The 57,202-nt window shown below is 64.7% G+C and carries 52 protein-coding genes (1 of these 52 cut by a window edge); 27 read left to right on the top strand and 25 right to left on the bottom strand.

Going from position 1 to position 57,202, the window contains the following annotated elements; all coding sequences use genetic code 11:
- The 3 genes from AWB83_RS15295 to AWB83_RS15285 form a co-directional block, all read left to right on the top strand.
- Positions 1-50 carry the end of a tautomerase family protein gene (locus tag AWB83_RS15295; RefSeq protein ID WP_087046528.1) on the top strand. The gene continues 187 nt to the left of window position 1, outside the view, so 50 of the gene's 237 nt are visible here — the last part of the coding sequence; the start codon falls outside the window, past its left edge; it ends in the stop codon at positions 48-50.
- 190 nt (positions 51-240) lie between these two features.
- A complete protein-coding gene (soxC, locus tag AWB83_RS15290) occupies positions 241-1,512 on the top strand; it encodes a sulfite dehydrogenase (RefSeq protein WP_244197745.1) in 1,272 nt (423 codons plus the stop codon).
- On the top strand, positions 1,505-2,041 hold the full coding sequence (locus AWB83_RS15285) for a c-type cytochrome (protein WP_087046418.1): 537 nt from the start codon (positions 1,505-1,507) through the stop codon (positions 2,039-2,041). Before soxC ends, AWB83_RS15285 begins: the two co-directional genes overlap by 8 nt.
- A gap of 22 nt (positions 2,042-2,063) precedes the next feature.
- On the opposite strand, the gene treA is transcribed toward AWB83_RS15285, so the two are convergent.
- Both treA and AWB83_RS15275 read right to left on the bottom strand, forming a co-directional pair.
- Positions 2,064-3,713: an alpha,alpha-trehalase TreA gene (gene treA, locus AWB83_RS15280; protein ID WP_087046417.1), complete on the bottom strand. Its 1,650-nt coding sequence runs from the start codon at positions 3,711-3,713 to the stop codon at positions 2,064-2,066.
- A gap of 134 nt (positions 3,714-3,847) precedes the next feature.
- On the bottom strand, positions 3,848-4,741 hold the full coding sequence (locus AWB83_RS15275) for a helix-turn-helix domain-containing protein (protein WP_087046416.1): 894 nt from the start codon (positions 4,739-4,741) through the stop codon (positions 3,848-3,850).
- Between the two features lie 136 nt (positions 4,742-4,877).
- Here AWB83_RS15275 and AWB83_RS15270 point away from each other — a divergent pair, with 136 nt between their 5' ends.
- The 5 genes from AWB83_RS15270 (at position 4,878) to AWB83_RS15250 (ending at position 10,091) form a co-directional block, all read left to right on the top strand.
- Positions 4,878-5,717: an SDR family NAD(P)-dependent oxidoreductase gene (locus AWB83_RS15270; protein WP_087046415.1), complete on the top strand. Its 840-nt coding sequence runs from the start codon at positions 4,878-4,880 to the stop codon at positions 5,715-5,717.
- Between the two features lie 69 nt (positions 5,718-5,786).
- Complete coding sequence (locus AWB83_RS15265) at positions 5,787-7,532, top strand: FAD-dependent oxidoreductase (RefSeq protein ID WP_087046414.1); 1,746 nt, start codon at positions 5,787-5,789, stop codon at positions 7,530-7,532.
- Positions 7,529-7,867 (top strand): NIPSNAP family protein, encoded by a 339-nt coding sequence (locus tag AWB83_RS15260; protein WP_087046413.1) that lies wholly within the window; start codon positions 7,529-7,531, stop codon positions 7,865-7,867. The genes AWB83_RS15265 and AWB83_RS15260 overlap by 4 nt, the downstream gene beginning before the upstream one ends.
- 13 nt (positions 7,868-7,880) lie before the next feature.
- Positions 7,881-8,639 carry an SDR family NAD(P)-dependent oxidoreductase gene (locus AWB83_RS15255; RefSeq protein ID WP_087046412.1) on the top strand — a complete coding sequence of 253 codons (759 nt, stop codon included), beginning with the start codon at positions 7,881-7,883 and terminating at the stop codon, positions 8,637-8,639.
- 63 nt (positions 8,640-8,702) lie between these two features.
- A complete protein-coding gene (locus tag AWB83_RS15250; RefSeq protein WP_087046411.1) occupies positions 8,703-10,091 on the top strand; it encodes an MFS transporter in 1,389 nt (462 codons plus the stop codon).
- Between the two features lie 12 nt (positions 10,092-10,103).
- Here AWB83_RS15250 and AWB83_RS15245 read toward each other — a convergent pair whose 3' ends face one another.
- The 6 genes from AWB83_RS15245 to AWB83_RS15220 all read right to left on the bottom strand — a co-directional run bounded on the left by AWB83_RS15245 (position 10,104) and on the right by AWB83_RS15220 (position 14,674).
- A complete protein-coding gene (locus AWB83_RS15245; RefSeq protein WP_087046410.1) occupies positions 10,104-10,622 on the bottom strand; it encodes an Ohr family peroxiredoxin in 519 nt (172 codons plus the stop codon).
- Between the two features lie 37 nt (positions 10,623-10,659).
- Complete coding sequence (locus AWB83_RS15240; RefSeq protein ID WP_087046409.1) at positions 10,660-11,427, bottom strand: SDR family oxidoreductase; 768 nt, start codon at positions 11,425-11,427, stop codon at positions 10,660-10,662.
- A gap of 188 nt (positions 11,428-11,615) precedes the next feature.
- Complete coding sequence (locus AWB83_RS15235) at positions 11,616-12,623, bottom strand: LysR family transcriptional regulator (RefSeq protein ID WP_087046408.1); 1,008 nt, start codon at positions 12,621-12,623, stop codon at positions 11,616-11,618.
- A gap of 98 nt (positions 12,624-12,721) precedes the next feature.
- Positions 12,722-13,129 (bottom strand): cupin domain-containing protein, encoded by a 408-nt coding sequence (locus AWB83_RS15230; RefSeq protein WP_087046407.1) that lies wholly within the window; start codon positions 13,127-13,129, stop codon positions 12,722-12,724.
- 38 nt (positions 13,130-13,167) lie between these two features.
- Positions 13,168-13,647 (bottom strand): carboxymuconolactone decarboxylase family protein, encoded by a 480-nt coding sequence (locus tag AWB83_RS15225; RefSeq protein ID WP_087046406.1) that lies wholly within the window; start codon positions 13,645-13,647, stop codon positions 13,168-13,170.
- A 142-nt stretch (positions 13,648-13,789) separates the two neighbouring features.
- The gene (locus tag AWB83_RS15220) at positions 13,790-14,674 is read right to left on the bottom strand and encodes an RNA polymerase sigma-70 factor (RefSeq protein ID WP_087046405.1); all 885 of its coding nucleotides are present in this window, start codon (positions 14,672-14,674) and stop codon (positions 13,790-13,792) included.
- Positions 14,675-15,130: 456 nt separating this feature from the next.
- Here AWB83_RS15220 and AWB83_RS15215 point away from each other — a divergent pair, with 456 nt between their 5' ends.
- Complete coding sequence (locus tag AWB83_RS15215; RefSeq protein ID WP_087046526.1) at positions 15,131-16,507, top strand: GntT/GntP/DsdX family permease; 1,377 nt, start codon at positions 15,131-15,133, stop codon at positions 16,505-16,507.
- A gap of 12 nt (positions 16,508-16,519) precedes the next feature.
- On the opposite strand, the gene AWB83_RS15210 is transcribed toward AWB83_RS15215, so the two are convergent.
- Entirely contained in the window at positions 16,520-17,206 is a 687-nt protein-coding gene (locus tag AWB83_RS15210; protein ID WP_087046404.1) for a GntR family transcriptional regulator, read from the bottom strand.
- 216 nt (positions 17,207-17,422) lie between these two features.
- Between AWB83_RS15210 and AWB83_RS15205 the strand changes: the two genes are divergently transcribed.
- Genes AWB83_RS15205 through AWB83_RS15185 form a run of 5 tightly spaced genes read left to right on the top strand, consistent with a single transcriptional unit; the run spans position 17,423 to position 23,295 of the window.
- Complete coding sequence (locus AWB83_RS15205) at positions 17,423-18,721, top strand: MFS transporter (protein WP_087046403.1); 1,299 nt, start codon at positions 17,423-17,425, stop codon at positions 18,719-18,721.
- 50 nt (positions 18,722-18,771) lie between these two features.
- Positions 18,772-19,500 carry a maleate cis-trans isomerase family protein gene (locus AWB83_RS15200; protein WP_087046402.1) on the top strand — a complete coding sequence of 243 codons (729 nt, stop codon included), beginning with the start codon at positions 18,772-18,774 and terminating at the stop codon, positions 19,498-19,500.
- Between the two features lie 11 nt (positions 19,501-19,511).
- Entirely contained in the window at positions 19,512-20,918 is a 1,407-nt protein-coding gene (gene hydA / locus AWB83_RS15195; RefSeq protein ID WP_087046401.1) for a dihydropyrimidinase, read from the top strand.
- A gap of 11 nt (positions 20,919-20,929) precedes the next feature.
- Positions 20,930-22,105, top strand: a complete 1,176-nt coding sequence (locus AWB83_RS15190) for a serine hydrolase domain-containing protein (RefSeq protein ID WP_087046400.1) — start codon at positions 20,930-20,932, stop codon at positions 22,103-22,105.
- Between the two features lie 2 nt (positions 22,106-22,107).
- Complete coding sequence (locus AWB83_RS15185; protein WP_244197744.1) at positions 22,108-23,295, top strand: serine hydrolase domain-containing protein; 1,188 nt, start codon at positions 22,108-22,110, stop codon at positions 23,293-23,295.
- A 2-nt stretch (positions 23,296-23,297) separates the two neighbouring features.
- On the opposite strand, the gene AWB83_RS15180 is transcribed toward AWB83_RS15185, so the two are convergent.
- A complete protein-coding gene (locus tag AWB83_RS15180; RefSeq protein WP_087046399.1) occupies positions 23,298-24,452 on the bottom strand; it encodes an aldose epimerase family protein in 1,155 nt (384 codons plus the stop codon).
- Positions 24,453-24,582: 130 nt separating this feature from the next.
- Here AWB83_RS15180 and AWB83_RS15175 point away from each other — a divergent pair, with 130 nt between their 5' ends.
- The 8 genes from AWB83_RS15175 (at position 24,583) to AWB83_RS15140 (ending at position 33,465) form a co-directional block, all read left to right on the top strand.
- Positions 24,583-24,783: a hypothetical protein gene (locus AWB83_RS15175; RefSeq protein WP_087046398.1), complete on the top strand. Its 201-nt coding sequence runs from the start codon at positions 24,583-24,585 to the stop codon at positions 24,781-24,783.
- Positions 24,784-25,044: 261 nt separating this feature from the next.
- Positions 25,045-27,654: a PAS domain-containing hybrid sensor histidine kinase/response regulator gene (locus AWB83_RS15170; protein WP_087046397.1), complete on the top strand. Its 2,610-nt coding sequence runs from the start codon at positions 25,045-25,047 to the stop codon at positions 27,652-27,654.
- 56 nt (positions 27,655-27,710) lie between these two features.
- Positions 27,711-28,298 carry a peroxidase-related enzyme gene (locus AWB83_RS15165; RefSeq protein WP_087046396.1) on the top strand — a complete coding sequence of 196 codons (588 nt, stop codon included), beginning with the start codon at positions 27,711-27,713 and terminating at the stop codon, positions 28,296-28,298.
- A 33-nt stretch (positions 28,299-28,331) separates the two neighbouring features.
- The gene (locus AWB83_RS15160) at positions 28,332-29,225 is read left to right on the top strand and encodes a LysR substrate-binding domain-containing protein (RefSeq protein ID WP_087046395.1); all 894 of its coding nucleotides are present in this window, start codon (positions 28,332-28,334) and stop codon (positions 29,223-29,225) included.
- 93 nt (positions 29,226-29,318) lie between these two features.
- Positions 29,319-30,068, top strand: a complete 750-nt coding sequence (locus AWB83_RS15155) for an SDR family NAD(P)-dependent oxidoreductase (protein ID WP_087046394.1) — start codon at positions 29,319-29,321, stop codon at positions 30,066-30,068.
- Between the two features lie 201 nt (positions 30,069-30,269).
- Complete coding sequence (locus AWB83_RS15150) at positions 30,270-31,598, top strand: MFS transporter (protein ID WP_087046393.1); 1,329 nt, start codon at positions 30,270-30,272, stop codon at positions 31,596-31,598.
- 26 nt (positions 31,599-31,624) lie between these two features.
- Positions 31,625-32,467, top strand: a complete 843-nt coding sequence (locus AWB83_RS15145; RefSeq protein WP_087046392.1) for a transketolase — start codon at positions 31,625-31,627, stop codon at positions 32,465-32,467.
- Positions 32,464-33,465 (top strand): transketolase family protein, encoded by a 1,002-nt coding sequence (locus AWB83_RS15140; protein ID WP_087046391.1) that lies wholly within the window; start codon positions 32,464-32,466, stop codon positions 33,463-33,465. Before AWB83_RS15145 ends, AWB83_RS15140 begins: the two co-directional genes overlap by 4 nt.
- Positions 33,466-33,519: 54 nt before the next feature.
- Here AWB83_RS15140 and AWB83_RS15135 read toward each other — a convergent pair whose 3' ends face one another.
- The 11 genes from AWB83_RS15135 to AWB83_RS15085 form a co-directional block, all read right to left on the bottom strand.
- On the bottom strand, positions 33,520-34,107 hold the full coding sequence (locus tag AWB83_RS15135) for a DUF2894 domain-containing protein (RefSeq protein WP_087046390.1): 588 nt from the start codon (positions 34,105-34,107) through the stop codon (positions 33,520-33,522).
- Positions 34,100-34,747 carry an OmpA family protein gene (locus AWB83_RS15130; RefSeq protein WP_087046389.1) on the bottom strand — a complete coding sequence of 216 codons (648 nt, stop codon included), beginning with the start codon at positions 34,745-34,747 and terminating at the stop codon, positions 34,100-34,102. The genes AWB83_RS15135 and AWB83_RS15130 overlap by 8 nt, the downstream gene beginning before the upstream one ends.
- Positions 34,744-37,113 carry a DUF802 domain-containing protein gene (locus AWB83_RS15125; protein ID WP_087046388.1) on the bottom strand — a complete coding sequence of 790 codons (2,370 nt, stop codon included), beginning with the start codon at positions 37,111-37,113 and terminating at the stop codon, positions 34,744-34,746. The genes AWB83_RS15130 and AWB83_RS15125 overlap by 4 nt, the downstream gene beginning before the upstream one ends.
- Before the next feature lie 10 nt (positions 37,114-37,123).
- Positions 37,124-37,858: a DUF3348 domain-containing protein gene (locus tag AWB83_RS15120; RefSeq protein WP_087046387.1), complete on the bottom strand. Its 735-nt coding sequence runs from the start codon at positions 37,856-37,858 to the stop codon at positions 37,124-37,126.
- Between the two features lie 101 nt (positions 37,859-37,959).
- Positions 37,960-39,045 carry a linear amide C-N hydrolase gene (locus tag AWB83_RS15115; RefSeq protein ID WP_087046386.1) on the bottom strand — a complete coding sequence of 362 codons (1,086 nt, stop codon included), beginning with the start codon at positions 39,043-39,045 and terminating at the stop codon, positions 37,960-37,962.
- Between the two features lie 40 nt (positions 39,046-39,085).
- Positions 39,086-40,408, bottom strand: coding sequence for a BatD family protein (locus AWB83_RS15110; RefSeq protein ID WP_087046385.1), 1,323 nt, complete (start codon positions 40,406-40,408; stop codon positions 39,086-39,088).
- The gene (locus AWB83_RS15105; protein ID WP_087046384.1) at positions 40,405-41,985 is read right to left on the bottom strand and encodes a vWA domain-containing protein; all 1,581 of its coding nucleotides are present in this window, start codon (positions 41,983-41,985) and stop codon (positions 40,405-40,407) included. Before AWB83_RS15105 ends, AWB83_RS15110 begins: the two co-directional genes overlap by 4 nt.
- A 1-nt stretch (position 41,986) precedes the next feature.
- The gene (locus AWB83_RS15100; protein ID WP_244197743.1) at positions 41,987-43,003 is read right to left on the bottom strand and encodes a vWA domain-containing protein; all 1,017 of its coding nucleotides are present in this window, start codon (positions 43,001-43,003) and stop codon (positions 41,987-41,989) included.
- Complete coding sequence (locus AWB83_RS15095) at positions 42,990-43,514, bottom strand: DUF4381 domain-containing protein (protein ID WP_087046382.1); 525 nt, start codon at positions 43,512-43,514, stop codon at positions 42,990-42,992. Before AWB83_RS15095 ends, AWB83_RS15100 begins: the two co-directional genes overlap by 14 nt.
- Positions 43,511-44,473 (bottom strand): DUF58 domain-containing protein, encoded by a 963-nt coding sequence (locus AWB83_RS15090; protein ID WP_087046381.1) that lies wholly within the window; start codon positions 44,471-44,473, stop codon positions 43,511-43,513. Before AWB83_RS15090 ends, AWB83_RS15095 begins: the two co-directional genes overlap by 4 nt.
- A 20-nt stretch (positions 44,474-44,493) precedes the next feature.
- Positions 44,494-45,453 carry an AAA family ATPase gene (locus AWB83_RS15085; protein WP_087046380.1) on the bottom strand — a complete coding sequence of 320 codons (960 nt, stop codon included), beginning with the start codon at positions 45,451-45,453 and terminating at the stop codon, positions 44,494-44,496.
- A 455-nt stretch (positions 45,454-45,908) separates the two neighbouring features.
- Here AWB83_RS15085 and AWB83_RS15080 point away from each other — a divergent pair, with 455 nt between their 5' ends.
- The 4 genes from AWB83_RS15080 to AWB83_RS15065 all read left to right on the top strand — a co-directional run bounded on the left by AWB83_RS15080 (position 45,909) and on the right by AWB83_RS15065 (position 52,456).
- Positions 45,909-46,979 (top strand): formylglycine-generating enzyme family protein, encoded by a 1,071-nt coding sequence (locus AWB83_RS15080; protein WP_244197760.1) that lies wholly within the window; start codon positions 45,909-45,911, stop codon positions 46,977-46,979.
- A gap of 40 nt (positions 46,980-47,019) precedes the next feature.
- Positions 47,020-48,135, top strand: coding sequence for an HAD family hydrolase (locus AWB83_RS15075; protein WP_087046379.1), 1,116 nt, complete (start codon positions 47,020-47,022; stop codon positions 48,133-48,135).
- The gene (locus AWB83_RS15070; RefSeq protein WP_087046378.1) at positions 48,132-49,784 is read left to right on the top strand and encodes an arylsulfatase; all 1,653 of its coding nucleotides are present in this window, start codon (positions 48,132-48,134) and stop codon (positions 49,782-49,784) included. The genes AWB83_RS15075 and AWB83_RS15070 overlap by 4 nt, the downstream gene beginning before the upstream one ends.
- Before the next feature lie 77 nt (positions 49,785-49,861).
- The gene (locus AWB83_RS15065) at positions 49,862-52,456 is read left to right on the top strand and encodes a fused MFS/spermidine synthase (RefSeq protein WP_087046377.1); all 2,595 of its coding nucleotides are present in this window, start codon (positions 49,862-49,864) and stop codon (positions 52,454-52,456) included.
- A gap of 14 nt (positions 52,457-52,470) precedes the next feature.
- Here the strand turns inward: AWB83_RS15065 and AWB83_RS15060 are convergent, their stop codons facing one another.
- A complete protein-coding gene (locus tag AWB83_RS15060; protein WP_087046523.1) occupies positions 52,471-53,439 on the bottom strand; it encodes a SphA family protein in 969 nt (322 codons plus the stop codon).
- A 214-nt stretch (positions 53,440-53,653) separates the two neighbouring features.
- Between AWB83_RS15060 and AWB83_RS15055 the strand changes: the two genes are divergently transcribed.
- Positions 53,654-54,214 (top strand): GNAT family N-acetyltransferase, encoded by a 561-nt coding sequence (locus AWB83_RS15055; protein ID WP_244197742.1) that lies wholly within the window; start codon positions 53,654-53,656, stop codon positions 54,212-54,214.
- A gap of 29 nt (positions 54,215-54,243) precedes the next feature.
- Here the strand turns inward: AWB83_RS15055 and AWB83_RS15050 are convergent, their stop codons facing one another.
- The 3 genes from AWB83_RS15050 to AWB83_RS15040 all read right to left on the bottom strand — a co-directional run bounded on the left by AWB83_RS15050 (position 54,244) and on the right by AWB83_RS15040 (position 56,872).
- A complete protein-coding gene (locus AWB83_RS15050) occupies positions 54,244-54,513 on the bottom strand; it encodes a hypothetical protein (protein WP_087046375.1) in 270 nt (89 codons plus the stop codon).
- Between the two features lie 360 nt (positions 54,514-54,873).
- The gene (locus AWB83_RS15045) at positions 54,874-56,355 is read right to left on the bottom strand and encodes an alkaline phosphatase family protein (protein ID WP_087046374.1); all 1,482 of its coding nucleotides are present in this window, start codon (positions 56,353-56,355) and stop codon (positions 54,874-54,876) included.
- Positions 56,356-56,500: 145 nt separating this feature from the next.
- The gene (locus AWB83_RS15040) at positions 56,501-56,872 is read right to left on the bottom strand and encodes a GFA family protein (RefSeq protein ID WP_087046373.1); all 372 of its coding nucleotides are present in this window, start codon (positions 56,870-56,872) and stop codon (positions 56,501-56,503) included.
- Positions 56,873-57,202 lie beyond the last annotated feature (330 nt).

Here is a 57,202-nt window from a genome sequence, read left to right as displayed (position 1 = left end):
GCTTACCGGTGCCGGAATATCGACGGCAGAAGCAGGTCAGGGAAAGCTGACGCCGAACGATACGCGCGAACCCGTGATATCGATATGCAACTCCGTTGGTTCGCGCAAACGCATCGCCTCACTAGAATCGTTCGTTTTCAGGGTGATGCATCGGACTGTCAGCCAATTGGAAGCGCTTGTCTTCGCGGCACGGCCATTGCTCGGGACTCGGTCTCGCTCGCCCTTCCACGAAGATCAGCGATGAAAAGAAACTCGAAGCTCGCGCAACCCGCACTCGTTTCCGACAGCCGCCGCGACACGATGCGCAAGCTCGCGGCCGGCGCGCTCGCATCGGGCCTTGGCATGCGCGCTCATGCGCAAGAGGCCGCAGCGACGCCGCTCGCCGTCGAACGCTGGACCGTCACGCCCGGCGCACCCCTCCTCTCGCCGCCCTATGGCGTGCCTTCATCGTTCGAAGGCAATGTGATACGGCGCAGCGCACGCGCTCCCGCGATGCCCGGCTCCGGCTCCTCGATGACGCCGCTCGCCGATCTGTTCGGCAGCGTGACGCCCAACGGACTCGTGTACGAACGGCATCACGCGGGCGTGCCGAAGATCGATCCCGCGCAACATCGCGTCGTGATACACGGCCTCGTGCGTCAGCCACGCCTCTTCACCATCGACGACCTGCTGCGCTTCCCGTCCGAAACGCGTGTCCACTTTCTCGAGTGTTCGGGCAACACGGGCAGCGAATGGAGCGGCCCAAGCGGGCTTCCGGTGCAGTTCACGCATGGCTTGCTATCGTGCTGCGAATGGACCGGCGTGCGCTTGTCGACCTTGCTCGATGAAGTCGGTGTCGACCAGTCCGCGCAATGGATTCTCGCCGAAGGCGCGGACGGCGCGGCGATGACGCGCAGCCTGCCGCTCGCGCGCATTCTCGATCGCGCGCTCGTCGTCTATGCGCAGAACGGCGAGCGTCTGCGTCCGGAGAACGGTTATCCGGTGCGGCTCATCGTGCCGGGTTTCGAAGGCAATACCAACATCAAGTGGCTGAGACGCATCAAGCTCGTGCAGGCGCCGGAGATGACGCGCGAGGAAACGTCGAAGTACACGAACCTCTTGCGCGACGGCAAGGCGCGTCAGTTCGTGTTCGAGATGGATGCGAAGTCGGTCATCACCCGTCCTTCAGCGGGACATCGCCTGACGACGCACGGTTACTATCCGATCAGCGGTTATGCATGGTCGGGACGCGGGCGCATCCGGCGCGTCGATATTTCAGCCGATGGCGGCAAGACGTGGCGCACCGCGCGCCTGACCGGTCCCGTTCAGGATCGTGCGCTGACGCGTTTCGAAGCGGACTGGTACTGGAACGGCGGCGCCGCGAATCTGCAAAGCCGCGCCATCGACGAGACCGGTTATATACAGCCGACGCATGCAGCACTGGTCGCGGCGCGCGGCGTCAACTCGCAGTATCACTACAACGGCATTCAGAACTGGCGCGTCGAAGAGACCGGCGAGGTGCGCAATGCTTAAGCGTCATGTCACTGTCCTTAGCGCATTCTTCTGCGCCGCTTCCTTGCCGTGCCACGCAGCAGGCAGCGGTTATGGCATCGGCGCCCCGATCGATCCGAAGGCGGTCTCCGCATGGAACATCGATATTGATTCAGCCGGCCACGGCCTGCCCGTGGGCTCCGGCGACGTCGCGCACGGCAAGGAGATTTTCGGCGCGAAATGCGCGTCGTGTCATGGCGCGAACGGCGAAGGCGGCATCGGCGATCCGCTCGTCGGCGGCATGGGCACGCTGGCGGATGCAAAGCCCAAGAAAACCATCGGCAGCTATTGGCCTTATCCGACCACGCTCTTTGACTATATTCGCCGCGCCATGCCTTATGACGCGCCGCAATCGCTCTCGGCGGACGAGGTTTATGCATTGAGCGCGTATCTGCTTTACTTGAACCACGTCGTGCCCGAGAACACACGGCTCGATGCGCAGTCGCTGCCAAAGGTGAAGATGCCGAACCGCGAAGGCTTCGTTTCCGATCCGCGGCCCGGCAAGCTGTAAAGCTATAGCAGGCTGTCGCGCGTCATTGACCTGGCGCGTAAAGATCGAGCAGCTTGAGCGTGACGCCGTTGGTCCATCCGAACCCGTCCTGCAACGGATATTCGCCGCCACCGCCGCCACCCGTTCCCGCGCCTTCGACGACATATTTCTCCACGAGCTTCTGCTGCGTCGCATAGACGTTGTTCACGTCCGCGAGAAAGCGCGTGCCGATCTGCTGCGCGAGATCACCGCGTCCGTAGCGCTTCAGGCTTTGCACGGCGATCCAGTGCAAGGGCGCCCATCCATTCGGCGCATCCCATTGCTGCGTCGTGTTGAAGGTGGTCGTCACGAGTCCGCCCGGCTTCAGCAGAATTGCCTCGACGGTATTCGCAGTCGTGTGCGCGCGATCCGGCCAGGCCGCGCCCGCGAAAAGCGGATAAAGCATCGCCGCTGACGGATTGTTGCGCGGCTGCCCGAGTTTCCAGTCGTAATCGCCGTAGTAGCCGTTCTTGTTCCAGAGATATTTGTTGATGGCGATGGCGCGCTTGGCCGCGCGTCCAACGAACTCGCCGACGCAGCCGAAATCGCGCGCCTCGCCGCAACCGATCGCGATGGTCGTTTCGAGGTGGAACATCAGGCTGTTCAGATCCACCGGAATGATCGATGTCGTGCGGATCGTCGTGAGCGTCTGATTGTCGCCGAACCAGCGCGAGCTGAAATCCCAGCCGCTTTCGGCGGCCGCGCGCAGGTCGCGATAAACCTCGTTGGCCGGACGGTCCGTGACCTGCTTGGCCGTGTTCACGTCTTCCGAGTACGACTCGTCGCGCGGCGTGTCGCGTTCGTCCCAATAGCGATTGAGCACGGTCTTGTCCGGCAGCATCACCACATTGCGCACCGCGCCGCCCGCTTGCAGCGTATTCGCTCCCTGCATCCAGTAGCCGTATTCACGTCGCAGCTGCGGCAAATACTTCTGATAGACGCGCCCGCCCTCCTTTTGCGCGGCAAGTTCGACCATATAGGAGAAGAACGGCGGCTGCGAGCGGCTCACATAGTACGTGCGATTGCCGTTGGGAATATGGCCGATCGTGTCGATGAGATAGGCGAAGTTGTCGAGCATGTTGTCGACGAGGTCTTCGCGGCCTGCTTCCTGAAGGCCCAGCATCGTGAAGTAGGTATCCCAGTAATAGCCTTCGCGGAAGCGCCCGCCAGGAACGACATACGACTTGGGCATCGGAATCAGCGAGCTGTTCGGCGGCACGTTCGCTGTCGTCGTCAAGCGCGTGAGCTCGGGCCAGAGCCAGTCGATATGTTCGCGCAGGGATTGATTAGGCGGCGGCGTGATGCTCTGATCGGTAGGCGGAGTGAAGTACTGCGCAACGAACGCAGCCAGCGAGAACCCGGGCACCGTCATCTGCTGGTGATAAGCCTGCACGATCTGCGCGGGATCCATCTTGGGCGTCGCGTCGACGAAGGTCTTCTGATCGGGATAGATGCCCTGCGTCTGCACGGCAACGAAGAGATCGCCATAGAGTTCGCTGGGCGGAGGCGGTAACGTATAGCCGGCTTGCGCGTCTGCATAAGCGGCGCCGGCAGCCCCGCTCAGGAAGAGCCACACGCCTAGCATTCGCCGTGCCTTGAACGGGAAGCGCCGCGACGCATCATGGGCCGCGCGACGCGATGACAGTACGATCATATTCCCTCCTTCGAAGGATGATTGAACCGGACTGGTCTCGCTCGGGCCGTGCGTTCTTTTATCTTTTCGACAGCACGGCGAAGGATCGCACGCTTGCGGGCTTGTGGCAACCCTCGCCTTTGGAAGCGCGTTCTCTATTGAATTGCCAGCGCCTTGTGCGCTTCGGCCTGAAACTGCGTCGGCGTCACGCCGGTCTGCTTGCGAAAATAGCGGCTGAAATAAGCGATATCGGCAAAGCCCAGACCATGCGCGATCTGCTTGACGGACATGTTCGAATAAACGAGATCACGCTGTGCTTCGCGCACGAGATGCTCGTTGATGACGGCGAGCGGTGAACTGGCAATTTCCTCTCGGCAGATGCGTCCGAGTTGCGTGACGGTCATGCCGAGCTTCTGCGCGTAGAACTCGACGGGACGATGCTCGCGGAAATGCGCCGCCACCAGTTCCCTGAAGCGTTTGATCTGCTTCGCGCGCCGGTCCGTCGATGCGACGCTTGGCGTCGATTCATGTTCGCAGAGACGCGCCACGTGCACGAAAAGCGCAATCAGGAGCGGCATGCCTGCCGCCATGTGGGCGCGGTCCGTCGCGCGAAATTCCTTCTCCAGCAACTCGACGATCGGCATGAGCGAGCTTTCCCTGGCGGCCGACGCGCTCACCCGCATGAGACCCGCGCGCTGCAACACGGGCACGAGTCCCGGAGCCGCGATTGAAGCGATTGCCTCGATCGACCGCTGCGCGACCGTAATCACGAGACCATCGACGCCAGGTGCGAAATTGAAGCCATGCACCGTTTGCGCGGGCAGCATGATGACGCACGGCGGCACGATCTCGATCATGCTGTTTTCGATGAGTACTTCCCCGCCGCCGCCGCGAATGTACAGAAACTGCAAGAGCGCGTCGTGACGATGCGCGTCGATATGCCAGTCGTTCGGGGCGCTGCGCTCGACGATCCATTCGAAGTTGAACGCGTCATACCACGGCGGACGCGCCGATTCTCCGTACAGGCTGTAGTTAGGGATTTTCCTCATGTCGCGGCGTCTCCTGATGCACAAATTGTCCTGTCGTCTGCCGCCTTTGTCCAATTTTTCGTGCAAGGCCGTGAATATACTTTTTTCCAAGGAAGGCCCCCGCGCCTTCGCATCGAACAGGACTCAGGAGACAAGGATGACTAATCAGGTTGCGCGGGATCACACCGCGTCGCACTGGCTCGGCCTCGAATCGAGCGTATGCGTGGTGACGGGCGCGGCGGGCGGCATCGGCCGCGCGATCGCATCCACATTCGCCGATGCGGGCGCGCGCCTCGCATTGCTCGATCGCGACGAAGCAGGCTGCCATGAAACGGCGGAAGCGCTGCGCGCAAGCGGCGTGGATGCCGTCGCCATCGCTTGCGATATCAGCGATGCGGCGAGCGTGAACCGCGCCTGCGAACAGACGCAGCGCAAGTTCCGCCATGCCGATGTGCTCGTCAACAACGCAGGCCTGCTGAGAGCGGGTGGCATCGAAGATATCGGGCTCGATGCATGGAACGCGATGCTCGCCGTCAACCTGACGGGCTACATGCTGTGCGCGCAGGCATTCGGACGCGGCATGCTGGCACGCGGCGCGGGCAGCATCGTGCATGTCGCTTCGGTGGCGGCGCACCATCCGCAAACATGGAGCGGCGCGTACAGCCCGAGCAAGGCCGGCATCTCGATGCTCTCGCGGCAGATCGCCGCCGAATGGGGCCCGCGCGGCGTACGCAGCAACACGATCTGCCCGGGCATGATCCGCACGCCGCTCTCCAGGGCCTTCTATGAACAAGGCGATGTCGAAGCGCGCCGCAGCGCGATGACCGCAAGCCGACGTATCGGCGAGCCGCGCGATATCGCCGAAGTCGCGGCCTTTCTCTCGAGCCATCGCGCCGCCTATGTGAACGGCGCGGAGATCGCCGTCGATGGCGGCTTCGAATGCATGCTGATGGACCTCGTTCCGCGTCCCGGCTTCGAGGCGCCGCGCACCGCATAAAGGCGCGACTTTCGCGCTTTCGCATTGCTCTAGCGCGCAACGCGCTCACTCACATCAAAGGACAACATCATGACTACCGTAACGCGGTCGTCCGATCTCGCTTGCGACGTGCTCGTGATCGGCTCGGGCGCCGGCGGCCTCTCCACGGCCATTACAGCGAAGAAGCAAGGGCTCGAGGTGATCGTCGTCGAGAAGGAAGCGTATTTCGGCGGCACCACGGCCTTCTCGGGCGGCGTGTTGTGGATACCCGGCAATCGCCATGCAAGGGAAGCCGGCGTTCACGATACGCGCGAGGCTGCCGTCGAATATCTGCGCAGCGAGACCGGCGCAATGTACGACGAAGCCTGCGTCGATGCATTTCTCGACGCCGGCCCGCGCATGATCGATTTTTTCGAGCGAGAGACTTCGGTCGAGTTCCTGCCGACGCTCTATCCCGACTACCATCCCGATGCGCCGGGCGGCGTCGATGTGGGGCGCTCCGTCGTCGCCAAGCCATTCGATGCGCGCGAGCTGGGCAAGGATATCGCGCGCCTGCGTCCGCCGCTCAAGACGATCACGTTCATCGGCATGATGTTCAATTCGTCGAGCGCGGACCTCAAGCATTTCTTCAACGCGACCAGATCGCCTGCTTCGGCCTGGTATGTCGCCAGGCGACTTGCGAGTCATCTCAAGGAGGTCGCGCTGTATAAGCGCGGCGTGCAGATCACGAGCGGCAATGCGCTCGCCGCGCGTCTCGCCAAATCCGCGCTCGATCTCGGCATCCCGATTCATACACGCACGGGCGCCAGGGAACTGATCACCGTCAAGGGCCGCGTCACAGGCGCCATCGTGATCGCGGAAGGACGCGAGACGCGCATCACCGCGCGGCGCGGCGTCGTGCTCGCGTGCGGCGGCTTCTCGCACGATGTCGCGCGCATCGCAAAGGCGTATCCGCATGTGCGTCGCGGCGGCGAGCATGTATCGCCCGTGCCCGCCGGCAATACCGGCGACGGCGCGAGAATGGCGGAGCGCGTAGGCGGGCGGGTCGACATCCGCTATCCGCAGCCCGCCGCGTGGATGCCTGTCTCGCGCGTGCCATTGCAGAACGGCAAGTACGGCGTGTTTCCGCATCTGCTGGATCGCTACAAGCCGGGCGTGATCGGCGTGACGCGCGGCGGCGTGCGCTTCACCAATGAATCGAACTCGTATCACGACGTCGGCGCGGCGATGATCGAGGCATGCCGCGATGAAAGCGAGACCGCGATGTGGCTCGTCTGCGATCACGCGACGATTCGCAAATACGGCCTCGGCTTTGCCAAGCCCGCGCCGCTGCCGCTCGGGTCCCACCTGAAGAGCGGCTATCTGACCCGGGGCCGCACGCTCGCTGACCTCGCGCAGCGCGCAGGCATCGACGCCGCCGCGCTCGAGGAAACCGTGCGCGAGTACAACCGCGATGCCGCGCAAGGAAAGGACAGAGCCTTCGGCCGCGGCACGACTTCGTTCAACCGCTATCTGGGCGACCCCGCGCATAAGCCCAACCCTTGCGTCGCGCCCATCGGCGATGGACCGTACTACGCGCTCAAGCTCGTGATGGGCGATCTCGGCACCTTCGACGGCATCGCGACGAACGCGCATGGCCAGGTGCTCAGGGACAACGAACCTGTTCCGGGCCTCTACGCCGTCGGCAACGACCGCGCGAGCGTCATGGGCGGCAACTATCCCGGCGCGGGCATCACGCTCGGCCCGATCATGACATTCGGCTATCTCACCGGACGGCATCTCGCCGGGCGCATCGACGCGCGTGCGAAGACCGGAGCACTAAGGAGCGCAGCATGAGCACCAAGCCTTTCGTCGATCATCGCATCTACACCATCAAGCCGCGCGGCATGGCCGAATTCATCGACGTGTTCGATCGGCTCGCGATGCCCATTCAGCTCAAGTATCTCGGCGCGCCGGTCGGTTTCTATATGAGCGACATCGGCGCATTGAATCAGGTCGTCCATCTGTGGGGCTACGAGAGCATCGCGGATTACGACCAGAGACGCACCGCGCGCGACAACGATCCGGAATGGCCCGCATATCTGCAGGCATCGGCGCATCTGATCGTCGCGCAGGAAAGCCGCATCATCCGGCGCGTCGAGTTCAGGAGTCTCTCGGCCGCCGTGCGCTGAAGCGGAGACAGGCATGGAACATGAAAAGCGTGTGGCAATCGTCACCGGCGGCGCGAGCGGCATCGGCTGGGCGACGGTTCAGCGTTTCGCCAGACAAGGCTACCGCGTGGCGATTGCCGATCTGCACCGCGATACGGCGCGCCATCGCGTGGAAGAACTCGGCGGCACGGATCATCTCGCCATCGGCGCGGACGTGTCGTCGGAGGCGGACGTGATCGCGATGATCCACGAAGTCGCCGATACATACGGTCGCATCGACGTGCTCGTGAACAACGCGGGCATCGGCGAGCAGGCGAAGCCCACGATCGAACAGAGCGTCGATGCGTTCGACCGCCTGCTCGACATTCACGTGCGCGGAACCTTTCTCGCATGCAGGGAAGCCGCGAAGGTCATGCTTGCGCAGCGCGCGGGTGCGATCGTCAATCTCTGCTCGATCGCCGGTCTCTCCGGCATTCCGACGCGCAACGCGTACGGCGCGGCGAAAGCAGGCATCGCCGCGATGACGCGCTCGATGGCAGGCGAATGGGCCCGCGACGGCATACGCGTGAACGCGGTGGCACCCGGCTATGTCGCGACCGAGCTCGTCGAAAAGCTCGTCGGCAACGGACAGATCGACATCGCGGCGATCGAGCGACGCACGCCGATGGGACGTCTCGCGCGCCCCGACGAGATCGCCGAGGCCATTCTCTTTCTCGCATCCGATGCAGCCAGTTATGTCACCGGGACCGTGCTGAGCGTCGACGGCGGCTGGCATGCATCGGGCGAGGCTTAGCGGCACGAACGAAGGCCGCACCCTTTCGATTGCTTATACATGAATGAATGGAGACGAATCGTCATGGAAAAAAACTGCATAACCGGGACCATCGAGGTCCAGAGCTTCATCGATAGTGAGCGCTTCTCGCCGTATCAATGGATCGTCCTGATCCTGTGCTTTCTCGTCGTTGCGGCCGATGGTTTCGACACGGCGGCGATCGGCTTCATCGCGCCGTCGCTGATCGGCGACTGGGGCATCACGCGCGCCGCGCTCGGCCCGGTGATGAGCGCGGCGCTCGTCGGTCTGGGCATCGGCGCGCTCGTTGCGGGACCGGCTGCGGACCGCATCGGACGCAAGGCGGTGCTCGCGCTGTCGGTGTTTTTCTTCGGCGTGTGGAGCCTCGCATCGGCGCAAGCGGGTTCGGTTGAGGCGCTCACCGCGTGGCGCTTTCTGACCGGCCTCGGCCTGGGCGCTGCGATGCCCAATGCGGTCACGCTGATGTCCGAATACGCGCCCGCCCGCATTCGCGCGGTCGCCGTCAACGCGATGTTCTGCGGCTTCTCCGTCGGCCTGTCGATCGGCGGTCTGTGCGCCGCCTGGCTCATTCCGCACTTCGGCTGGCCCAGCGTGCTCGTCGCCGGCGGACTCGGACCGATCGCGCTCACGGCGATGCTGCTCGTCCTGCTGCCCGAATCCGCGCAATTCATGGTCGTGCGCAAGCGCCCCGCGGAGAAGATCGCCCGTGTCCTGCGCCGCATCTCGAACGATCCGCGTCTCGCGGAAGGCGCGGCCGTCACCTTCGCCGCCGCCGACACGCGCGCGAGCGGCGCGGACAAGTCCTCGCTCGGACTCATCGTGTCGCGCCCGTATCGCTTCGGGACCACGATGTTGTGGGTCGCCTACTTCATGGGCCTGATGATCTTCTACCTGCTCACGAACTGGCTGCCGACACTCTTCAAGGACGCGGGCTTCTCCGCCGAACGCGCCGCGCTCACGACCTCGCTCTTTCCGCTCGGCGGCATTCTGGGCAACCTCTGTCTCGGCTGGGTAATGGACAAGGCAAATCCGCGGCGCGTGAATGCGTGCGCATACGTACTTGCAGCGGCGCTCGTGCTGACGATCGGGCGCGGCGTATCGGATCAGTTCTGGCTCGCCGTGCTGATCTTCCTGACGGGCACCGCGGTGACGAGCGCGGTCACCTCGATGTCGGCGCTCGCCGCCTCGTTCTACCCGACGAAAAGCCGCGCGACGGGCGTCGCATGGATGCTCGGCATCGGACGCATGGGCGCGGTCGCGGGCGCGATGAGCGGTGGTCTCATGATGAGCATGGGCCTGCAGTTCGGCGCAGTGTTCACGCTGCTCGCGGCGCCCGCCTTCATCGCGGCGTTCGCGCTGGGCGCGTTGAGCAAGCGCGACGCATCGCCTGAATCGGGCGTGCTCGGTCAGACTGCGCGCGTGCCGATGGAGTAACGCGCCCTCCGCTCAGGGCGTGCTCGGGGCATCGTCATTCGTTGCAAGCGCAACTATATTGACGATGCCCTTTCGCGCCATCTTCGTGTATGGGCAAAAGCGTTCCGTGTTGCGCACGAGTTCTTCCGCCACCACGCGATCGACGCCCGGAATCTGAACGCGTGTGTGCGCGGTCAGCACGAAGAGACCGTCCATCGGATCGCGACCGAATTCAACCGTGACGGCCACGCTCGTGCCCTCGACCGCAACGCCCGCGCGTGCCGCGAGCAAGGTCAGCGCACCGTGAAAACATGCCGCATAGCCCGCGGCGAACAACTGCTCCGGATTCGTGCCGTCGCCGGTGCCGCCCAGCGCCTGCGGCATGCGCAGGTTCAGGTCGAGGTTGCCGTCATCGGAGCGGACCACGCCCGAGGCCCGGCCATGACCCGCGTCGCCGCCCGTGACGGTGACGGTCGTCGAATACAGCGACTGCACATCTTGTCCTTGATACTTGTCGAGCAAGGTGACGGGCGGCGGATTGAGTGGCTCCATGGCGGCCTCTTCTGCAAGCAATACCTGCAATGATCGCTCAATGTGCCGCTTGTGTCCGGCTTTGGCCCTGTCTGAACCATGCGTCGAAGTTCACCGCGCCAAGCCGCGCATGAGCGCCCGGCAAAAGCGTGTCTGCGGCGAGCTGCGCCCCGAAGTAAAGTGCGCCTTCGTCGGCCACGACCGTGCGTGCGTCGCCCGTTGCGGTGAAATATCGCTGCATCAGATCGGACAGCCGCGACTTCTCCGGACCCGCGATTTCCACGACACCGTTCACCGGCGCATCGACGGCATGATCCGCGACCGCGCGTGCAACGTCATCGGAGGCGATGGGCTGAATGTATGCGCCCGACAGATGCACCGAGCCTTCGTTCGCGCTCGCCTTCGCGATGCCGCCGAGGAACTCGAAGAACTGCGTCGACTGAACGATCGTGTACGGCACGCCCCATTGGCGGATCAGCTTCTCTTGCGCGATCTTGCCGCGAAAATAGCCGCTCTGCGCGAGACGATCCGTGCCGACCACCGACAGCGCGACATGATGCGCGATGCCCGCCGCCTTCTCGGCCGCGAAGATATTGCGGCCCGAGGTTTCGAAGAATTCGAGCACTGCCTTGTCTTCGAACGATGGCGAATTGGCGACATCGACGACCACGCGCGCCCCTTCCATCGCTTCCCGCAGGCCGCTTCCCGTCATCGTGTCGACGCCCGACGCCGGCGATGCCGCGACCACCTCATGCCCGCGCGCACGCAGGTTCTTCACTACTTTGCTGCCGATGAGTCCGCTTCCGCCGATCACTACGATCTTCATGGTTGTTTTCCTTGAAGTGATGCGGATCACGCCGCGCCACGCCGATGTCCGGATTCCGGCGCGCGCTTGCACGGCGCGTCCGGGGTGCACTGCACGACACGCGAACCTGTCGTACGTGATGCATCGTAGGCGTGCGCACACGCGTCCGGTAGCCTCGCAACCGGACGCGCCGTGTTGCCTTCAATGCATCAATCGGCGCTGACAAAATGCGGCGCGCTCGCGCTGGCGATGGACGTCGTCAGGCAATGCAGATCGAGCGCGCGCGTATGCTCCGTCATGTAATCGACGAATACCCGCACCCGCGCGGGCAGATGCTTGCGGCTGAGATAGCAGAGATAGTGGCCGCCATCGTCCGGCGCATGTTGCGCGAGACACATGACGAGGCGCCCGGCCTTGAGCGGGTCGCACACCATGTATGCGGGCAGTTGCGCGATGCCCTGCCCGCCGAGCACGGCCTGCAGCATCAGATCGATGTCGTTGAAAATCTGCCGCGTGGCGGGCGAACGTTTCTGCGGCAGACCGTCGACCTTAAACTCCCAGTCGGCGATGCGCCCGGCGGATGTGCGGAAGCCGATGCAGCGATGCCGGTCGAGGTCGTCGACGTGGCGCGGCAAGCCATGCTCGCGCGCATACCCGGGCGACGCGCAGAGGACCATCTGCATTGGAATCAGCTGCTTCGCGACGACTTCGCTGTCTTCCATGTGACCGTCGCGAAACGCCACGTCGATGCGCTCCGCGGTGAAATCGCAGGGCCGGTCGTTGAGCAGCAGCTCGAGCGCGATGTCGGGATAGCGCGCATTGAAACCGGACAGCAGCGGCGCCACGACCTTGCGGCCAAAGCCCGGCGCCGACGCGATGCGCAAATGTCCGCTCGGCGGCCCATTGCGCAGCTCGCGCATGTCTTCGAGCGCCTGCACGATGCGCTCCACGCCCGGCTGGCAATTCTTGTAGAAGAGCTCGCCCTCGCGCGTCAGCGACGTGCTGCGCGTGGTGCGTAGAAAGAGTCGCGCGTCGAGTTGCGCTTCGAGCTTCTGCACGTTGCGGCTGACGGCGGAACGGCCGATGCCCAGGCGATCGCTCGCTTTCGCGAAGCTGCCTTCGTTGGCAACGGCCAGAAATGCAACGACGCCCGCATAGCTCGTGACAAAGCTGTATGCGAGCGAATCGTCGGAGTGAGATGCAAGGTCAAGTGGCATGGCGGCGCTGAACGTAGTGGCTCTATCCCACAAGACGTTTGCGCCGCACCCTTTGTGACACGCAAGACGGAATTTTTTTGCGAATCTCGCTGTCGCCCCTATTTGACCGGCGTCAGCACGGGCTTGCCCTTGTCCTTCAACAACAGGACGATGAACTTCGCGCGCTTCGTGCTGCTCGCATTGCGGCCGACGGTGTGAATGTCGTCAGGGCCCTCATAAAAGGTCTCGCCCGGCTTGAGCGTCACTTCCTTGCCGCCCCGAAGCTGCATGACGATCGTGCCTTCGACGACATAGACGAACGCGTGCGCATCGTGACGATGCACCGGATCCACCGCGCCCGGCGGATATTCCACGCTGATCATCAACGCTTCCTTGCCCGGATATTCGGGCAGCGGCTTCGTCACGAGCTCCGTGACGATCGCTTGCGGCGCGGCGTGCGCCTCATTCGCGACGAGCGCCGCACATCCGACGGCGAGCGCCAGTCCCACGCGCTTGATGCTCTGCATGAACCCTTCTCCCTCGATCGAATGACGGCGCCTCCGCATTACGACAGGTTTGCCTTATCGAGGCCGAACGCCTTGTCGGCCGTACCCGGCACCGTCCGGAACGCGACGTTGGCGCGGTTCCAGCCGTTGATCTCCATGATGGCGTAGGTCAGGTCGGACAGCTCCTGGTCGGAAAACTGCTCATGCACGCGCTCGTAGAGTTCGTCGGGCACGCCATGCTCGGGGATGTGCGTCAGCACCTCGGTCCAGGCGAGTGCGGCGCGTTCGCGCGGCGAGAAGAGCGTCGATTCACGCCAGATCGCGACGTGATGCGTGCGCAGTTCGCGCTCGCCGTGAATCTTCGCTTCCTTGACGTGCATGTCGACACAGAACGCGCAACCGTTCATCTGCGACGCCCGAAGCGTTACGAGATCCCGGGTCGACTGCTCGATCGAGCATTCCTTGACGGCCCCGCTGAACTCATAGAACTTCTTGAACAGTTCGGGCGATTGCTGAACATAGTTGATTCGCTGCGTCATGATGGCTCCATCCGTTGTTGGAAAGGTCGGGCCGACGGTTCACGTGCGGCATGGATGTCATCGTAGGTTTGCGCAGCGTGCGCCGGTAGACCCGCGAACGTGAGCACGCTGTTGCCTCGCGCGCACCAATCGCTTCGAAAACCTATCGCGCGCCGCCATGACGGGCCGCGATGCGCGCGAGCTTCGCCGGGTTGCGCTGCACCTGTATGCCCACGATGCGATCGCCCTCGAACTCGTACGACTGCGCGGATTCGAGCCGGCCTTCGATGAAGCGCAAGAGCGCCCATTCTCCGTTGAGCATGACGAGTTCGAGATGCACGCCCTTTCCATAACGTAGAAATGCCGCATAGAAGAGTTGCGCGATGCGCCGTCCGCCGAGCAGCGGCTTCGGGAAGCTCGGCACGCGTCCGCCGCCGTCGCCGACGAGTGCCGCGTCATCGGCGAGCATTGCGTGAATCGCCGCGAAATCGCCATGCTCGACCGCGTGCGCGAACGCGTGCAACAGGCGCCGATGAATCTCGCGCGAAACCGAACGACGCGGACGCTCTTCGCGCAATTGCGCTTTCGCGCGGCTCACGAGCTGGCGGCATGCGGCCTCCGTCCTGCCGATGATGCTCGCGATCTCCGGATAGTCGGCATCGAAGACTTCGCGCAGCAGGAACGCCGCGCGCGCTTCGGGCGTGAGGCGTTCGAGCAGCATCAGGAAAGCGACGGAGACATCGTCCGCGCGCTCCGTCACTTCCTCGGGCGTCGCGGGCGGCTCGGTGATCTGCGGCTCGGGCAGCCAGATGCCCGCGTAATGTTCGCGCTGTATCTTCGCGGCGCGCAGGCGATCGATCGAATGACGCGTGGTGACGGCGACGAGCCACGCCTCCGCGTTCTCGATGGCTTCGCGCGCGGCCGCGTGCCAGCGCAGCCACACGTCCTGCACGATGTCCTCCGCTTCGGCCACCGAGCCGAGCATGCGATACGCGATGCCCTGCAAACGAGGGCGCAAGCGGTCGAATTCGCGCGTGGCGTCATCCATGAAAACCACTCCTCCTTCGCGAGAAATACGGCGATTTGAAAGCTGCGCAAAAGGTGATCGTATTTTACGCACACGCACATGAAGTGTTGATCGCTATCGGCGTCCCCAAAGATAGGAATAATGCAGCCGTTGCCACGCAAGTCGATCTGGGATGCACGCGCTTCGGCGGCGCCGACCGACCTGCATGCGTCATGCAATGTACAAAACGCAAAGCACCGCTTCGCATGCAAAACGCAAAGTGCAAAATGCCAGCCGGAAGCGAAGCCAGCCTGAGAGCACGCGACTCGCGGACAGTCCGTTTTTGACCGTCGCGGAGAAAAGTGCTATTACGACGGGGCTTCGCGTCCCGCGTGTGTCACGCGAATGACATGCGCGGCATGCGAAGACAACCGCGCTGCGAAAGCAACCCGTAATGGCATCGGCATCCCCGCCGATTCGCATCAGAACAAGGTCACCGTGAATCCAACAACAACCCTCGCTCCCTGGTCCGCCCACGACACTCAACTTCTGATCGCCTGCGCGCTCGGTCTCGCGATCATCATCGTTTCCATCAGCGTGCTGAAGCTCGCGCCGTTCCTGTCCATCCTGGTGGGCACGTTCGCGGCGGGCTTCGCCGCGCATCAACCGCTCGAAGCGATCGCGCAGGCGTTCAGCAAGGGCGCGGGCGCGCTGCTCGGCGACGTCGGCATCATCATCGCGCTCGGCGCCATGCTCGGCGCGCTGATGGCCGAATCCGGCGCGGCCGACCGGCTCGTCACCACATTGCTCGATCATTCGACGCCGCGCCGCCTGCCGTGGATGATGGCGTTCGTCGCGATCATCGTCGGCCTGCCGCTGTTCTTCGAAGTCGGTCTCGTGATGATGGTGCCGATCATCTTCGTGATGGCGCGCCGCGCGAAGCAGCCGATCCTGCGCATCGCGATTCCGGCGCTCGCCGGCATGACGACGCTGCACGCGCTGCTGCCGCCGCATCCCGGCCCGCTGATCGCGGTGAGCGCGCTGCATGCCGATCTCGGCCTGACGCTCGGCCTCGGCCTCATCGTCGCGCTGCCCGCCGTGATTCTCGCGGGGCCGCTCTACGGGATGTGGCTTTCGAAGCGCCTGCACGTCGAAGAGCCCGAGGAAATGGGCAAGCTGTTCACCGCGCACCAGGACGGCGCATCGACGCCGGGCTTCGCGATCTCGCTCGTGACGATTCTGCTTCCCGTCGTGATGATGCTCGGCCGCACGGTCGCCAAGCTCGCGCTCACGAAGGACACGCTGCTGTACGACACGCTCGATTTCGTCGGCGAGCCGCTCGTGGCGCTGGCGCTGACCGTGCTCTTCGCCATCGTGATGCTCGGCTGGTCGCGTGGCATGGCGCGTGATCGCGTGGGCGGCATCCTGCGCAAGAGCCTGCCGCCGATCGCAGCGCTGCTGCTCACGATCGGCGCGGGCGGCGGCCTGAAGCAGATGCTCGTCAACGCGGGCATCAGCGCGACCATCGGCAAGATCGCGGTCGGCACGCATTTGCCCCTGATCCTGCTCGCCTGGCTGATCGCGGTCGCGTTGCGCCAGGCGACGGGCTCGGCGACCGTCGCCACGACGACGACCGCGGGCATCGTCGCGCCCGTCGTGAGCGGACTCACGGCGACGCACAATTCGCTGCTGGCGCTCGCGATCGGCGCGGGGTCCGTGTTCTTCTGCCACGTCAACGACGCGGGATTCTGGATGGTGCGGGAGTACTTCGGGCTGAATCTCAAGCGCACCGTTGCGGTGTGGTCGGTGCTGCAGACGATCGTATCGGTGGTGGGACTCGTGCTGACGCTTGTCTTGTGGAGCGTGTTGACGTAAGGGCCGGGGCTTCTAACCCGATGCTTCCTCGCGCGCGAGATCGCCGATCCTGGCGGCGGATGCATCGCCCTTTGCGCGCTCGAGCACGGCGAGCACCTCGCGCGCCGTGTTTTCCGAATGCTCGCGCAGGATCTCGGGCAAGCCTTCATGGGCAGGATCCTCGAGCGCGGCGAGAATCGCCTCGTGCTCGCTGGCGGACTCGGCCCAGCGCAGCGTGTCCGCGTTGGCCGCGCCGCGCGCCCGATGCACCTTCGACATCAACGTCGAATAGACGCTCGCGAGCACGGGGTTGTCGGCGGCATCGACGATCATCTGGTGGATCTGCTGATTCAGCTTGAAGTACTCGACGCGCTTGCCGGCGTCGTGGCACTCCACCATGCGCCGATGCTTCGCCGCGATCGCCCCGACTTCCGTATTCGTGATGCGCTTTCGCACCAGCTCGCCCGCCATCGCTTCGAGGCCGTGAAGCAGTTCGAAGGTGGCGGCGAGATCGTCGAGATCGATCTCCGCGACGCGATACCCGATGTACTGCCGATGCGTCACGCGCCCCTCCGACACCAGCACCTTCAGCGCCTCGCGCAACGGCGTCTTCGACACGTCGAACGCGGCGCTCAGTTCCTTTTCGTCGATACGCGCGCCAGGCGGCAATTCGCCCTCGTCGATCATGACGCGCAGGCGCGCGGCAATCTCCGCAGCCATGCCGCGGGTGCGCAAAAGAAGGGGGCTTCTGGTGGTCTGGTTCATCGCAGTGCAAGCTTATCACGATCTTGGTGAAAACCCTGCACCGTGATCGTGCAGATTAAATTTCAATAAAACCAAGCGTTTACACTGTTTGTAATTATAAATTTCTAATCCTATACTCTGTCCAACGTTGCGCGACGTCACGAAAACATCCGCCTATCCAGGAGCTCGTTCATGTCTTCAACATCCGGTGTTGCCGCAATGACGGTGGGCAAATCCACCGTCCGCTGGAAGATTTTCGTCGTCATGCTGAGCCTCATCTCGATCAACTACATCGACCGTGCGTCGCTGTCGGTCGCGATGCCGCTCATTTCCAAGGAGTTCGATATCGGCCCGGCGATGGAGGGGCTCATCCTCTCCTCGTTCTTCTGGACCTACGCGGTCATGCAGATTCCCGGCGGCATGCTGGCCGACCGCTTCAAGCCGCGCGTCGTGATCGCAGCCGCCACCGTGTTCTGGGGCTTCTTCCAGGCGATCGCGGCCGTCTGCACGAACGCGCCCAGCCTGCTGCTCACGCGTCTGGGACTCGGCGCATCCGAAGCGCCGATCTACCCGGCGGGCGGCAAGCTCAACGCAATCTGGATGACGCAGACCGAGCGCGGCCGCGGCGCCACATTGCTCGACGGCGGCGCGCCGCTCGGCGCGGCACTGGGCGCGATCCTGATCACCGGCCTGATCGCGATGCTCGGCTCATGGCGGCTCGCGTTCGCCGTGGCGGGCATCGGCACGGTGCTCGCCGGGATCCTCGCCTGGTTTTATGTACGCAATACACCACGCGAGCATCCGGGCGTAAACGAGCTCGAAGCGGCCTATATCGAGGAGTCGCACGCTCGCGACGCCGCCGCCGAGCCGGCCTCGCTCTCCGGCCGCACGCGCGATTTCTTCAAGTACCGCTCGGTGTGGTGCATGTTCTTCGGCTGGATGTGCTTCAACAGCGTGTTCTATGGCCTGCTCACGTGGATGCCCAACTACCTGCACATGGTCCACGGCTTCGACATCAAGCAGATGGGCGGATCGAGCTTCATCATTTTCTTCAGCGGCTTCATCGGCGAGCTGATCGGCGGCTGGATCGCGGACAAGTGGAAGGCCGCGGGCGGACGTCCGAATGTCGTGATGCGCACGCTGTTCGGCATCGCGGCGATCATCGCGACCGTGTCGATCTTCTCGGTGGCGTATGTGACGAATGCGGTCGCGGTCGTCGCCCTGCTCTCGTCGACGCTGTTCTTCCTGCGCTGGTGCGGCCTCTACTGGTGCATTCCGTCGTCGCTCGGCACGCGCAACAAGATCGGCTTTCTCGGCGGCTTCATGAATCTCGGCGGCAATATCGGCGGCGTCGCGGTGCCGATCATCGTCGGCGGGATCGTGCAGTTCACGCACTCCTACTTCCTCGCGCTGATGTTTTTCGCGGTGGCCGGCATCGGCTTGCTCGTGTGCTCCAGCGCCATCGATTACGAAAAGAAGATTCCCGTTTAAGCGGGACTCGTGCCGGAACGCTTCTCTCAATCAACATTAGAGACACCCCGATGAAAAAACGCACCTTGCTCGGCATGCTCACCCCTTCGTCCAACACGTCGCTCGAACCGCTGACGAGCGCCATGGTCTCGGGCCTGCCCGGCGTCTCCGCGCATTTCGCGCGCTTTCCGGTGACGGAGATCTCGCTCTCCGATCAGGCGCTCGGCCAGTTCGACGATTCCAAGATCCTGCAGGCGGCCCAACTGCTCGCCGATGCGAAAGTGGACGTGATCGCCTGGAACGGCACCTCCTCCGGCTGGCTCGGCTTCGAATCCGATGAACGCCTGTGCCGCCGCATTACGGAAGCGACCGGCATCCCCGCCACGACTTCCGTTCTCGCACTCAACGAGATCCTGAAGAAAACGAACGCGCGCGAGTTCGGTCTCGTCACGCCGTATCTCGACGACGTGCAGGAGAAGATCATCGCGAACTATCGCAGCGAGGGATTGAACTGCATCGCCGAGCGGCATCTGAACCTGAAGGTCAACTTCTCCTTCTCCGAGGTCCAGCCCGACGAGATCCGCCGCATGGTGCGCGAAGTCGCGAAGGACAAGCCGCGCGCCATCTCCATCTTCTGCACGAACCTGAACGCCGCGCATCTCGTGCCCGAGCTGGAGGAAGAAACGGGCATTCCGATCTACGACACCATCACGACCGTCGTGTGGAAATCGCTGCAACTGGCCGATTACGACACGCGCAGCGTCAAGGGGTGGGGCCGCCTCTTCAGCGAAGTCATCTGAGGGGACATGTCATGTCGAACGATCTCGATTTCGTGATTCGTCACGCCGACGTCGTCACCGCGTCGGACCGTTTTTCGTGCGACATCGGCATTCGCGACGGCCGCGTGGCGATGCTCGGGCAAGGCCTGCCCGGCGCGCCGCGCGAGCTCGATGCGAGCGGGATGCTGGTGCTGCCGGGCGGCGTCGACGGCCACTGTCATCTCGATCAGCCGATGCCCGACGGCCTGCGCATGGCCGACGACTTCCTCTCCGGCACGCGCTCCGCGTTGTGCGGCGGCACGACCACGGTGATTCCGTTCGCGGCGCAGGCCAAGGGGCAATCGCTGCAGGCCGCGGTCGATGACTATCACAGCCGTGCGGAAGGACGCGCGCTGATCGATTACGGCTTTCACCTGATCGTCGCCGATCCGACGCCGCACGTGCTCGCGCAAGAGCTGCCGCGACTCATCAGGAACGGCTACACGTCGTTCAAGGTCTACATGACCTACGACGATCTGAAGCTCAACGACCGTCAGATGCTCGACGTGCTCACCGTCGCTCGCGAGCATGGCGCGCTCGTGATGGTGCACGCGGAGAACTCGGACTGCATCGGCTGGCTGACCGAACGTCTGCTGGGCAAGGGACTTCATGCGCCGCATGCGCATGCGCTCGCGCGGCCGGCGGTCGTCGAACGCGAGGCGACGCATCGCGCAATCGCGTTCGCGGAACTCGTCGACGTGCCGATTCTCATCGTGCACGTATCAGGCGCGGATGCGATCGAGCAGATTCGCTGGGGCCAGTCGCGCGGGCTGCCGATTCTCGCGGAGACATGTCCGCAATACCTGTACTTGACCGCCGATGATCTCGGCCATGGCGAATACGAAGGCGCGAAGTGCGTATGCAGTCCGCCGCCGCGCGATCCCGCCGATCAGAACGCGGTGTGGAAGGCGCTGCGTCAGGGCGTGTTTTCGATTGTCTCGTCGGATCATGCGCCGTTTTCATACGACGATCCGCAGGGCAAGAAGCCGGGCGGCAAGGAAGTATCGTTCGATCACATTCCGAATGGCATTCCCGGACTCGAGACACGCCTGCCGCTGCTCTTCAAGGGCGTGAAGGAAGGACGCATCTCGCTGCATCAGTTCGTCGAGCTGACCTCGCTCGCGCCCGCGAAGCTCTATGGCCTGTATCCGAGAAAAGGCACGATCGCGGTGGGCGCGGATGCGGACATCGTGGTGTGGGACCCGGAGAAGCGCGTGACGATCGCCAACGCGTCGCTGCATCACGCGGTCGATTACACGCCTTATGAAGGGATCGAAGTGAGCGGATGGCCGCGGCATTGCTTCTCGCGCGGCGAACTGCTTGTCGAAGACGGCAGGCTCCTGAACGTGCAAGCGGGACGCGGACGCTTTCTGCCCGCAGGCAAACCGAATCTCGACTGAAGGAGCAAGCGATGAAGCTGGTTTTGGCTTCAATGGCGGCGGCGCTGGTCTGCGTCACCGCGCAGGCGGCGGGCAGTGCGTCGAAGGACATGCCGACGGTCGTTCCCGAGTCCATCGGCGTAGATTCGGCGCCGCTCGTGCGCATGTCGGAATGGATACGCATGGACAGGATGGACGTGCGCAGCCTCGTCGTCGTGAAGGACGGCAAGATCGTCTTCGAACGCTATGGCGACGGTCTCACGCGCGACAACAACTATGAGCTCTACTCCGTCACGAAGACGATCACGTCGCTGCTGGTCGGCGTACTCGAAGGCGAAGGCAGGCTGAGCCCCGTGACGAAGGTTGCGCCGCTCATCGCCCGCGCGCGGCCCGATCTCGCGGCGCAACTCGCGGACAAGCAGGACATCGAGCTTCGTCATCTGATGTCGATGTCGAGCGGCCTCAGCTATCAGACGCGCGAAGGCACCGATCCGCTCTACTACGGCGCGCCGGATCGCCTGCGCGTCGCGGTGACGGCGCGAGCCGCGAAGACGCCCGGCGCGGACTTCGATTACATCGACGTGAATCCGGTGCTGGTCGGCACGGCGGTCAGCGTGGCCGCGCACGAACCGGAGGACCGCTTCGCTCAGAAGAAGCTCTTCGAGCCGCTCGGCATGTCGCATTACCACTGGACCGGCGTCGATCAGACCGGGGCTGTCGCGGGCGGCTGGGGCTTGCGGTTGCGCGCCGTCGACATGGCGAAGATCGGCATGCTGATGCTCGACAACGGCCGCTGGCAAGGCAGGCAAGTCGTGCCGCAGGCATGGATCAGGCAGATGACGACGCCCTCGCCCGCTGCCGCCGATTACGGCTACTACTGCTGGATTCAGCATGTGGTCGAGAAGGGACAGCCCGAATTCGGCGCGATGGGCTTCAAAGGGCAGTTCATCACGGTGCTGCCGAAACAACATGCGGTCGTGGTGATGACGAGCCTGCTGCCCACCGATGGCGGCTTGCGCGACGCCACGTATCTCAATCAATACCGTCGCATGGTGAACGATTTCATCCTGCCCGCGCTGACGCCGGCGACGCGTCCGGTCGTCACGGCCGCGAAGACCCAGGCGCTGAAGGAAGAACTCGAGCGCAGCAACAAGACACAGGGCGTGCCCGGCACGGCGGCCGCATTCAACGACGCACCCGAGATCTGAACATGAAATCACGTTTGTTGCTCAATTGCATCGCGCCGGCCATCGCCGTCATGTCGCTCGCAAGCGCGCATGCGGCCGCACCGCTTCACGAAGCGGGCCTGACGCAGGCATCGCCGGAAGATGCGGGCGTCGACTCGCGCCAGCTCGTGCACCTGTCGCAACGAATTCGCGAGCAGAAGCTCGATGTCTACAGCCTCCTCGTCGTGAAGGACGGCAAGCTGATCTTCGAGCGTTACGGCGCGGGCGCATCGCGCGATTCGAACTACGAGCTGTATTCGGTCACGAAGTCGGTGACGTCGATGGTCGCGGGCATTCTCATCGGCCAGGGCAAGGTCAGTCTCGACGATTCGGTCGCGACGAAGCTCGGCGCATGGCGTCCCGATCTGCGCGCCGATTTCGCCGACAAGCGCAACGTCGAGCTGAAGCACGTGCTCTCGATGTCGAGCGGTCTGCACTATGACTTCAAGCCGAAGGACGACCCGATCTACTATGCCGCGCCGGATCGCCTGAAGCTCGCCGCCGAAACGAATCCCAAGGCCGCGCCCGGCTCGGAGTTCGAATACACGGACATCAATCCGATCCTCGCCGCCGCGATGCTGAGCGCCGCCGCGCACGAACCCGTCGAACGCTACGCGCAGGCGAATCTGTTCGGCCCGCTCGGCATGAAGCACGCGGTGTGGGAGCGCGCCGACCGCTCGGGCCTCGTCTCGGCGGGATGGGGCTTGCGTCTGCGCGCCGTCGACATGGCGAAGATCGGCATGCTCGTGCTCGATCATGGCCGCTGGCAGGGCCGCCAGGTCGTGCCGCGGCAATGGATCGCGCAGATGACCTCGCCCGGCGTCGCGCCGTACTTCGGCTACTACTGGTGGATCAACAACATCGTGCAGAGCGAGCCGGAATTCGACGCGATGGGCTTCAAGGGGCAATTCATCACGGTGCTTCCACAACGCAACACGGTGATCGTGATGACGAGCGTGATGTCCATCGACGGCGGCCTGCGCGATGCGAAGAACCTGCAAACGTTCCGGCGGATGGTGAACGACTACGTGATTCCCGCGCTCGACAACGCGGACCAAGCGCGACCATCGACGGAGCGCCGCGCGGCCTTGCAGCATGAGCTCGACATCAGCGCGCACACACAGGGCGTGCCCGGCACGCAGGTGGACCCGACCGATCTGCCCAAGCTCTGAAGCTAGCGCACGCCGAACTTCCAGACAGTGACTTCGTGATACTCGTCGCCGGGCCTGAGCTCGGTCGACGGAAACGTCGCGTGATTCGGCGAGTCAGGGAAATGCCCGGTTTCGAGCGCGAAGCCATCCGTCTGCCGGTAAGCCATGCCCGACTTGCCGATGGCGCTGCCATCGAGTCCGTTGCCCGTGTAGAACTGCAGGCCCGGTTGCGTCGTGTAGACATTGAGCACGCGGCCGCTGGACGGATCGTAGGCGCGCGCAGCGAAGCCCGGCTCGCCATCGCGCTGGTTGTTCTTGTTGAGCTTCCAGTTCTGGTCGTAGCCGCGCGCATGGCGCATCTGCTGAAACGATGAACGCAGCCGCGCGCCGATCGGCGTCAGTGCGCGCAAATCGAGCGGCGTGTTCTCGACACTCGCGATCTCGCCGGTCGGAATCGAATCGGGGCGCGTCGGCGTATAGCTCGATGCTGCGATCAGGATCAGTTGCCCTTCGACGCTGCCGCTGCCCTCGCCGGCAAGATTGAAGTAGCTGTGATTCGTGAGATTCACGACGGTCGGCTTGTCCGTCTTCGCGCGATAGTCGATGCGCAGTTCGTTCTCGTCCGTGAGCGTGTAGGTGACGTCCACGGTGAGCTTGCCCGGGAAGCCGTTTTCTCCGTCCGGGCTCACATAGCGAAGCTGAACGCCCGCGCCCTGCGCGCCCTCGAACGTGCGGACCACGCTCCACACTTTCTCGTCGAAACCATGCGGGCCGCCGTGCAGCGTGTTGGGCGGCTCGTTGACCGGCAGCTTGTAGCTGCGCCCATCGAGCTGAAACTGCCCGTTCGCGATGCGGTTCGCATAGCGGCCGATCAAGCCGCCGAAATGGATCTTGCCGTTGAACTTCTCATAGTCGGCGAGCGAGCCGAAGCCCAGCACGATATCCGCGCGACGTCCGCGCCGGTCCGGCACCTCGAGCCGGGTCACGATGCCGCCGTAGCTAATGCAGCTCATCGTCACGCCGCGCGCGTTCGACAGCGTGTACTGGACCACTGCCTGCCCCTGCTGCGTCGCGCCATAGGGCCCGGACGCGATCGACGCCGCGCCGGCGCAAAGCGGAGCGACGAGCACGCAGGAAGCGGCGGAAATTCGCAACAGCGCGTTTTGCGAAAACTTCATGGCGATATGAAGAGGAAATCGTTCGGGATGGCCATTTGCATCGCACATCGTTGAGCGGCATGAGCATCGCCTATGCCTGGCCTTGCTGCCGGGCACGCCTCATGCGAGCTGAATCGTCGAGCCAGTTCTCATGAATGACGACACGGAGGACATCATGTCCGAGCAAACAGATCGCCTGACGCCCCCTAAGCAAACACTCGAGGATCCGAACGTTGCGGATCGCCGCCTCTCCGAGGAGCAGATGCGTGGGATGAAGAGCGAGCCCGATCCGCCCGAGCCCGGGAAGAAAGGCAAGCTGCCGGATCCGGTGGAGGTCGGAGAAGCGGGCTGATGCCAGGAAGCCGCCCTTCCCGGTCACGATGAGCACGGTTTCGTTAGAACAATTCCTGTACAACGCATACAAAATACGACCGATATGACACGCGTGACTTCGGCACGCCCGGTCGACGACCGGCCTGCAAGCGATCAAAGGACGCGATGCTTTCCCGCAGCGTTTCCGCTTGGCTTTGTTGTATGGTATCCCTAAGCTATCGCAGCGTTCGATGCCGCGCTCGGCGAGGCGTCTTACCGAAATAAGCAAGCAAGGACGCCCATGTACGATCCTGCTCATTTTTTGCCGTCGTTCGTGTGGCGCGCGGCGCGCGACGGCGTCATCCAGTACGCGAATCCGTGGGCCTGCCGCTATCTCGGCATCCCTTTTCCGGAGCTGGTGGGGCGGCACTGGAAAGCTTTCGTTCAACCCGACGACATCCCTCCGGTTCTCGATGCGCTGCGGCAGATGCGCGACGGCACGCTGCTGCGCAACGTCGACGTGCGCCTGCTGCGCGCCGACGGCGCCTTTCGCTGGCACACGCTGCATCTGCAGGCGCGACGCGACGAGCAAGGACAGATCGCCGATACGGTCGGCGTCGCCATCGACATTCACGAGTGCCGTCACGCGTGGGCCCTGTACGAAGCGAGCGAGCGGCGCCTGCAGGCGGCCTTCGCGGGCGCACGCATGGGCGCCTGGGAATGGGACATGAAAACGCGCGTCGTGCGCATGACCGCGCAGCTCGCCGCACTGTATTCGTTTCCGCCCGGCACCGAAGCTGTCCTGTTGTCGGAAGTATGGGACCGCGTCGCACCCGAATATCGCGAGCCCTTTCAGCGCAAGCTCACGGAAGCATTGCGCGACGGCGGTCCCTTCGAGTTCGATTTCGTGCTCGAACCCGATCCGGGCACGCGCCGCTGGCTGCGCATGCGCGGGCATCCCGAGTTCGACGGTCACGGCGTGCTCACGCGCGTCTATGGCGTGAGCTTCGACATCAGCACGCAACGCGCCGACGAAGAACGCCTGAGCCTTTCCGAGCGGCGTTATCGCGCGCTCGTCGAATCGACGGGCGCGCTCGTCTGGTCCGCCGATGCGAACGGCGAGATCCGTCCCTCGGGCGGCGAATGGGAGAAGTTTACGGGCATGTCGCCGGAGGCGCTGTCCGGCTGGGGCTGGCTCGAATACATTCACCCCGACGATCGCGAACGCACGCATCAGGCATGGCTCGAGGCCTTGCAGCAAGGCACCGCGTGCACGCTCACGTTCCGCATGTACCGGCGCGACGGCGTCTATCGCGTGGTGCAGGCGCATGCGGCGCCCCTGTACGACGACAAGGGCAAGCTGCAGGAATGGTTCGGCACGACGACCGACGTCACGCCGCGCTACGAGGCGCAGGCCGCGATCGAAGCCCGCAGCTTGCGGCTCACGGTCGCGATGCAGGCCGCGAACATTCACATCGCGTCGCTGGAGCTCGCGACCTGGACGCTCTTTCTCGAAACCGGCGGCGAGCGTCAGATCCACGAGACCCTCACGTACGAAGCCGCGCTCGCGCGCGTGCACCCCGACGACAGCGCGACGCTCGACCGCTACGTGCGCAGCCTCGCGTCCGGCGAGAATCCCGGCGGCCAATTCGAGTTTCGCGTGCGCAGCCTGCACGGCGAGCAATGGATGCAGGGCAGCGCCCTGCTTCAGCGCAGCAAGGACGGCGAGCCGCTGCGCATCATCGGCAGCGTGATCGACATCACCGAGCGCAAGCACATGGAGCTCATGCTGCGCGAATCGGGGCGCCGCAAGGACGAGTTCCTGGCGATGCTCGCGCACGAGCTGCGCAATCCGCTCGCGCCCTTGCGCACCGCCATCGCGCTTCTGCAGAAGGATCAGGGCGCCGAAGCGCACCCGCGCGACCTCATCGACCTGATGCGCAGGCAGGTCGAGCACATGACGCGCATCGTCGACGACCTGCTCGAAGTCTCGCGCATCACGCAGGGGCGCATCGCGCTGCAGCTCGAACCGATTCTCGTCGGCACGGCGGTGTATCACGCCGTCGAAGCGATCGCGGGCATGGTCGAGGCGCGCTCGCAGACCATTCAGGTCGATGTGTCCGACGCGACCACATGGGTCTGCGGCGACGTCACGCGGCTGTCGCAGATTCTCGTGAACGTGCTGAACAACGCGAGCAAGTACACGCCCGAGCATGGCCGCATCACGGTGATGGCACAGGCCGACGACGACTCCGTATCGATCGTGATCGCCGATACCGGAACCGGCATTTCGCCGAACCTCCTGCCGAAGGTGTTCGAGCTCTTCTCGCAGGGCGAGCGCACGCTCGATCGCTCGAACGGCGGACTCGGCATCGGGCTTTCGCTCGTGAAGAAACTCGTCGAGATGCACAAGGGAACCATCAACGTGCAGAGTCCCGGGCCGGGCCTCGGCACGACGGTGACGATACGGCTGCCGCGGCTGCATTATCACGAACGGCACTCCGCGCTCGCGCTTGCGGAGACGAGCGTGCGCGAAGCACGCTCGACGCTGCGCATACTCATCGTCGACGACAACCGCGACGCCGCCGATTCGCTCGCCATGCTGTGCGAGTCGGAGGGACATGTCGCGCGTGTCGCGTATTCGTCGGCGGAAGCGCTCGAAGCCGCGCCGCTGCTGGCGCCCGATGTGGCGCTGCTCGATATTGGCCTGCCCGACATCGACGGTTACGAACTCGCCCGCCGTCTGCGCCGCAAGGGCGAGACCACGCCCTTGCTGATCGCGATTACCGGGTATGGTCAGGCCGAGGACCGACTGCGCGCGCAGTCGGCCGGCTTCGACTATCACTTCGTGAAGCCCGTCAATGTGGACAGCCTGCTCAAGCTTCTGTCGTCGCTGACGATCACGCGTTGAAGTCCGCGCTCTACAATGGGCGTTCGATCAACCCGCGAACCCACGACGAGGACGCCATGACGAACAAGCCCATCAGCCGTTATCCGGTTCCCGCTCCGCAAGACTGGCCCGACGACATCCGCGCGCGCATACTCGAAGTGCAGGAGAAGGCAGGCTTCGTGCCCAATGTGTTCCTGACGCTTGCGCATCGTCCCGACGAGTTCCGCGCGTTCTTCGCCTATCACGATGCGCTGATGCTGAAGGAAGGCGGCCTCACCAAGGGCGAGCGCGAGATGATCGTCGTCGCGACGAGCGCCGTGAACGATTGTCTCTATTGCGTCGTCGCGCACGGGGCGATTCTGCGCATCTACGAGAAGAACGCGCTTGTCGCGGATCAGGTGGCGGTGAATCATCGCAAGGCGGACATCACGCCGCGCCAGAAGGCCATGCTCGATTTCGCGCTGAAGGTGTGCCGCGCTTCGGGCACCGTCGGCGATGACGACTTCGACACGCTCCGCGCGCACGGCTTCAGCGATGAAGACGTGTGGGACATCGCGGCGATCACGGCGTTCTTCGGGTTGTCGAACCGCATGGCGAACGTCATTTCGATGCGGCCCAACGATGAGTTCTTCCTGATGGGCCGCGTGCCGAAGGAGCCGAAGTAACGCCGCTTCCACGCCACACACGAACCGAAGCCCATGCGCCTTCCTCCGCTGAAATCCATCATTGCGTTCGAGAGCGTGGCGCGCACGAAGAGCGTGAACCGCGCCGCCGACGAACTCGGCCTCACGCCTTCCGCCGTCAGCCATCAGCTGGCGAATCTGGAAAGCATCGTCGGCCGTCCGCTGTTCACGCGGCTCGGACGCGGACTCGTCCTCACGCCCACCGGGACGCAATATCTGTCGGACGTCACCGGCGCGCTCGCCGAACTGAACCGCGCGACCGAGCGCGCGTCGAGCGAAACGTCCGTCGAGATACTGCGGATTCATTCGAGCCCGAGCTTCGGCCTGATGTGGCTGCTGCCGCGTCTCGCGGCGTTTCAGGAAGCAAACGGCGACATTCAGATGAACCTCGCGTGCTCATACGAGGACGTCTCGTTCACGTCCGGCTATTACGACGTCGCGGTGCGACACGGCTATGCGCACTGGACCGATGTCGAAGTGAAGACCTTGCGGCACGAGACCATCGCGCCGCTCGCCGCGCGTGAATATCTGGAACGCTTTCCCGTCGCCTGTCCCGAGGATCTCCTCGAGCGCCGCCTGATCCTCTCTGAAACGCCGCTCGTGCAATGGCAGCAGTGGTTCGGCAAGTTCGGCGTGGCGGTGAAGCGCAAGGCGTTCGACTTTTCCTTCGACCGCTCGTACATGTCGCTCGAGGCCGCCGCGCTCGGCCACGGCATCGCGCTTGAAAGCACGATGCTCGCGTCCGTGCATCTGGAGCGCGGCTCGCTCGTGCCGGTCTTCGGCCGCGAATATGCGGTCGAGGTCGGCGCGCATCATCTGGTTTACCCGAGTCAGAACGCCGGATTGCCGCGCGTCGCCAAGTTCCTCGCGTGGATGGATCAGCAGATCGAGCGCCACGCGAATACCTGAAAATTTCTCAGCAATAGTTGAGCCAAACTGCGTTGATCGTCAGGTCGAAGGCGAAGAAACTGCGTCTACACCGAACAATCAACGGAGACAACGATGTTGCTCGAGAACCAGGTAGTGATCGTCACGGGCGCGGCTTCGGCGCGCGGTATCGGCAAGGCAACGGCGAAGGCGCTCGCGGCGCAAGGCGCGCGGATCGTCGTGCTGGACCTGAAGGAAGCGGATGCGCAAGCCGCCGCGAATGATCTGGGCGAAGGCCATCTCGGCCTTGCCTGCGACGTCACGGATAAAGCCGCGTGCGTGGCAGCCGCCGACGCGACGATCGGGAAGTACGGGCGCATCGACGTGCTCATCAACAACGCGGGCATCACGCAGCCGATCAAGACGATGGAAATCGGCGCGGAGAACTTCGATGCCGTCATCGGCGTGAACCTGCGCGGCACGCTGTACATGTCGCAGGCCGTCATTCCGCAGATGAAAAAACAGAAGAGCGGAAGCATCGTGTGCATGTCGTCGGTGTCGGCGCAGCGCGGCGGCGGCATCTTCGGCGGGCCGCATTACAGCGCGGCCAAGGCCGGCGTGCTCGGTCTCGCCAGGGCGATGGCGCGCGAGCTCGGCCCCGACCGCATCCGCGTGAATTCGATCACGCCCGGCCTCATTCAGACCGACATCACCGGCGACAAGCTCACGCCGGAAATGCGCGCGGACATCATCAGGGGCATTCCGCTCGGACGGCTCGGCGACGCCGCCGATATCGCCAACGCGTGTCTCTTTCTTGCGAGCGATCTGTCGTCGTATCTCACCGGCGTAACGCTCGATGTGAATGGCGGCATGTTGATTCACTGATCGCACGCACGGGCGCACTCGGATCAACCGAGGCGTCACGCCACCGAGCATGAGACCGGAGCGAGGCGCTAAAGCGCCAACCTGGTCGACCGCTGTGCATGGGACCAGAGTAAGGCGCTAAAGCGCCAACTCTGGTCGACCGCTGTGCATGGGACCAGAGTAAGGCGCTAAAGCGCCAACTCTGGTCGACAGGAGACAAGTATGAAATCCAGACTCGCCACACCCGCGGCAACAGCCGAGTTCGCATCGCCCGACGATGCGACCAGCTTCGAAGCAAAGACTTACGCCAAGGTCGGACGCCGCCTCATCCCCTTCCTGATGCTCTGCTATCTCGGCGCGTATCTCGATCGCGTCAACGTCGGCTTCGCCAAGCTGCAGATGCTCAATGACCTGCACTTCTCCGAAACCGTCTACGGCATCGGCGCGGGCATCTTCTTTCTCGGCTACTTCCTCTTCGAAGTGCCGAGCAACGTGATCCTGCATAAAGTGGGCGCGCGCAACTGGCTCGCGCGCATCATGCTGACGTGGGCGGTGATCTCGGCGAGCTTCGTGTTCGTCAAGTCGCCGACGCTCTTCTATGTCCTGCGCTTTCTGCTCGGCGTCGCCGAAGCGGGCTTCGCGCCCGGCGTGATTCTTTACCTGACCTACTGGTTTCCGGCCGCGCGCCGCGCCAAGGCGCTCTCGCTCTTCTTCATGGCGATTCCGCTCGCGGGCATCGTCGGCGGGCCGCTCTCCGGCTACATCATGCATGCATTGCAGGACGTGCATGGCCTCGCCGGATGGAAGTGGCTCTTCATGCTCGAAGCATTGCCTTCGCTCGTTCTCGGCGTCGCGATCCTCTTCTATCTCGACAATGGCATCGCCGGCGCGAAGTGGCTCAGCGACGACGAGAAGGCGCTGCTGAAGGGTAACGTCGAGAAGGACAACGCGCAGACGGTGAAGCACGTGTCGATTCGCTCGTTCATCGCCGACCGCCGCCTGTGGCTGATGGCCGCGATCTACTTCTGCGTCGTGCTCGGCCAGTACGGCCTCACGTTCTGGCTGCCGACCATCGTGCGCCGCACCGGCGTCGCGGATCCGCTGTGGGTCGGCATCCTCACCGCGATTCCCTATCTGTGCGCCATCGTCGCGCTGCCGCTGATCGGCGCGAGCGCGGACAAGCGCCGCGAACGCCGCCTGCATCTCGCGATCCCGATGCTCGTGTCCGCGGCCGGCTTCGCCACCTTGCCGATGCTGGGCAGCGTGGGCGCTTCGATCATCTGCGTGAGCATCGCGGCAGCCGGCATTCTCGCGTCGTCGTCGCAATTCTGGTCGCTGCCGACCGCGGTGCTCGGCGGCATGTCGGCGGCGGCGGGCATCGCGGCCGTGAACTGCTTCGCCAATCTCGCGGGCTTCTTCTCGCCGGCGATAGTCGGCTGGCTCAACGACCTCACGGGCAAATCGACCGCGGGTCTGATCTTCATTTCGGTGGCGGTCGTGCTGGGCGCGGTGCTGGTGTTCTTCGTGCCCGCGAAGACCGTCAATCGCTGAAACCAATTCACTCAAGGAGACAACGCATGAGCACTCCCGTCATCGAGGAGGCGACGCTCGCCGAGCGCGCCTATCGCATCCGCCGCAACGCGCTTCTAATGGGCGAAGTGCAGGGCCAAGGCTATATCGGCCAGGCGCTCGACATCGCCGATGTGCTGGCCGTCGCCTACTTCGGCGCGATGAACTACCGTCCCGAAGATCCCGAATGGGAAGACCGCGACCGCTTCCTGCTCTCGAACGGTCACTACGCGATCGCGCTGTATGCCGCGCTGTTCGAAGCGGGCATCCTGCCGCAAGCGGAACTCGAAACCTACGGCAGCGACGACAGCCGCCTGCCGATGTCCGGCATGGCGAGCTACACGCCCGGCATGGAGATGTCCGGCGGATCGCTCGGTCAGGGCCTGACGATCGCGGTCGGCCGTTGCCTGGGGCTCAAGCGCAAGGGATCGAAGTCCTTCGTCTACACCCTCTTCTCCGATGGCGAGCTCGACGAGGGCGCGATCTGGGAAGGACTCATGTCGGCGGCGCACTGGAAGCTCGACAACCTCATCGCGATGGTGGACGTGAACAACCAGCAAGCGGATGGCCCTTCGACGCAGATCATGTCGTTCGAGCCGCTCGTGCCGAAGCTCGAAGCGTTCGGCTGGTACACGCAGCGTGTGGACGGCAACGACATCGACGCCGTGAAGCAGGCCTTCGACAATGCACGCGATTGCAAGGAAGCGAAGCCGCGCATCATCGTGTGCGATACGCGCATGGGACGCGGCGTGCCCTTCCTCGAACAGCGCGAGAAGAACCATTTCATCCGCGTCGATCCACACGAGTGGAAGCTGGCGCTCGAAGCACTCGAAGCAGGGAGACAAGCATGAGCCAGACCATCGACAAGAAGCCGCGCCTCAAGACCTCGGCGATGATCGCGTCCATCGCGAGCGAAGGACAGGTCACGCGATCCGCGCCCTTCGGCCACGCACTCGCGGAGCTGGCGCGCGCGAAGACCAATGTCATCGGCATGACGGCCGATCTCGGCAAGTACACGGACCTGCATATCTTCGCGAAGGAATTTCCGGAGCGTTATTACCAGATGGGCATGGCGGAGCAGTTGCTGATGGGCGCGGCGGCGGGCTTCGCGCACGAAGGCGCACAGCCGTTCGTCACCACCTATGCCGTGTTCGCGACGCGCCGCGCGTATGACTTCATCCACCAGACGATCGCGGAAGACGACCTCGACGTGAAGATCGTCTGCGCGCTGCCCGGCCTCACGACCGGCTATGGCCCAAGCCATCAGGCGGCGGAGGATCTCGCCCTGATGCGCGCGATGCCCAACATGACCGTGATCGATCCGTGCGACGCGCTCGACATCGAGCAGATGGTGCCCGCCATCGCCGCGCACAAGGGTCCGGTGTATGCGCGTCTGCTGCGCGGCAACGTGCCCGCCGTGCTCGACGAATACGGCTACCAGTTCGAGCTCGGCAAGGCGAAACTCCTGCGCGACGGACGCGACGTGCTCATCATCTCGTCGGGCATTCTGACGATGCGCGCGCTCGAAACGGCGAAGGCGCTGCAAGCCGACAATGTGGATGTCGCCGTGCTGCACGTGCCGACGATCAAGCCGCTCGATACCGAGACGATCATCCGCGAGGCGCGGCGTTCGGGCCGTCTCGTGGTGGTGGCCGAGAATCATACGGTGATCGGCGGTCTGGGCGAAGCCGTGGCGACCACGCTTCTGAGCGCAGGCGTGACGCCGGCGTATCGTCAGATCGCGCTGCCCGATGCGTTCCTCGATGCGGGCGCGCTGCCCACGCTGCATGATCGCTATGGCATTTCGACGCATGCGATGGCGAGCACGATCAAGGGCTGGCTCGGCTGAGATCGGAATTGGGGCCGCCGTCACGCAGGACGGCGGCTTTTTTTCGTCTGCGTGTTATCGCGCCTTGCCGCGCGCGGTCTTCTTCGCCGCCCCGGGCCGCGGCGCATCCTTGTTCGCAGCGCCGCTCGCGAGCGTCAGTTCTTCCAGCCAGGAAAGCGCGTCGACGTAACCTAGGAAGTGCTGAAGATAATCGGGAGACACTTCGCGCATCAGCGACAGCGACCGATGAACGAGGCTGCTCGAATTGAGCGGCCCGGCATTCTTCGGCACCTGTGCGAGCGACTCGCGCAAGCGCTTTTCCGCGCTGACGGTCGACCAAACCGAGCGAAGCGCATCGAGCAGTTCGGAGGGTGCGGGTCGCGCTTCGGCTCGCTGGCTCATCTCATCGAGCAAACCGGCGAGCGGTGAACGCGCCGATGGTTCCGGCGCCGCGTCGCGAGCATCGGCGAGTTCCTGCGCATCGAGCAGTTCCGACAGACGCGCGTCGATGACGCGGCGCGTATCGCCCTGATGCTGTGATGCGCGCCGCGCCAGCGCCTCGATGACGCGAAAGCGCATGCGGTTCACGCGGGGCTCGCCGCGCTCGCGCCACGCGTCGAGCATTGCGCGGGCGCGCGTTACGTTGTCGCTCACGTCACTCACGTGGCTTCGTTGCCGGATTCACCGGCCTCGGCACGGCCGAGATTTCGACGCGCCGGTTCTTCGCGCGGCCTTCGTCGTCGGCGTTCGAACTCACCGGCTGCTCCGAGCCGAACGCCGCCGCGAACACCGACGAAGCCGGCACGCCGGCATCGATCAATGCGCGCATGACGGTCAGCGCGCGCTTGGCCGACAGCTCCCAGTTGTCCGCGAAACGCCGGTTGCCTTCGCGCACCTGCTGATCATCGGCGAAACCGCTCACCATCAGGATCTGCTCGTGCGAGCCGAGATACGCGGTCAGCGGACCGGCCAGGCTCTTCAGGACCTCGCGCCCCTGCGGCTGCAGCTGATCCGAGTTCAGCGCGAACAGCACATTGCCGCTGATGCCGATGCGCCCGTTCACGAGCGTCACGCGCCCCGACGCGAGCGGGCCCGCGAGCGCCTGCTCCAGCGTCTTGCGGCGCTCCGTTTCCTTCTTCTGCTGCTTGATCGCTTCCTCGAGCCGCGTCGAGAGCTGCAGTTGCACGCCGAGCACCGCGACGAGAATCAGCACGAACGCGCCGAGCAGCACCGACATCAGATCGGCGAACGCGGCCCAGACTGGCGCTGCGGCCTCGACGCCGCCGTCGATCTCCTCGTTCATGCCGCCCTCGCTCCCGGTGCCGCACGCTGTCCGGCGATATGCTGCAGGTTCTCGACGATCTGCTTCTGCGACATCATGCTCAGGTCGATGACTTCACGCGCCTGCGCGACGTAATACGCGAGTTGTTCGTCGCTGCGCGCGAGCGACTTGTCGAGCGCCGCCTCGATGCGCTGCAGATGCGCGACGAGCGTCTCGTTCGATTCGCCGAATGCCTGGACCGCCGCGCCGAACGCATCGGACAGGCTCGCCACTTCCACCGCGCTGCCGCTCACGTGCGCCGCCACGTCGTTCAGCTTCGCCGTCTCGGCTTCGACCTTGCCGGTGAATTGCGTGCCCACGCGCTCGAGCAGGTCCGCCGAGCCCGCGACGAGCGCATCGACCGCCGCGCGCTGTTCGGTCGAGGCGTGATTCACCGCATCGAGCAGCGTTTCGAGCGTGGCGAGCAGACGCGCGCGCTCGTCGAGCATGGCGGTGTCGCGAACCATCGAGTCGGAGAGCTTCTGACGCAGTTCGGCGATGACGTCCGCCGCGGCCTTCGGCGCTTCCGATGCCGCCTGCACCAGTTGTTCGATCTGCGCGATGGTGGCGCTCGCGTGCGCCTTGCTCTGTGCCGACATTTCGTTCGCGGTGCGCGCGAGCGTGTCGCAGATCTCCTGCTGACGGCTCGCTGCGAACGCGCTCGTCGCCTGCGATTCCTCGCGCAGGGTCGCGGCGAGCGCACCGAGCGCGCCGGTCCATGCGGCGAGGCGCGCCTCGTTGCTGGCGGTCAGTTCGGCGCGCAGGCCGGCGTGCGCCTGGTCCATCGAATTCAGGAGCGATGCCGCGTCTTCCGCAAACTTCGCCGATGCCGCCGTCAGTGCCTGTTCGTGCTGCGCGGCCAGTTGCTCGCCCGTGCGTGACTGCTGCGCGAGCGCGTCGCGCCATGCTTCGGACATGCCCGACGATGCGGCCTCCATGCGCTCGGCAATGCCATCGACCAGACTGGTCGAGCGTCGCTCGAACGCCTGCGCGAAACGGTCCATCGATGCTTCGTTCTGCGCCACCAGCGCCTCGAGGCCGCTCTTCACGCCGTGCATTTGCGCGGAGATGCCATCGACGAGATTCGTCGAGCGCTGCTCGAAGGCGTACGCGAAACGATCCATCGATGCCGCCATCTGTTCGACGTGCGCGTCGCTGGCCTGCGCGTGCTTCGCGACCAGCGCTTCGAGCCCATCCTTGACACCGGTCATCTGCATCGAAATGCCATCGACGAGACCCGCCGAACGCGCCTCGAAGGTCCGCGCGAAGCGCTCCAGCGATGCCTCGGTTTTCTCGGCCAGCGCTTCGTTCGATTGCCGCTGCGCGTCGAGCGAGCGGTTCCAGATATCCGCGACCTTCGCGGCGGATGCCTCGAAGCCGCCGTTCAATCCGTCCAGCTGCCGCGCGACCGCCTGCTCGACGCTGCCGTGCAACGCGGCGGTCTCACGCGCGATGCCATCCATGGTCGCCTGCATGATCGGCTGAAGCGCGGCACTCGCGGCGCGCGCGCTATCGGCGACGCTCTGCTTGAGCGACAGCTCCACCGACGTCGCCAGCCGGCGATACGCGGTCTCCGTCTTCGCGTGAAACGCGTCCTGATTTGCGATCTGCCGCTCGTTCGCGGCGAGGCTTTGCTGTTCGATGACGTTCATCATCGCGTGCAGATGCTCGGCAAGCTTCGGCATCAGCTCGGCCTGTTTCTGCATCAGATTGAAGGCCTCTTCGCGCTGGTGCGTCTGCGTGAACGCGCGGAGTGTCGTCGCGATTTTCGTGTCCAGCGTGTGCGCGGCCTGCAGGCGCTCGCGCCGGCACAGCGCCGAAAGCAGACCGAGCATCGCGGAAGTCGCCACGCCCGCGATCGACGTGCCGAACGCAAAGCCGAGCCCCGTCACCGGCGCGGCAAGCGACGCGCGAATCGCCGACAGGTCGGTCGCGCTTTCGAGCGCGGCGCCGGTGCCGTGCAGCGTCACCACCATGCCGAGCAGCGTGCCGAGCATGCCGAGCAACACCAGCAAGCCGACGAGATACGGCGTGAGCGCGGGACCCGGCAACGCGACGCGTTCGCCCTCGACACGCGAGCGCACTGCGTTGCGCAGGCTCGGCGGCAAGGTGTCGATCCACACGAAGAGTTGTTTCGGCGGCGTGTTCAGCGCGTCGAGCGCCTGCGCGAATGCGTCGGTCGTCTGCCGGAAGCGCTGCAATTCCACGGCGCCGGCGAGATAGCATGCGCCGATCAGCAGGGTCACGGCGAACGCGAGCGCGTTCGAGCCGATATAGCCGATGGCGATCCCGCAGACCGCCGCGAGGCCGACCAGAAATACTGCAACTTTCACGAAATATCGGGGCATGGCGTGCCAGTTACTGAGTGCGAAGGGCTGCAAGCAGGCCTTCGACCGGTTGAAAACGAACCTCGAGCTCGGCGAGCAACACGCTCTGCATGTCCTTGCGGAACGCAGTGAGCCAGGCGCCGGGCGCGGGTGGCGCGGCATCGCTCGATGCCTCGGACGCTTCGACGCGTTGCGCATGCGCGCGCTTCAGGCGCTCGAAGTGCCGGCCGAGCAGCACGGGCACTTGCGCGAGCAGGCTGCGCTCGCGCGCGGCGAATGTCTGCTCCATGACGGCGTCCACGACCGCGAGACGCGTCATGTCCGTCGACCTCGCGGCCACGGCCGCGCGCAGACGATTGCGCAACTCGCCGATGTCCGACTCCATCGTCTGCTGCAAGGACAGATAGTGCTGACGGAAGATCGCGTAGTCGATCCGCATGTCGTCGGGCGGCGTCTGCACGGCCGCGCGATGGCGCCCGCGCATGTCCTTCTCGCTGTTCTCGTCGCGCGTGACGGCGTTTGCGAGCCGCGTGCGCGTGCGCGCGCTCGCCGCTTCCTCGTCGCTTGCCGTGGATCGCGCGCCGGAGACGGCGGGCGGATCTGAAGCGAGCGCGGTGGACAGCGCGATCGCGTCGGTCCAGCCGAGCCATTGGCTCAGGCGGTCCGAGAGCGATTGAGCGGGTTCGCGAACGTCGAGATCGGCAAAATGCGCCAGCAGGCGAACGAGCGCCGGGCCGCTGAATGCCGTGCGCTTCAAGCCTTGCACAAGGTCACCGGAGGCAAAAGCTTGCTATTTTACCTGTGCGGGCGAGGCCATTGCCTCGTTTCGAGCGTCGGGGCGCCGCAACGCCGTGGAAGCCGCGTCGGTCAAGGCGCCTTCGCCGGCATGAACGCAAACGAGGGCGTCGCCACGAAGCTCCCCGACGCGTCCCCCGAATAAACCTGCCCGCCGTCGATGGTCAGCTTCATCACCGGCGCGCCCGGGTTGAGATTCAGCTTCTTCAGCGACACCCAGAAGGTGTCCGGCCGTGTCGCCGAATCGAAGTAATAGACCAGGTTCTGCTGATCCGACACCGTGCGCCAGATCGTCGACGACAGGTTCGGCTGTTCCGGCGTGCTGATGCCAAGCGGCACGCTCACCGAGCGCATCACGCTCATCACGCTCGCCACCGCCTGAAACGCGTACGACTGCTGCGGCACGCCCGCCATGTAGTTCGAATCGGCCTGCTTCGGAATGGCGTCGAGCAGGAAGGACGCGCGCACGAAGCGGTCCGCCGCGCGGTTCGTGCCCGGCAGAAAGCCCAGACCGCCGACGCTTTTCCAATACGTGTCGATGGCAAGCTGCTCGTCGTAGATCGGCGAGTTCGTCATCACCTTGTACTTCTTGCCCTGATGAATCACGAGTTTGCCGTTGAGATATTCGAGGATCGCCGAATCGCCGCGCGCATCCGACAGGGAGAGATGGATCGTCAGCGGCTTGCCGTTGGGCAGCGGCGGCGCGATGATCTGGAACGGCTCGCGGCTCATCACATACACGGCCTGGGCGACGGTCGCGAAGTTGTCGAGCGCGTATTGCGCCCACAGGCTGATCGACATCGGATCGCGCTTCGGGTCGGGCTTGCCGAAATCGGTCTCTGCGAGATAGAGCGCATTGGCGACGAGCCCGCGTTCGTTCATGCCATCGACCGTGCCGATCTCGTAGCCCGACACCACGACGCTGCCGTACTTCGATTTCCACTTGATCGAGCGCGGCCCCGCATTGCCGTCGCGTTCGATGCCCGCGGGCATCACCCAGAGATTCGAGCGCATGTCCTCGGACCAGTCCATCGAGCGGCCGGTGATGACGAGCCCCTTGTCGCCGACATACAGCGCGCGCGTGCAGGCGAGCGCAAGCGAGGTGGAGAGCAAGGCAAGCGCGACGATGCATGCGAGTTTCCGAACCAGACGAGTCATGACCGTGAGTCCCTGTTGTCGATGATCTTGAATTCCTGCCTCATCCTTCGTTGAGCGGCGGCAAGGCGGGGCCTCGCGCGCGCCGCGAGCGCTTCGATCGCATCCACCGATGAAGCTTCACGCGCGCGCGGCGCTCCGCAGGCTGCGGCCCTTCGAAATGCGCTTCGACCGCCTTCGCGAGCTCCGTCAACGCGGGTTCTCCCTCGCGGCCGATATGATCGAGGCGTGCGGGACGCGTGAAGCGCGGGCTCGCATCCATCCAGCGATAAAGCGCGGGCACGACGCGCCGCATGACGCCCGAATCCGCGGCCCGACGCAACGCGCGCCATGCAGCGAACTCGCCGTCCGCGCGTTTCATGCGCTCGGCGGCCCACCAGCGCGACAGACGTTCGAGCCACACGCGCATGCGCGGATAGAACCAGACGCCCGCCGCGATCAAGGCCAGCACGATGCACGCATGGACGATATCGCGCGCATCGAGGAAGATCACGGTATGGCGCGCCGCGCCCGCGAGCCCATCGGCGGGAATCTCCCAGAGCGGCTTTTCGTGCGCTGCGCGCGCCGTGAAGCGCATCGCGGGGAGATGAATCGTTTCGCGCCGGTGCATCGCCGTATTCCACCATTCGATGTCGATCGGCGGCAACTCGTAGCGTCCGCGCCGGTTGACGACATACGTAACCGTGTCCGTGCGCTCGCCCGCGACGAGGCCCGTGCGATCCTCGGAGATATTGCGCGTCGCGGGCGGCTTCGGATAGCGGCGCAAGCCCTGGATCTCGCCGAACTGCACCGGCGCGATCAGCATCGACTCGGTCGCGTCGGCGCGCTGCGCGACGATGCGCGTGACCGTGCCGCCCACTTCGAGCTTGCCGTCCTGCGGCTCGATGCGCTGCGTCGCCGTGAGGTTCGGCGCGGGGAAAAACGAAGTCATGCCCTCCGCGCCGGGCGGCAGCGTCGCGCTGAACTTCAGTGCAGGCGTTTGCAGCGCGACGGGCGTATCCGTGCCGCCCGGATGCAGGGTGATCGTGAACGCCGGCACATCGAACGCGCCCGAAGTGCGCGGCACGATGCGATATGCGCGGCTCACGCCGAACCAGCGCACGCCGTCGATCATCTCGTTCATGTTCAGCGCGCTTTCGTCGGGGAGCGTGACGAAGGCATCGTGAATATCGAAGAGCGGCCAGTCCGGCGCGGCGGTGAACCAGGTCGTCGTGAGCGCGTCGACGACGAGCTTCACCGCGCTGCCCGCCACCACCGGCCCGGACGGTTCGAGATGCGCGCGCAGCATCGTGCGCGGCGCATCGTCGGCCCACGCGATCGAGCATGCGATGCACAGGCAGAGCATCGCGAAGAGGCGGCGCATCATGGTCCGCTCCCGGCCTCTTGCTCGAAGCGCTGATGCAGAAACACCGCCGGCGACGTGTTCAGGTTGCGCATCCACGCCTCCTCCGAAGGACGCTGCCCCTGCACGAGCACTTGCTTGCCTTCCTTGCTCTTCTTCTTTTGCACGTCGATCTGATCGGGTTTCAGCGTCGTCGATTCGTCGCCTTCGTCCTTCTCGTCCTTGATGAGCTTCTGCACCAGAGCGCGGTTCGCGCGCGCATCGGCGAAATCCGCGCGGCGTGCGAGCGCGTTGTCGTAGGCCTTCATCGCGCCCTCGTAATCCTTCAGATGCGCGAGCGTGTTGCCGATGTAGAACTGCGCCTCCGCCGTATCCAGCCGCGAGAACGTTTCGAGCGCATCCGCGTAGTCGCCCGCGAGATATTGTGCGCGGCCCTTCCACATCGGATCGTCGAAGCGCTGCGCGGCGCGCTTGTAGTCGCGGTGCTCGAATCGCCAGCGGCCTTGCTGATCGTACGTGGCGAAAAGATCGATCCATTCGAACGAAGCCGCGTGAGCTTCATTCGGCGCGCCGGTAGTTGCAAGCGCAATCAATACGACGGGCAGCCACTTCACCGTCCAGCCGCGCCTGAAGCAATAGAGCGCGATGACGAGAATCGGCAGCACGAGCCAGTAGCCCGACTCCTTCCAGCGCGGCACGATCTTCGATTCCTGCGCCGCTTCGAGATAGACCTGCGCGCGGCGCCGCACCCAGTCGATGTCGTCGTCATCGGGGCGCATGCTCGCGAGCGGAATGGAGGCCGCGTGCGTGATCTTGCGGATCGCCTGTGCCTCGAACGTGCCGGTGACCGGATGACCCGCATCGTCCATCGCGAGTTCGCCGTTCGCGGCGCGTATGGGACCGCCGTTCTCCGTGCCCACCGCGAGCCACAGCAACTGATGCTTCGACGCCTTGGCGATGCGCAGGAATTCATCGGTGCAGCTTTCGTCGAAGCCGTCGCTGATGAAGACGATCGTGCCCGCCGCTTCGTCCTTCTGCAACATGCGCTCCGCTACCGCGAGACCAGCCGCCGCGTTCTTGCCGTCGTGCGGCATCAGCTCGGGCGCGAGCGCGGGCACGTACAGTTCGAGCATCGCCGGGTCTTCCGTCGGCGGCGCGACGAGATGCGCGCTCGACGCAAAGACCACCAGCCCGGTGCGCGCGCCCTTTCTCGCCGCCGCGAGATCCAGCACCTTCTGCTTCGCGCGCTCGATGCGCGTCGGCGCAACGTCGGTTGCATCCATCGAGCGCGCGAGTTCGAGCACGACCACGAGCGGCGCCTTGTCCTGATCGAACGGCGGGCGCTCCTGCTGCCAGGTCGGCCCGGCGACGGATAATGCGCCGAGCGCGATCAGCGCGGCGAGCGCATGAACCGGCTGCACGCGACGCCGCGTCTTGTCGCCGACGATCAGATGCTCCAGCAATTCCGGCGCGATGATGTTGCGCCAGCGCGCCCGCACGTCGTTGCGCCGCAGCCATGCGAAGGGCAGCAGCGCGGCGGGTATCAGCAGCAGCAGCCACAGCGGACGAAGGAAGTGAAAGGCAGTGAGGTCGATGGCCATATCAGGCCTCTGTCTCTTCCATGGTCGCGCGGCGCGGCGCGCGCAGCAGCGCGACGAGATACGCGAGCACGTGATACAGCGTGAGAATCGACACGGCGAGCACGACCGGCATCCAGTAGAACTCGCGCTGCGGACGATAGATCTCGCGCTTGATCTTCTCGGGCGTCATCTTGTCGATGTCGGCGTAGACGGCGGCGAGATCCTGCTCGCGGCTGAGCGCATGGAACGCGCTGCCGCCCGTCGCCTGCGCGATGCGCGCGAGTGCGTCGAGATCGACCTTGTCCTCGCCTTGCGTGTCCGGATTGCCGATGCCGATCGTATGCACGACGATGCCATGACGCTTCGCGATGCGCGCAGCCTGTTCCGGAGGAATCGCGCTCGCGGTGTCGTTGCCGTCGGTGAGCAGGACCAGCACCTTCTCCTGCGCGGGCGTGCTCTCCATCAGCTTCACCGCGAGACCGAGCGCATCGCCGATGGCCGTGCGCGGCCCCGCCATGCCGATGCGCATCGCATCGAGCAGCATCAGCACGCTGTCGTGATCGAGCGTGAGCGGGGCTTGCGGATAGGCGGCATCGCCGAACACGACGAGACCGATGCGATCGCCCTTGCGCTTCGCGATGAAATCCGCGACCACACGCTTCACCGCGCTCAGGCGGTCCATGCGTTCGCCAGTCGCAGTATCGATGAAATCGCGCTCGCTCATCGACTGCGACAGGTCGATCGCAAGTAGCAGATCGCGCGCGGGCATGTCGCGCGTCACGGGCGCCTCGACGAACACGGGGCGCGCCGCCGCGATCAGCAGCAGCACCCACAGCAAGGGCATCAGCAGCCGTTGCAGCCAGTTGCTGCGCAGGCGCACGCCGCCGGGCGCGGGCTTCTCGCCGGCGGCTTCGGCCATCTCCTGAAAGAACGGCATGCGCACGGCGGACGCCGCCGTGCGATAGGCGGGCACGAGCCACCACACCAGCGCGGGCAGCGGCAACAGGACGAACATCCACGGGAACTCAAACTTCCACATGATGGTGCTCGATCCAGTTGCGTGCAGCTTGCGCGAGGCGCTCTGCTTTTTCCCGCGTAACCGCGGCCAGACGCTCGTCAGGTGCATAGCTCGCCATGTAGAGGAGCACACCGCTTTCATCGTCGAAAGCGGTGTGCGTCTTGCGCAGATATGCGAGCCACGACGCCCCGCTCAACGCGGCCACCTGTTCGCGCGGCGCGGCCGCGAGCGCCGTGCGCTTGACGAGCGGCGCGATCTGCGCAAGCGCCGCAGCGCGCGTGGCTTCATCGCTCAGCCTTGCTTCGATGCGCGCCAGCTCCGCGAGCGCCTCGCGCCGGTAACGTGATTTCTCGTGACGCCGCCATGCGATCCATGCGCATGCGAGCGCGAGCGCCCCCAGCAGCAGCGCGACGAAAACCCAGCCGATGGTTTGCGGGGCATAGGAAACCGGCGCGGGCAGCGGCAATTCATGCAGCGATTGCAGTGCGGCCGGCGTGTCGTGTGGCGCGAGAGAGGACGCCGCGTCGCTCATATGCCGCTCCCCGCTGCATGACGCGGCCGCTCGCCGAAGAGCCTGCGCACCTGATCGACGACGGGCTCGGCCGTCGAGAGCGCCATCAACGGCACGCCGCTTGCGCGCAGCAAGTCCGCGATCTCGGCGGCGCGCCCCTTGAAGAGACTCGCGAGCGGCGCGCGCACCCGCTCGTTCTCGATGCGCAGTTCCACCTGCAAGCGCCCCTCGCTCACGACGAGCGCGCGATGCTCCGGCATGCGCTGCCACATCGGATCGAAGACGAATGCGGCGATCACGTCGTTATGCGCCGCGAGTTGCCGCAAAAGCTGGCGCGTGCGCTCGTCGGCGCCCGCGAAATCGCTCATGATGCACACGAGAAAATCATGCCCCGCGATCTGCAGCACGCCTTCGAGCGCGGCGTTCAGTTGCGCGTAGTTCGTGCGTGCGGGACTGTCGGCGGCGAGCGCGCGATTCATGCGGGCGATCGCGCCGAAAAGCGTGTCGATGCGGCTTCTGCTGCGCAAGGGCCGCACGCGCACGACTTCATCATCGCCGAAGACGACGCCGCCCACGCGATCTCCCGCGGCGAATCCCATCCACACCGCGAGCGCCGCGGCTTCCGCCGCGACCACCGACTTGAACGCGTGGCTCGATCCGAAGAACATGCTCATGCGCTGGTCGACCATCACGAGCAAGGGACGATCGCGCTCCTCCGTGTACACGCGCACATGCGGCTTGCCGGTGCGCAGGCTCACGCGCCAGTCGAGATGACGGATATCGTCGCCGGGCAGATAGCCGCGCAGTTCCTCGAAGTTCAGGCCGCGCCCGCGCATGCGCGACGCATGCCTGCCCGACAGGATGCTCGACACCGGCGCGGGCGCGAGAAAGCTCAGGCCGCGCGCGCGGAATTCGAGCCGCGTGAGATGCGCGGCATCGACATACACGCGTCCAATCGAATCCTCTGCGCTTGCCGCCATTGAAGCGCTCCCTTGCACGATTACGCCGGCACGGCCACCTTCTCCACCAGTCGATCGATCACCTGGTCCACGCTCACGTTGTCCGCGTTCGCGTCGTAGGACAGCAGCAGGCGATGACGCAGCACCGGATGAATCACCGCGCGCACATCGTCGGGCGTGACGAATGCCCGCTCCTCGAGCCACGCATGCACGCGGCTCGCGCGATCGAGCCCGATCGCGCCGCGCGGGCTCGCGCCGACCTCGATCCATTTGCCGAGATCGGCATCGATGGTCTCGCCGCGCCGTGTCGCGTTCACGAGCGAGACGATGTATTCGTCGATGGCGGGCGCAACCGACACGCGCCGCGCCGCCTCGCGCGCGCCGAACACATCTTCCTGCGAAAGCGTCTCGAAGCTCGCCTGCTCGCCCTCGCCTTCGCGGCGCAGGAGCCGCAGCATCTCGCACTCGCTGGGCGGCGACGGATACGTGATCAGCACCTTCAACAGGAAGCGGTCCATCTGGGCTTCCGGAAGCGGATATGTGCCTTCCTGCTCGATGGGGTTCTGCGTCGCCATGACGAGGAAGAGATCGGGCATCGCATGCGTCTTGCCCGACACCGAGATCTGCCGCTCTTCCATCGCTTCGAGCAATGCGGATTGCACCTTCGCGGGCGCCCGGTTGATTTCATCCGCGAGGATCAGATTGCCGAAGATCGGACCGGGCTGAAACGTGAGCGTGCGCTCCGTGCCCGATTGCAGGAGTGTTTCGCCACCGGTGATGTCGGAAGGAAGCAGATCGGGCGTGAACTGGATGCGCTTCATCGTGGCCGCGAGCCGCGCCGCGATTGCCTTCACGGTGCGCGTCTTGGCGAGGCCCGGCAGGCTTTCGAGCAGCACGTGGCCATCGGCGAGCAGTGCGATCAGGATCTGACGCACGACCGCCTCCTGCCCGACCACTGCTTGCCCGATGCTCGCTTCGAAACGCCGGATGGTATCGCGCATGACTGGCTCGTTCCCGATGAGTTGGTCGATGTTACGCACTGCCTCGCGACGCTGGCTGCCCGCGTGAGCGACAAGTTACTGGACCCGGGCCCTTTCGTCAAAGCATCGCATTGCTGTGCATTTTGAAATGTCCGGCCCGCTGAAACACCCGTTTGCTCGCAACCATGCCGCCTTGCATGCCTTCGCAACAAGACCCTAAAAAAAGATTGAATTCGCGTATGCGTTCGTATATTGGTGGGACCGAATGTGGTCGAAGCGATGGTCGAAGCGCGAGCGGAGTGACGCACATGGCTGACAGATCGACGAAGCGCGAGGTGACGGCAGGCGAGCGGGATACGACGGCCGCATCGCAATCCGTCCCGCGCGCGGGTGGCTCGCGTGTGCGGCGCACGGGCCTCTGGGTCGTGCTGATTCTGCTGTGCCCCGCGCTCGTCGGCTATGCGGTGAGCCGGGCGATGACGGAGCCCGCGAAGCCGCAGATCCGCGTCGTGCTCGGCGACGGCGTGCACGGTCCGAAAGGCATGGCGTGGGTGCCCGGCGGCGAATTCCTGATGGGCAGCGACAGCAAGCTCGCGCAAGCAAACGAACGGCCCGCGCACAAGGTGCGCGTGCACGGCTTCTGGATGGACGAGCACCACGTGACGAACGCGGAGTTCCGCACGTTCGTCGACGCGACGGGCTACGTCACCACCGCCGAGAAAAAGCCCGACTGGGAAACCCTCAAGGTGCAACTGCCGCCCGGCACGCCCCGCCCGCCCGATAGCGCGCTCGTGCCCGGCGCGATGGTGTTCGTCGGCACGAAGGAGCAGGTGCCGCTGCAGGACTACTCGCGCTGGTGGCGCTTCGTGCCCGGCGCGGACTGGCGGCATCCGACCGGGCCCACGAGCAACATCGACGGCAAGGACGACCATCCGGTCGTGCAGGTCTCGTACGAAGATGCGCAGGCCTATGCCAAATGGGCCGGCAAGCGCCTGCCCACCGAGGCCGAATGGGAATTCGCCGCGCGCGGCGGACTGGACCAGGCCACATATTCCTGGGGTAATCAGTTCTCGCCGGATGGCAAGCAGATGGCCAACGTCTGGCAGGGCCAGCAGCCGCAGCCGTTTCCCGTGCTCAACGCGAAGGCTGGCGGCGCGGCGGGCACGAGCCCGGCGGGCAGCTTCCCGGCCAACGGCTATGGCCTGTCGGACATGACCGGCAACGCCTGGCAATGGGTCGCGGACTGGTATCGCGCGGATCAGTTCCGGCGCGAAGCCTCCGTCGGTGGAGTGGTCGACGAGCCCACGGGCCCAGCCGGTTCCTGGGATCCCGCCGATCCCGGCGTGCCCGTGCAAGCGCCCAAGCGCGTCACGCGCGGCGGTTCGTTCCTGTGCAACGAGGCCTATTGCCTGAGCTATCGCCCGAGCGCGCGGCGCGGCACGGACCCGTACAACAGCATGTCGCATCTGGGCTTCCGGCTCGTCGTGGACAAGGAAGTCTGGGAGCGCACGCACGGACGACAGACCGTGAATACCGCCGCGCGCTGAGCGCATGCGGCACATCGCCTTGACTCTCGAGGAGAGACGCATGCACCGGCTGCGCAACGCACTCGACCGTCTGCTGGGCTACGCGACGACGCTCGTCGCCGCAATGGTCATCGCGGCATGCGCGAGTTCGGGCGGCAACACGAGCGTTGCACCGGCATCGAGCCCTCAGGCGATGCCTGCCGCGGCCGCCGTGCTGCCGTCGTGGCGCGAAGGCCGTTCGCGCGACATGATCATCCGCTTCGTGAACGACGTGACGCGTGAGGGCTCGCCCTCCTACGTGCCGGCTGCCGAGCGCATCGCCGTGTTCGACAACGACGGCACCCTATGGAGCGAGCAGCCGCTCTATTTCCAGTTCGTATTCATGCTGGACGAAGTGAAGGCCGCCGCGCCGAAGCATCCCGAGTGGCGCAACAATCCGGCGTTTCGCGCGCTCGCCGCACACGATCAGGCCGCGCTCGCGGGCCAGCATAAGGAATTGATGAAGCTCATCGCGGTCGCGAACAGCGGCATGACCGTCGACGAGTACGACAGCGCGATCCGCGCGTGGCTCGCATCGGCGAAGCATCCGAGATTCGGGCGGCCCTATACCGAGCTCGTGTATCAGCCGCAGCTGGAATTGCTGGCGTATCTGCGTGCGAACGGCTTCAAGACGTACATCGTGTCGGGCGGGACGATCGAATTCATGCGCGTGTTCGCGCAACGCGTCTACGGCATTCCGCCGGAGCAGGTGATCGGATCGAGCCAAATCGTGAAGTACGAGATGCGCGACGGCAAGCCCGCGCTCGTGCGCGAGCCGAAGATCGATTTCGTCGACGACGGGCCGGGCAAGCCCGTCGGCATCTATCGCAACATCGGAAGAAGGCCGCTGCTCGCGTTCGGCAACTCGGACGGCGACCTGCAGATGCTGCAGTACACCGCCGCGCAGCCGGGGCCGCATCTCGCGCTCATCGTGCATCACGACGACGCGGCCCGCGAGTTCGCCTACGACCGGCAATCGAAGGTCGGGAAGCTCGACAAGGCCTGGGATGAGGCGCTCGCGAAAGGCTGGATCGTCGTGAGCATGAAGGACGACTGGAACGTGATTTATCCGCCGGCGCGGGACAGTAGCGTTTTCTCTGGGGCATGCGGGTGCATCGCGAAAGGAGAGCAACAATGACAAAGCCGAATCTTCGACGCGTCCGGTATCTGACCGGCGCCCTCGCCGCAATCGCGGCAGTCTGCGTGCTGGTCGTCCCACCGATGATCTCGACCGCGCAGACGCAGAACAACGCGAAGCCCGCCGCGCAGAACAACGCCCGGCCCGCGAACAACAACCAGAGCTCGAGCAAGCCGAACATCCTCGTGATCTTCGGTGACGACATCGGCCAGACCAACATCAGCGCGTACAGCAGGGGCGTGGTCGGCTACGACACGCCGAACATCGACCGCATAGCCAATGAGGGCATGCTCTTCACCGACTATTACGCGGAGAACAGCTGCACGGCGGGGCGTTCGACGTTCATCACGGGTGAAGTCACGCTGCGCACGGGGCTGTCGAAAGTCGGCATTCCGGGCGCGAAGGTCGGCCTGCAGCCGCAGAACATCACGATTGCCGAAGCACTCAAGCCGCTCGGCTACGCGACCGGCCAGTTCGGCAAGAACCATCTCGGCGACCGCGACGAGTACTTGCCCACCAAGCACGGCTTCGACGAATTCTTCGGCAACCTGTATCACCTGAACGCGGAGGAAGAGCCGGAACGGCCCTACTATCCGAAGAACGACACGGCGTGGGTGAAGGCCAACGCGCCGCGCGGCGTGATCCATTCGTTCGCGGACGGCAAGATCCAGGACACGGGTCCGCTCACGACCAAGCGCATGGAGACGATCGACGACGAAACGACGCAAGCGGCGATCGACTTCATCCAGCGTCAGGTGAAGGCGAACAAGCCCTTCTTCGTGTGGATGAACACGACGCGCATGCATCTGTTCACGCACGTTCGCCCCTCGATGCAGGGACAAAGCGGCATGCCGGGCAACGAATACGCGGACGGCATGGTCGAGCATGATGGCGACGTCGGCAAGCTGCTCAAGACGCTCGACGACCTGAAGCTGACGGACAACACGATCGTCGTCTACACGACGGACAACGGGCCGAATCAGTTCTCCTGGCCCGATGCGGCGACGACCCCGTTCCGCAGCGAAAAGGACACCAACTGGGAAGGCGCGTTCCGCGTGCCCGCGATGGTCCGATGGCCCGGACACATCAAGCCCAACTCGGTATCGCGGCAGATGATGTCGGGCCTCGACTGGTTCCCGACCCTGCTCGCGGCGGCCGGTGACACGAACATCTCCGACCGCCTGCTGAAGGGCACGTCGGTCGGCGGCAAGAATTTCAAGGTGCATCTCGACGGCTACAACTTCCTGCCCTACCTCACGGGACAGGCGAAGGAAGCGCCGCGCCACGAGTTCTATTATTTCAATGACGACGGCATGCTCGTCGCGATGCGCTACAACGACTGGAAGCTCGTGTTCTGCGAGCAGCGCCTGCCCGGAGGATTCCAGGTCTGGGCCAATCCGTTCACCTGCCTGCGCGTGCCGAAGGCCTTCAATCTGCGCATGGATCCGTATGAGCGCGCGGACGTGGTGTCGGATCAGTACTACGACTGGATGACGAAGAACGCCTACATCGCGGCGTACGGCGTATCGAAGGTCGCGCCGTTCCTTGCAACGTTCAAGCAATATCCGCCGAGCCAGCGGCCGTCGAGCTTCAGCATCGACCAGATGACCGAGGCGCTCATGAAGAGTATCGAGGCCAGCGGAAAATAAGGCGCGCGCCCGCTGCATCGAAAGACGCAGCGGGCTTTTTCGCGGCTTTTTTCGCAGACCAGATCCGGACTTTCACGATGAGCCACCTCAGCGCCGACCATCCGAAGTCGATCCGCCGCGATGCCGCGCGCAAGATGCGCCGCACGCAATTGCGGGACGCGCCCGTCGCACGAAAGGCCGCCGCGCCCGCGTTGCTGCTCTTCGCATCGGGGACTGCCGCGCTCATCTATCAGGTGCTATGGGTGAAGCAGCTCACGCTCGTCGTGGGCATCGAGGTGCAGGCGGTGACCATGGCGGTCGGCGCGTTCTTCGCCGGCCTCGCGCTCGGCGGCTGGCTCTTCGGCAGGCTGGCCGACCGCAGCGCACAGCCCTTTCTGCTCTATGCCGCACTGGAGATCGCGGCGCTCGTGCTCGGCATCGGCGCAACCGAAGCGCTGGCGCATGCCGCCGCGTTGTTCGCCACGTGGCAGGCGAGCGCCGGAGCGCTCGCGTGGGCATTGCCGTTCGCACTCGTCGGCCTGCCGGCCGTCGCGATGGGCGGCACGCTGCCCGTGCTCACGCGCGCGCTCGCGCCGTCTCGCAACCATGTCGGCGGCGCGGGAGGACGGCTCTATGCAGCCAACACCGCGGGCGCGATCACGGGCGCGCTCCTGCCCGCCTTCGTGCTCATTCCCCTGTTCGGCGTTCAGGGCAGCGCGCTCGCCGCAGCCGGATTGAACGCCGTCGCGGCGCTCGGCGCGGTGGCGCTTTCGCGTGGCGCACGACCGAGCCTTGCCGACACTGTGGGCGCCGATGCGCCGCGCACGCAGGCTTGCGCAGATGCAGGACAGGCGCGCGTCGCGGTCGCGCTCTATGCGGTCGCCGGCGGCATCGCGCTCGGTTATGAAGTGGTGTGGTCGCAGGCGATCGCACAGTTCATCAGCACGCGCAGCTTTGCTTTCTCGATCGTGCTCGCGACTTACCTGCTCGGCCTTGCGCTCGGCAGCGCGATCGCCGCGCGTTACGTGGACCGCGTGCGCGATCCGTGGAGCGCGTTCGGCATGCTGATCGGCGTGGCGGGCCTGGCGGCGCTGGGCGGCGTGGCCTGTGCGGGCCGCTGGCTCGCGCTCGCGCAGCGGCATGCGTCGGCGCTCGCGCTCGCCGCGACCGGCAACCTGCTCGCGTCGATGTGTGCGAGCTTCGCCGCGGCCGCCTGCGCGATCGTGCTCGTGCCGACGCTCCTGCTGGGCGCGGCGTTTCCCTTTGCCTTGCGCATGGCCGCGAGCGGCGGCGCGAACCACGCGCAAGCCGGCGTCGGCGCGGATGTCGGTCGCGTGTTCGCGCTGAACACCGCGGGCGGCATCGTGGGCACGGTGTTCGCCGGCTTCGTGCTGGTGCCGTCGCTCGGGCTGATACGCTCGCTCGGCGTGCTCGCGGTGGCCGCGGGTCTCATTGGTTTGGCGGCGGCGTTGAGCGGCAGCGTCGCGCGCAAGACGGGCATCGCCGCTTGCGCCTCGGTTGCGGCGCTCTCGGCGATCGTTGCGTTCGCCACGCCCGCCGATCGTCTCGGCAGGCTGCTCGGCGATGCGCACGGCGGCAGCCTCGCGTACTACGAGGAAAGCCCGGGCGGCACGGTCGCCGTGCTGGAGCAAGGCGATGGCGCGCAGCGCTTTCGGCGCCTCTACATTCAGGGCGTCTCGAACTCCGGCGATGCGATGACCTCGCGCCGCTACATGCGCCTTCAGGCGCTCGCGCCGCTCATCGTGCATGGCGGCACGCCGCGCTCGGCGCTCGTGATCGGCCTCGGCACCGGCATCACCGGCGGCGCGCTGCTCACGTGGCCGACGCTGGAGAAGCGCGTCGTCGCGGAGTTGTTGCCGGCGGTCGTGCGCGCGTCGTCGCGCTTCGACGGCAATTACGGCATGAGCGCCGATCCGCGCATCGACGTACGCGTCGCGGACGGAAGGCGCGAGCTTCTTTCGCGCCACGAGCATTACGATCTCGTGACGCTGGAGCCGCCGCCGCCCTCGGCCGCGGGCGTCGTCAATCTGTATTCGACGGACTTCTACCGGCTCGCCGAAGCGCGCCTCAACCAAGGCGGCATCGTCGCGCAATGGCTGCCGCTCGCGACACAGAACGAGGATCAGACGCGCTCGCTCATCCAGAGCTTCCTGCAGGTGTTTCCGCATGCGGCGCTATGGACGACCGAATTTCACGAGATGATGCTCGTCGGCTCGATGCAGCCGATGCCGCTCGACGTGCCGCGCATCCGCGCGCGCCTCGCGCAACCCGAAGTCGCGCGCGCATTGCGCGAGGTCGGCATCACGTCGCCGGAGGCCTTCGTTGCGACGTGGGTCGCGGATCGTTCCGCCCTCGCGTATTACGCCGAAGACGCGCGCCCCGTCACCGACGACGATCCACGCATCGAGTACGCACCTTGGGTGCGTCGCGGCGATTTCCCCGTGACGCTCGCGCACATGCTCGCGCTTCAGAGCGAGCCGCCGCTCGCCGGCGCGGACGCGGCGTTCGTCGATACGCTCGCCGCCGAGCGCCGCACGCTGCACGCGTTCTATCGCGCGGGGCTCGACGCCTATCGCGGCGACCGCGATGCGTGGAGGAGAGACATCGGCGCGGTGATGAACGCCGATCGCGCAAATCCGTATTACCGCTGGGTGATGGGCGTTTCGGATTAGACGAGGAAGCGCCGTCAGAAGACGAGCGTCGCCGTCGCCATGAAGGTTCTCGTGCTCTTCAGCCGGTTCACGCTCACGACCGAAGGCACCCAGCGCATGCTCGCGGAGAGCGATGTCTTGCCGCCGAGCCTGGTGTCGTAGGTGACGATCGGGCCGACCGTGAAATCGCGCCCGACGAAGCCGTCGAGACGGTCGGCGGTCGGGCCGGTATCGTTGCCGAGCTGCTGCACCGTGCCCATCACGACGCCCATGCCCAAGCCGTTCGCGAACTTCTTGAGACCCATCACATCGAGCGTGAACAAGGGCGCGTTCTGATAGTTGGTCGCGGTATTGCGCGTATAGAACTGGAAGCCCATGACCGCATCGAACTCGAGACCGTACTTCGGCACGATCTTCGTATAGGCGATCTGCGGCACGAAGGTCCAGTTGTTCAGGCTCGGATTGGCGAGCGCGTTGGGTTCGTATTTGCCCGTCGGGGCCCAGATGTTGAAGGACAGCGCGATGTGGTCCGTCGCCGAGAAGTGATAGCCGGCCTCGATCGGCGTGAACAGCATGTCGTAGAGATTCGACGCCCGATCGCTCGTCGTCCGGCTGAACTGGCCGATGGCGAAGCTGCCCGACACCTTTTCCCACACGTACGGCAGCGTGACGCCCGACGCAAAGTCCCAGCCTCCGTATTTGCCCCACACCTTCAGCAGGCTCGCGAGCGTGAGGGACAATTCGGCGTTCAGGCCGAGCGAGCTCTGGCCCGCGATCGGCACCTGACGGCCGGCGCCGATCGAACCGTCGAGATAAACCGTCTGCAGGCTCACGATCCACACCGGCTCGGGCGGCACGATGCCCACCCCGGACAACACGCTGGTTCCCGTCACGGGCCGGCCCAGCGCGCCTTCCGTTGCCCGGGCGTCGCCCGCACCGAGCATCGACGCCAGCGCAACGAGCACCGCCGGCAGGCGCAAACCTGAAACGATGTGCTTCGTCATGCGCTTCTTCGTGCGGCCGTGTCGTGCGTTCATCAGCGTGTTCATGCTCGCACCTTCGAAAGGTTGAAACCTGCGTCCGGTGGACCTACAAGCCGAGTTCAGCAATATTGGATTTTCCCTGAGTTGTAAAGCGCGCGGCGCGAAACAGGCTGAGGACGAATCTGCTCGACCACACGATCGTCGCGACCGCGAGTTTCCGAGGCGACCGGCATACGTGGCTATCATTGACGCTCTTGCCCAGCCGATTCATTCCATCATGCCGAACACGTCCGCATGCTCGTTCCGCCGTCTCGCGCCCGACGACGCCGAAGCCTTTCGCGATATCCGCCTCGAAGGCCTGCAACGCTATCCCGCCTCCTTCGGCGCTTCCTACGACGATGAACGCATCCAGACGCTCGAATGGTTTCGCGCGCGCATCGCGGACCATGCCGTGTATGGCGGCTTTACGAGCAATGGAATGCTCGCGGGCGTCGCCGGCCTTCTGGTGCCGCCGGGCGCGAAGATGAAACACAAGGGAATACTCTGGGGCATGTACGTTCGCCCGAATGCACGCGGCACGGGACTGGCCGCCGCGCTGCTCGATTGCGTGCTCGCGCATGCGCGGGGTGTCGTCGATGAAATCAAGCTGGAAGTCGCGCCGGACAATCGCGCGGCGATCGGGCTATATTGCGCGGCTGGATTCGTCGAATATGCGCGCGAGCCTCGCGCGCTCAAGATCGACGGAACGTATCACGATTCGGTGTTCATGACGCTGCGTTTCGAACAGCCTGCGTGAATCCTTCGTCAGGCGGGGAGAGAAATTTTCTAACGCCATGACGAAGGCACTCGAAAGAGCTCGTCGAATTCGTCGGTGGGTTCCTCCGTACAGCCGATGCTGAAAAGAAACTTGCTCATCCTGATCATCTCGATGACGCCATCCACGATGATCAGGCGGTACACCTCTCCGATTTCGTTCTTGATGCCCACGCGCATGTCGATCAGAGGCTTCGCGCCGCACGCGTGCCTGGACACGAACTCCATGATCTGCGGATCGAGTTCCGACCGGGCCGTGCCTCTGATCAATTCGCTGCGCATGTTGCCTTCTCAAGATCACATTTGACTTCGTCGGAGATTTTGGCACGCTGGCATCGCTAAGCGATTAAGCCACGGCCAAAAATCCAGATGTGTATCGAGACGCAGTGCGAGCAATGACTCTGTAACTTCTTATGATCGTTCTATATGGGGTTTCAGTCTTTGTTCATCCTCGTCGAACATCACGCACGGCATGACCGTCGATGCTTGATCCGGATGTCGAAGCAATGGAAAACGTTTGCGATCGCAAACGCTCGAAATTTCTTGACCGCGCGCCGACCAAGCCGCTCAAGCGGCATGATCGACGCGTTCAATTGCTGCAGTTTTTTTGGAAGCTCGGATCGATTTGCCGAGCATGACGCATCAGGATGAAGGGAATCCTAGCGCCGTCGCCTTTGCGCGTAAATCGGCGAAGCGTCCGCCCGGCGTCGGCGTTTGCGAGGCGCCCTCGGCGGCCTTCCCGGTCTGCGATTGGTCGACGGCGCCAAGACCCGATCCGCTCGAAGGCGTGTTCGAACATTCGAGGCCGAACGGCCCTTGCGGCACCACGAGCGCGGGTGCGTCCGTGCGTGGCGCGTCGCTCAGATCGAGCGCATAGGCGATGTTGAACGTGGTCGGATCGCTTGCCCGCACGCCCAGCGGATCGATTCCGAAACGCCACGCGAGCAGTTGATGTATCGAGCTCGGATCGAACGGATAGCGCGCGACATTGCCTGCACGCACGCGCGGCCCGAGCAGCGCGCAAGGCACGCGGAAGCCCAGGCGTCCGTCGTTGCCGATCTTCTGCTCGGCGGCCGACGTCGACTTGACCGGCGGCGCGACATGCTCGAAGAATCCACCCCACTCGTCATACACGATGATCATGAGCGTCGTGCTCCAGTTCGGGCTTGTGCGCAACGCTTCGTAGATCTGCCCGAGCAGCGCCTGGCCGTTGCGCACGTCGGCGTGGGGATGGTCGTCGTTTGACGTGCCGTTCACTTCGCCGCCGAAGCTCGGATCGACCATGCAGAACGACGGCAGATTGCCCGCGGCCGCATCGGAGAGAAACTCCGAGAAGAGCCGGGAGCGGCCGACGTAGCGCGTGCCGTAAAGCGCCGTGAACGGCACGTCATGGAAGTAATACTTCGACGAGACGTTCTTCGCGTCGAGGTGGTCCCAGATCGTCGAGAGCGATGACGTGTCGACCGAATCGTTCAGGCGATCGGTCTCGCCGCTGTGCAGATAGAGGCGATTTGGAAACGTGTCGGCGAGAATGCCGCTCATGTAGTAGTCGCAGACGGTGTATTGCGCGGCTGCCTGCCGATAGAAGTCGAGGTCGCTGCCGGTGAAATAACCGATCGGCAGCAGGTCGCCGCGCGTCTCGTTGGTACCCGCCGTGAGCAGGAAGCCGTTCATCGCGCCGTCGGCGAGATGCGTGCGGCCGGCGCTATACATGTGATTCGGGTCTGCGAACTGGCAACCCTGAAAGCCGTATGCCGCGTTGGCCGAAAGCGAGAACGACGCTTGCGCCGTGCCGAATGCATCCATGAACTGCCTGCCCGCCTGCGTGCCTTCCGCGCCTGGCACCCAGCCGAGCAGGTGATCGAAGGAGCGGTTCTCCATCGTGACGAGCACGACGTGATCGATGCCCGAGGTCGCGGGCGCGGGTAGCGCGGGCCGTGGAAGATTCGCGCGATCGGGCGGAATGACGCCGATGGGGTTCGTCGGCGTGACGGTGCCGGAATTGTCGTCGCTACCTCCGCCGCCGCAGGCCGACAGCATGGCCGAGCTGGCGAGCGCGGCGAGCAGCCGGCGACGTACCGCATCGGGTTCGTGGGACGCTGGTTTGGAGGGCTTCTCGGCCATGGCGACGCTCCGTATGAGTGTAGTTATCGAACGCCGTTCGTCTGCAAACGCGGTTGCGCTTCATGACGTCGAAGGCGAACGGCTTGGGGGTGCCGGGACCCAGCACGTTGCGTTCCCGGCGCCCTTCACTCACACGGCAATGCGGCTATGCGCCAGTCACGACCGAACTGCTCGCGCCGTCCGCGACGGGCGCATCGAGCGAATACGCGTCGACGCCTTCGATGCAGCCAAGGTTCACGCGCCATTGGTCCGGGTTCGCCCGCGTCTGATGAAACGTGTAAATTCCGCAGCGTCTACAGAAGAAATGCTTTGCGACGCGCGTGTTGAATTCGTACATGGCGAGTTCGTTCTCGCCGGAGAGAATGCGCAGCTTGTCCGCTGGAAACGGAGGCGACATCACTGCGCCGCGGCGCCTGCACAGGCTGCAATTGCACCGCACGGCGGGTTCGAGCGGCGTATCGACTTCGAAGGTGACCGTGCCGCAATGGCACGCCCCTTTCAGGATTGTCGGGTTCATCGGGTGTCTGCCTCCTTCGCGGTTTTCGTTCACGCGGTGTTCTTCAGGTGCTGCGTGAGGGCGATCATCGTTTCTGTAAAATCCTGATTTCTTAGTGGTCTATTAGCGTTGCCCCTGTGCGGGGCGGCAGTCACTTTCTTTGCTGCTGCAAAGAAAGCAACTGTATTGAAGGTCAAGTGCAAAGGCACAAGGAATCATGGTTTGGGTGGGTTCCAGGGCGTGGCATCGCGCATCATGGCGTTGAGCTGGGTGAGGAGCTTGCGCATGCCGGCGACGAAGGCGACCTTGGTCTTCTTGCCTTTGGCACGCAGCCGATCGCAAAACGCCTTG

Origin of the sequence: Caballeronia ptereochthonis (assembly GCF_001545075.1) — a bacterium.
GTDB classification, from domain to species: Bacteria; Pseudomonadota; Gammaproteobacteria; order Burkholderiales; family Burkholderiaceae; genus Caballeronia; species Caballeronia ptereochthonis.
The sequence above is the reverse complement of the archived record's forward strand: the minus strand, read 5'-3'. Positions and strand labels throughout refer to the sequence as shown.

Coding starts and splice junctions, on each gene's coding strand:
- AWB83_RS15090 (WP_087046381.1), bottom strand. CDS start 44,473: ATGGCGGCAAGCGCAGAGGATTCGATTGGACGCGTGTATGTCGATGCC.
- AWB83_RS15110 (WP_087046385.1), bottom strand. CDS start 40,408: ATGATGCGCCGCCTCTTCGCGATGCTCTGCCTGTGCATCGCATGCTCG.
- AWB83_RS15200 (WP_087046402.1), top strand. CDS start 18,772: ATGAAAAAACGCACCTTGCTCGGCATGCTCACCCCTTCGTCCAACACG.
- AWB83_RS15160 (WP_087046395.1), top strand. CDS start 28,332: ATGCGCCTTCCTCCGCTGAAATCCATCATTGCGTTCGAGAGCGTGGCG.
- AWB83_RS15230 (WP_087046407.1), bottom strand. CDS start 13,129: ATGCAGAGCATCAAGCGCGTGGGACTGGCGCTCGCCGTCGGATGTGCG.
- AWB83_RS15100 (WP_244197743.1), bottom strand. CDS start 43,003: ATGTGGAAGTTTGAGTTCCCGTGGATGTTCGTCCTGTTGCCGCTGCCC.
- AWB83_RS15045 (WP_087046374.1), bottom strand. CDS start 56,355: ATGGCCGAGAAGCCCTCCAAACCAGCGTCCCACGAACCCGATGCGGTA.
- AWB83_RS15125 (WP_087046388.1), bottom strand. CDS start 37,113: ATGCCCCGATATTTCGTGAAAGTTGCAGTATTTCTGGTCGGCCTCGCG.
- AWB83_RS15050 (WP_087046375.1), bottom strand. CDS start 54,513: ATGCGCAGCGAATTGATCAGAGGCACGGCCCGGTCGGAACTCGATCCG.
- AWB83_RS15180 (WP_087046399.1), bottom strand. CDS start 24,452: ATGAAGTTTTCGCAAAACGCGCTGTTGCGAATTTCCGCCGCTTCCTGC.
- AWB83_RS15205 (WP_087046403.1), top strand. CDS start 17,423: ATGTCTTCAACATCCGGTGTTGCCGCAATGACGGTGGGCAAATCCACC.
- AWB83_RS15235 (WP_087046408.1), bottom strand. CDS start 12,623: ATGCCACTTGACCTTGCATCTCACTCCGACGATTCGCTCGCATACAGC.
- AWB83_RS15165 (WP_087046396.1), top strand. CDS start 27,711: ATGACGAACAAGCCCATCAGCCGTTATCCGGTTCCCGCTCCGCAAGAC.
- AWB83_RS15150 (WP_087046393.1), top strand. CDS start 30,270: ATGAAATCCAGACTCGCCACACCCGCGGCAACAGCCGAGTTCGCATCG.
- AWB83_RS15270 (WP_087046415.1), top strand. CDS start 4,878: ATGACTAATCAGGTTGCGCGGGATCACACCGCGTCGCACTGGCTCGGC.
- AWB83_RS15105 (WP_087046384.1), bottom strand. CDS start 41,985: ATGGCCATCGACCTCACTGCCTTTCACTTCCTTCGTCCGCTGTGGCTG.
- AWB83_RS15185 (WP_244197744.1), top strand. CDS start 22,108: ATGAAATCACGTTTGTTGCTCAATTGCATCGCGCCGGCCATCGCCGTC.
- AWB83_RS15155 (WP_087046394.1), top strand. CDS start 29,319: ATGTTGCTCGAGAACCAGGTAGTGATCGTCACGGGCGCGGCTTCGGCG.
- hydA (WP_087046401.1), top strand. CDS start 19,512: ATGTCGAACGATCTCGATTTCGTGATTCGTCACGCCGACGTCGTCACC.
- AWB83_RS15260 (WP_087046413.1), top strand. CDS start 7,529: ATGAGCACCAAGCCTTTCGTCGATCATCGCATCTACACCATCAAGCCG.
- AWB83_RS15115 (WP_087046386.1), bottom strand. CDS start 39,045: ATGACTCGTCTGGTTCGGAAACTCGCATGCATCGTCGCGCTTGCCTTG.
- AWB83_RS15255 (WP_087046412.1), top strand. CDS start 7,881: ATGGAACATGAAAAGCGTGTGGCAATCGTCACCGGCGGCGCGAGCGGC.
- soxC (WP_244197745.1), top strand. CDS start 241: ATGAAAAGAAACTCGAAGCTCGCGCAACCCGCACTCGTTTCCGACAGC.
- AWB83_RS15085 (WP_087046380.1), bottom strand. CDS start 45,453: ATGCGCGATACCATCCGGCGTTTCGAAGCGAGCATCGGGCAAGCAGTG.
- AWB83_RS15065 (WP_087046377.1), top strand. CDS start 49,862: ATGAGCCACCTCAGCGCCGACCATCCGAAGTCGATCCGCCGCGATGCC.
- AWB83_RS15075 (WP_087046379.1), top strand. CDS start 47,020: ATGCACCGGCTGCGCAACGCACTCGACCGTCTGCTGGGCTACGCGACG.
- AWB83_RS15220 (WP_087046405.1), bottom strand. CDS start 14,674: ATGGATGACGCCACGCGCGAATTCGACCGCTTGCGCCCTCGTTTGCAG.
- AWB83_RS15275 (WP_087046416.1), bottom strand. CDS start 4,741: ATGAGGAAAATCCCTAACTACAGCCTGTACGGAGAATCGGCGCGTCCG.
- AWB83_RS15095 (WP_087046382.1), bottom strand. CDS start 43,514: ATGAGCGACGCGGCGTCCTCTCTCGCGCCACACGACACGCCGGCCGCA.
- AWB83_RS15285 (WP_087046418.1), top strand. CDS start 1,505: ATGCTTAAGCGTCATGTCACTGTCCTTAGCGCATTCTTCTGCGCCGCT.
- AWB83_RS15265 (WP_087046414.1), top strand. CDS start 5,787: ATGACTACCGTAACGCGGTCGTCCGATCTCGCTTGCGACGTGCTCGTG.
- AWB83_RS15060 (WP_087046523.1), bottom strand. CDS start 53,439: ATGACGAAGCACATCGTTTCAGGTTTGCGCCTGCCGGCGGTGCTCGTT.
- AWB83_RS15130 (WP_087046389.1), bottom strand. CDS start 34,747: ATGAACGAGGAGATCGACGGCGGCGTCGAGGCCGCAGCGCCAGTCTGG.
- AWB83_RS15080 (WP_244197760.1), top strand. CDS start 45,909: ATGACGGAGCCCGCGAAGCCGCAGATCCGCGTCGTGCTCGGCGACGGC.
- AWB83_RS15245 (WP_087046410.1), bottom strand. CDS start 10,622: ATGGAGCCACTCAATCCGCCGCCCGTCACCTTGCTCGACAAGTATCAA.
- AWB83_RS15145 (WP_087046392.1), top strand. CDS start 31,625: ATGAGCACTCCCGTCATCGAGGAGGCGACGCTCGCCGAGCGCGCCTAT.
- AWB83_RS15225 (WP_087046406.1), bottom strand. CDS start 13,647: ATGACGCAGCGAATCAACTATGTTCAGCAATCGCCCGAACTGTTCAAG.
- AWB83_RS15250 (WP_087046411.1), top strand. CDS start 8,703: ATGGAAAAAAACTGCATAACCGGGACCATCGAGGTCCAGAGCTTCATC.
- AWB83_RS15170 (WP_087046397.1), top strand. CDS start 25,045: ATGTACGATCCTGCTCATTTTTTGCCGTCGTTCGTGTGGCGCGCGGCG.
- AWB83_RS15040 (WP_087046373.1), bottom strand. CDS start 56,872: ATGAACCCGACAATCCTGAAAGGGGCGTGCCATTGCGGCACGGTCACC.
- AWB83_RS15175 (WP_087046398.1), top strand. CDS start 24,583: ATGAATGACGACACGGAGGACATCATGTCCGAGCAAACAGATCGCCTG.
- AWB83_RS15210 (WP_087046404.1), bottom strand. CDS start 17,206: ATGGCTGCGGAGATTGCCGCGCGCCTGCGCGTCATGATCGACGAGGGC.
- AWB83_RS15070 (WP_087046378.1), top strand. CDS start 48,132: ATGACAAAGCCGAATCTTCGACGCGTCCGGTATCTGACCGGCGCCCTC.
- treA (WP_087046417.1), bottom strand. CDS start 3,713: ATGATCGTACTGTCATCGCGTCGCGCGGCCCATGATGCGTCGCGGCGC.
- AWB83_RS15140 (WP_087046391.1), top strand. CDS start 32,464: ATGAGCCAGACCATCGACAAGAAGCCGCGCCTCAAGACCTCGGCGATG.
- AWB83_RS15240 (WP_087046409.1), bottom strand. CDS start 11,427: ATGAAGATCGTAGTGATCGGCGGAAGCGGACTCATCGGCAGCAAAGTA.
- AWB83_RS15190 (WP_087046400.1), top strand. CDS start 20,930: ATGAAGCTGGTTTTGGCTTCAATGGCGGCGGCGCTGGTCTGCGTCACC.